Below are 56,923 nucleotides of genomic sequence, written 5' to 3'. Positions count from 1 at the left end.
GGCGTTCAGAGGACGCTTGGGCCAGGGAGTTTCCTCGGTCAGTCCGGTCTGATCGGCCCAGCGGGCATAGACCGAGGGCGAGGAGACGAAGACGAACGATCCGACGCCCCGTCGCCGTGCAGCCTCGAGCAGGTCGCGAGTCAGGTCCACATTGGCGCGCTCAAAATCGGCGTCGGGGCCCCATGGGCTGGACAGGGCGGCGGCGTGGAAAACCACGTCTATGTCGCTGCACAGCCTGTTCGGACCGAGTTCGAACAGGTCCCCCGACAGGGTCTCGGCACCCATCGCGCGCAGCCGGGCGATGGCGCCCGGACTGCGTCCGGCGGCGCGGACGTCGTAGCCCTCGTCCAGCAATGCCTGTGTCAGGGTCAGCCCGAGGCCGCCGGTCGCACCGGTGACCAGCGCGTGCCGGCTCACGTCCTCAGCACCATGGCAGCGAGGCTGATGCCCGCCGCGGTGCCCAGAAGCAGGACGGTCTTGCCGGGACCCAGCCGTCCCGTCGCATGGGCCTCGACCAGCACCGTCGGAAGGGAGGCTGCGATCTGGTTGCCCCGGGTGGCGAATATGTCGATCACCCGATCCGGATTGCCGCCCATGAGCCGGCGGGCGTGTTCGAGCGCGGGCCGGCTGGCTTGGTGGCCGACGATGACATCGACGCTCTCGCGGGTAAGACCCGCCTCACCCAGAACGCGGTCGATCAGGGCGGGCAGGGTCTTCGAAGCGGCCTTGAAGATACCGAACGGATCCATCCTGAAGCGGGCACCATAGGAAAACGCCTCCAATCCATCGTCCAGGCGGACGCGGGTTCCGCCGGAGCGGACCGATGCGAGGTCCTTGCCCGCGCCATAAGTCTCGAAACCGCGGGCCAGCAGACCCGGGCCATTGGGGTCGTCACCCGCCTCGACGCACACGGCCGCCGCGCCGTCACCGAAGATGGCGGCAGAGGCTGGCGTGTCCCAGTCCAGTCCGCAGGAGGGGATGTCGCTGGACACGATCAGGGCGCGGCGGAACCGGCCGGTGGCGAACTCCATGGCGGCGACGTCGAGCGCAGTCACGAATGAAAGGCAGGTCTGGTTGACGTCAAAGGCCCAAATGCCGGATTGGCCGAGACCCAGCGCGTCCTGGATCAGCACTGACGCACCGGGGATGGGCTGTTCCATCACCCCGCAGGCACCGATCAGGACATCGATATTGCCCGTCTCCCAGCCTGCCATCGCCAAGGCGCGTCTTGCGGCCTCGGCCCCCATCATGGAGGTGGTCTCGTCGGGGGCGGCGACGCCGCGGGCGGCGATGCCGAACTGGGCTTCGGTCCAACCCACAGCCTGGCCAAAGACGGCATCCAGCGCCTCGGACGACCGGCGTTCACGCGGGGCATAGGCCCCGAGGCCGGCCAGGATCATCGGTGTCATGGTGTCACGTTAGTCTCGCCGTCGAAGGCCGTCCATGCGCCTGCGTCAGACTTGCGGCTCGATCTCATGCCCGCTTCGTGCCGCACGCGTGAGGTATTTCCATCCAAGTGGTGGCCTTGCTGTGAAACGAGAAGGGTGACACCGCCCAACACTTGGTTCTGGCCGCTCCGGCATCGGTCGAAAGTGACTGGACAAAGCTGATCAGCAGTGCCCCAGCCTGACGAACGGGGTGCGAAGCGAAACTCGCCGAACAGCCAAGCCTCAGGTGCGCCAGAATCGGTCATTCACTGAGCGCCAGAAACACGACATTCAGCCATACCGTCTCAGCCTGAGATCGTCCGCTTTTCGGTTCGATGCCTTTGGCCGCTCCCGACCCAAAGCGGACATTGAAGCCGCCCAACGGTAGGGGGCTGACCGGCGTTCAATGGTTTCGAAGCACTTTGTCTGCAGGTTGAGCAGATGAAGACGGGATCGAACTCCGTGCAGCCCGACCTCGACCGCCGTTCCGCTGGAAGGGAGCGCTGTGTTTTGCGCTGCCGGATTACGCACGGTCCTTGGGGCGAGGGTGTCGACGGAGTTGTTCGGGATTTGCACGAGGGCGGCGCGCGGCTTCGCTTAGGTTCTAGAAGCAACGTGTCAGGCCGGATCAAACTTGAGATACAGCCGTCCGGTTCTCTTCATGCGGCGGATGTCGTTTGGCAACGCGGCGATGAAGTCGGGGTTCGATTGATCGCCACTCTGGACCAGACAGTCGAACGACAGATCGAGGCGTTACGGCTGGCCGGCGCACAAATGCGCAGGCCCACACTCCGCCCGAAGGGCGACGAGGGCTACTAGGCCGCCGCATCCGAAGGCTGTCACGAACGTGGTGAGACTTCCCAATCTGCAACAACGGAGCCTCCCGCCACCTCCGCTCCGGACCTTTTGCTGATAGGCCGCGCTCTCACCTGTTGCGGACCTTTGATCGTCCCGCCACAAGGGCGGGCATGTTGGAGCGGATCAAGTCGTGGGCCAGAAGCCTGAAGCGTGATGTCGTTGCTCTCTGGATCGCGGCTCGTAGCCCCCGGACCCCTATGGCTGCAAAAATCGTTGCCGGTGCTGTTGCGGCTTACGCACTCAGCCCCATCGACCTCATCCCAGACTTCATTCCCATACTGGGCTACCTCGACGACATCGTGATCGTGCCGTTGGGGATTGCTCTGGCTGTTCGTTTGATCCCCGCCGCCCTGATGGCTGAGTTTCGAGCGGAAGCTGTTTCGACGGCAAGGCCGGTCAACAAGCCAATGGCGATATTGATCGTCATTCTGTGGCTCGTCGCGTTCGTGATCGCTGCTACTTGGCTTTGGCGTAACGTCCGCTAACCGCCCTCAAGCGACCGTCGGCTCCCGACCCAAAGCGGACATCGCAGTTCGTGGATGGCGATTGCGCCTGCCCTGACCGGGCGGCCTTATTGCCGGGATGATGGCAGGCCGACACATCTATCACCGCGTCATGAACAGCCCAACACGTCGTCGCACAATGCATGGGAGGCGGATCTCTTCGGGCGGGCTGCGAAGTAGCGGAAGAGTTGGTCGATCTTGCCAAAGCCGCGACGCTCGGTGCTGGCACAGCACCGCTGATAACAGAGCTTTACCTTTCCTTCAGAGCGAAGATGCATGCTTTGCGGCTGGAGGGGAAATGCTCAGAACGCAAACATTCGTCGCGGCGGTCACTTCGCTTCTGTGGATCGTCCTCTGCAGCCCTGCGACCGCGCAATCGGAACCGATCGTGGACCTGAGCCTGGAGGAAATCCTGCAGGCGAACGTCACTTCGGTAGCAAAACGCCCGCAGCGAGTGGAAGAAACCGCAGCGGCCGTATTCGTCATAAGCCGGGAGGACATCCGGCGTTCCGGCGTTACTACGCTGCCAGAACTCTTCCGAATGGTTCCAGGCATGGAAGTGGCTAGCCTTGCATCCGGCAACGCGGCCGTGACGGCGCGTGGATTCAATGGCCGGTTCTCGAACAAGCTGCTGGTGCTCGTCGACGGCCGGGCGATCTATCTGTCGACTCTGTCGGGCGTGCTTTGGGATCAGCAGATGCCGCCCGTCGAGGATATCGAGCGGATCGAGGTGGTCCGTGGGCCAGGTGCCACACTCTGGGGCGCCAACGCTGTGAACGGTGTGATCAACGTCGTCACCAAACATGCTGCTGATACGCTCGGCGCACTTGCTGGGGCTCGCTACAGCACCGACGACGACGGACGAATTGTCTTCCGCTTGGGCGCCAGAGTGGGCGAGCACGGAGCTTTGCGGGCGTATGTAGTCGGACACCAAGGAGAGGGTTTCGCCTACGCGGTTCCCGACCGCCGCAGGGATGATTCCTCCGCCGGTCAGGCGGGTTTTAGATATGATTTCGAGCCGAACCAGACAGACTCTTTCACGCTCCAGGGCGATGTGTACCGGGGCCGGTCCACTCTTTCGCATATTGAGCCGCCGGCTGCGGTCGGCCCCCCTGTCGGTTCGCGCTTCAGCGGACAGAACCTCCTTGGACGCTGGACCCGAACCGGTGAACGTGGAGTCAGTTCTCTACAGATATACCTAGACCATGTGGAGCGGCAGGAAGGCGGATTGGATGGCGTCAGCGATCAGGCGGACATCGACTTCTCGCAGTACTACGCTCTCGGCGATCGCCATCAGGTCGTATGGGGTGCGGGGTACCGGTGGCGGAGCGACCGGGTTGACGGAACCACGCCGTTCCTCCGGTTCACTCCGGAAGAGCGCAGCGACAGCTGGTATGGTGCCTACCTCTCGGACGAGATCACCTTGGTGCCCGACAGGCTCCGTGTCTCTCTCGGCGCAAAGATCGAGCACAACGAGTATACTGGGCTCGAAGTCCAGCCGAGCGCGCGGGTCGCCTGGACCGACCCCCGTGGATGGACGACATGGGGCGCGGTCTCGCGCGCCGTTCGCACGCCTTCTCGCTTAGAGACAGCGCTTCAAACCAGCGATCCGATCATCGCAATCGCCGCGGCGGGCGATCTCGCCGCTGAGGACCTGCTCGCTTGGGAAGCCGGCTGGCGCGGACATCTCGGTCCGGCTGTGTCGCTGGATCTGACAGCCTACCTTCACCAGTACGACAACCTCCTAGTCTGGAACGCCACGCCAGCGACGGCGCCAGGCCAGCCTTTCCTCACGCTGGAGTTCGCCAACGGTGGTCGCGTAGAGACTATGGGGTTCGAAGCCGCAATCGACGCTCGTCTCACGGATCGATGGACGGTCAAGGTCGCAGCTTCCACTATGGACATGGATGTCTTGGAGAGAGGCTTTGTCGTGCCGGGGCTTGATACCTTTGACCCGGAACGATCGCCCGGCAGCCAACTTTCGGTACGTTCCTGGTTCGACGTTACTGAGACGATAGATTTCGACGTGTGGGTCCGAGAGGTCGCGAGTGCCAGCCTCGTCGAGGCGTATACAGATCTGGACCTCCGGGCCTCGTGGCGCCCCACCCCGAATCTTGAATTATTCATACTCGGCGAGAATCTGATCGAGCAAGAACGGATGGAAATCGTCGAGACCGGCTTGGGCAGTCCGTCCGCTTTTGTCCAACGCCGTGTCTGGTTCGGCGTAACGGCTCGGTACTGACATGGACCGCCGCCCCTTCTTAATGATCGCTATCGCGGTCTCATCACTTGCCGCAGGCACGGCTCATGCCCGGCAGGCTTCAGCGCCTCCGGACGCCGGAGCGCGGGCAGCGATCATCTACAATTTCACGCGGTTCAGCAGCTGGGACGCCAGTCGCTTTGCCACACCTTCAAGCCCCGTCGTGCTCTGTATTCAGCCTCGGCACGCTCTCGCCGCGCATTTGGCCTCGTTCAACGGCCGCCCCGTAGGCGACCGATCGTTGCAGGTGCGGCAAACAGGTACCTTCGATCGAAGCTGTCACGCCGCTGTCGTAGGCCCCGCGGAAGCCAATTCGGCGAGGCTGGCCTCGCTCGCTCGGGAGGGCGTTCTCACTATCGGCGACTCGGAAGGTTTCATCGCAAACGGTGCAATCGGGATCATTACCGTGGGACGGCAAATCCGGTTCGAAATCAATAACCGCAACGCCCGCAACGCGGGAGTCGTCCTGAGCTCCAGTCTGCTGCGACTCGCAGTCATCGTTCGATGATTCACCGTATTGGCCGGTTCATCAACTCGTCGATTCAGGCGAAGGTTGCCGCTGTAGCAGTCGCAACTGCTTTGGCCGCGCTCCTCGTGGCCTACCCCACATTCATCGTCAACGAATGGCATAGCGACCGGGGGAGGCTGTTGGAGCAACGCGAGGTACTTGCGGACGTCCTTGCTGCCAACGTCGCTGCTACTCTCGTTTTTCAGGATCGTGAGGCTGCGCGGGAAACACTGGGGTCCGCGGCGAAGATCCCCGGAGTCAGCGCGGTATGGCTATTCGACGCCGCAGGTAGTCCGTTCTCCGCGTACTCGGCCGATCAAGCCAACAGCCCGCCGGCCTCCGCCTTTGTGGCAACCGGCTCGCGGTTCGAGCGGGATCGGCTGGTCATCAGTACGCCCGTGCAACTCGATAATGAGACAGTGGGCACGCTCGTGCTGATCTCCACCCTCGATGAGTTGGAGCAGATGGTGCTCGGCTATACCTTGGTATCGCTTCTCGGCCTCCTCGGCGCTGTCGCCCTCGCGCTGGTTACCTCGACGTGGCTCGCACGCGGGGTCATCCGTCCTGTCCGCGTGCTCTCCCACGCCATGTTGGCCGTCAGGGAGAGCGGAGACTTCGATCTTCGGGTCGCTCCGGAGGGCAATGATGAAATGGCTGCGCTTACCGGAGACTTCAACACCCTGCTGCAGCGGCTGCGCGACAATGACTCTGCGCTGCGGACAGCCATGGTGGACTTGGTCGAAGCGCGGGACCAGGCAGAGGGAGCCAACTTGGCCAAGTCTCAATTCCTGGCGAACATGAGCCACGAGATCCGCACCCCCCTCAATGGGGTGCTCGGTATGGCCCAGGTGCTGGAAAAGGCGAGTCTGCCCGCGGTTCATCAAGAGAAGGTAGCCGTCATTCGCGCTTCCGGTGAACTGCTTCTCACGGTCCTCAATGACATTCTCGATATCTCCAAGATTGAAGCCGGGAAGCTGGAAATCGTATCGGAAGATTTCGAGCTCGCCGGCGCAGTCCAGGCGGCCTTCGACGCGTTCGAGGGCCTCGCGCACGAGAAGGGTCTGGATTGCAAGCTGGCCCTTGAATCCTCCTGCGAAGGCTTCTGGCGGGGAGACTCGATGAGAACCCGACAGATCCTGTCGAACCTGCTTGCGAACGCGATCAAATTCACCGAGTCCGGCTCCGTGAATGTCGAGGTCCGCGCACGAGACACAACCGTCGAATTCGTTATCTCGGACACGGGCATCGGTATGCCTTCAGATGTTCTCTCGCGACTTTTTTCCAAATTTTCCCAGGCGGACAGTTCAACCACTCGCCGCTTCGGCGGATCAGGCCTAGGTCTAGCGATCAGCCGGGAGCTGGCCCAGCTCATGGGTGGCGACATCCTCGTCGAGAGCGCGGTGGGCCGTGGCTCGCAGTTCACCTTGCTGCTGCCAATGCAGAGGCGGGCCTGCCCGGCCGCACAGCCGACGACGCCCGCGGAGAGCCCGCCGTGCGCGCCCGGCGCGCAACCGCTTCGGATTCTGCTTGCCGAGGACAACCCTACAAATCAGATGGTCGCGCGCGCGCTGCTTGAGCCTCTGGGGGTCGATCTCCGCATAACGTCAGATGGCCTCGAAGCCCTCGATCGCTGGCGCATGGAAGACTTCGATCTCGTCCTCTTGGATATCCAGATGCCCCGGCTGGACGGCGTGGGCGTCGCCGTTGCCATCCGTGCTGAAGAGACGCGGACGGGCAGGGCTCGGGTTCCGATCATCGCGTTGTCCGCCAATGCCATGGCGCACCAGATCGCCTCATATCTCAGCGCGGGCATGGATGGGCACGTGGCCAAGCCCATCGAGGTTAGCAAGCTCTATGCCGTGATCGAGGAGGCCGTTCACGGCCAACCGATCCCGACCCGCCCAAGCTCAAGTCTCGACGATGATTCAATGCTGTCCGCAGCGGATGCGACGAGCCGCCAGTTCGGCTGAGAGTTAAGTTCCGGCCCACTCGCCCCTCTCCAAGAACCTGTACGGCTCCCGTTTGCTCTGGGACAATTCGGGATCGATCGAGGGGCGGCGTCTGACCTGCAGCATGTTCCAGACGCACGTGATGATCCTACAGCTCCGCTGGCGGAAATCAGGCTAGCGCCAGTCCCACGGTAGCAATACCCAAAGTCCGCTTTCCCCCCTCAGCGGACCTTGGGAGGGTCCGCTTTCGGGCCGAGTGCCTACAGCTCAATCTGCTCTGATATGGACAAGGCGTCATCAACCTCGATGCCCAAATAGCGGACAGTGCTCTCAAGCTTTCCGTGTCCAAGAAGTAGCTGGCAAGCGCGGAGATTGCCGGTCTTCTTGTAGATCAGCGCGACCTTCGTCCGTCTCAGGCTGTGTGTGCCATACGCGCCCACGTCCAGGTCAATCGTTCGAACCCAACTATCCACGAGCCGGGCATACTGCCGGGTGCTGATGTGCTCGCTCTTTTGCAGGCGGCTTGGAAACAGCCAATCGCATGGATGATCGCCACGGGCTTCTAACCAACGGGCAAGGGCATCCCGGGCTGGCGGAGTAATTTCAAATGGAACGGGCCGACCAGTCTTTTGCTGGACAACGACCGACCTTTCACGAAGAGCGCCGCCCTGAACCACATCACCGATGCGCAGCTTTACAAGGTCACAGCCTCGTACCGGGTGCCATAGCGATCCTGGTTATGCTGCTGATAGTTCTGAGCGGCGGCCGGCGTCGCAACGAGTAGGGCTAACGCTATTCCGCCGACAGTGAGGGAGCTGAGGCTTTTCATAGCCGTCATCCATTTTCGAGGGTTCGGCCAAGCGCCGACGACCGATGTTGAGACTCGCTTGGTGAATGCGGCAAACCATGACCGTTCACCGCTGGTTCATCTCCATCGGGAGGTCTGTGGGGCGCCAACAGGTCCCGCGGAGTCAACCCAACCGACCGGCAAAAATCCGCGGCACGGGGTCAGCCACAAGGTCTCCGTTGGGTCGGGAGCCGACTTTTCCCTGTGGGTGGTGAGCGGTCATTCGAACGGGTCCAGAAGCCGGACCCGTTGACGGGCACGGGATTTAGACGCCAGCACGGGAGTGGTGGGCTGACAACGGCGCTGCAGAGTCAAATGCTGGACTCCCACGAGGCGGCACAGAGGCTCGACCCTTTCGTCCAAGCTGCGGAGTGTTGGTCGGCGGAGGCCGGAGACAAAATCCGAAGTCTCCGTCAAAAGGCGTCGGAGCCCATGGAAGGTCTTCGTCCAAGCCCGCAACAAAGCCCACGTGACCGTGGATATGACGGTGCCGAATGACGGCGCCCGGAACCCTCAGCGCAACCTCCGCTGTGGTCTGGTTCACCAGTGAAAGCCGCATGCGGGACGCGCCCGCCCGTCGACCCGCGGTCTTGAGCTGGGCCAGCAAGGCCGCGGCCCCGGCAGTTCCGCGCGGTTCGAGCCAAACGACATCGATGATGTCCAGAATGGGTGCCTCACACTCCGACATCTTCCCGAGTTGTCCAAGTGCAACGGCCGACAACCGGTCGTCGTCACGCCATCCATAGAGCATTGGCAGTTCGGCACGATCTGGGTCGGAAAATCGGTCTTGCAGAGCCCGGGCGGAGCGGTCGGCGATCAGCGACCCTGTGTTCCGGAGTTCCGCATAGAAGAGATTGATCGCGGCGGCGTCCGTCCAGGGATCCAAGGCCGACAATCCGGCGGCGTTGGGTCCGGGCGGCCTCTCACGTCCGCCGCTGAACAGTTCTCGGGACGGCCGGCGATTTCGGTAAAGCGAGCGGGCGATCCGCTCCGAGAGGATTGTCATCGGTGCAAGGGGCCAGACAATCTTGGTATCGGCCCAGTCCTGGGGGAAGGCCGTAAAGCCTTCGCGCGAATAGATTGGAGCGGCCCGATCATTGCTGTTGAAGATGGACGTCGCGAACACGTCAGGCTGACTGCGGAAGGCATCGAGTAGCAGGCGCGACCCACCCTTGGCGCGTGGCAGGACAATAAGGGAATAGCCCGTAGCTCCCGAGAGGGAGGTGCCGCGAAGTGCGTAATCCTGCCTGATATTACCCAGATAGCCACAGACCCCTTCGTGGTCTTCGAGGACCCATCCGGGGTAACCCTGACCGAAACGATGCACCCATTCCCAACCGGCTTCACTACGCTCTGGAAACCACGCCCAGCGGTGCAGGTCGTTCAAGGACTTCCAGTCTGTGGAAAGGACTTCTCGCAGGCTAGGCATGGTCAGGAGGCCATCGAACGGATCAGTTGCAGGGCGATCCTGCGCGACTTCGGATCGGACACCCGTCGCCAGCAGAAAATCAGGTCCTCCAGTTCAGGGTCGCCAAGGTTCATAACCTCATGCGCCAGCAGGGCGCTCGACCGGGATCGATCTGTAATCAAGGTGGGTGCGGCGGTTGACTGAGGGTTCATGAGCCTATCGACCTGATATGGGACACTGGCGGTCTATCCTGCGCCCTGCATTGCAGAGACCGCGCCATAGGCACCGAAAGGCGCGGGCCAGGTCGGAATGCTGCGAGACGGGATGGAGGGCGTTCGTGGACTTGAACCACGGACCTGCGGCTTAAGGGGCCGCCGCTCTGCGCAACTGAGCTAAACGCCCGTCTCAACCTGATACAGGCTGGAAAGCCCTGCCCACATCTTTGCACCGGATATGCCAATCCCCGGCTCTTCCCGTTCAACGCTCTCTCGATACTGCTGGGTCTCGGCCTGCCCGACGGGCATTTCTCCCGCGACGGAGCCTCACAAAGGGTCCGCTATGGGTCGGGAGCGGAAGCTCGCCCGAAGGTGGAAAGCGGACCTTTACCGGAGTAGCGTTCCTGGTGCTCCAAGCTCGGCTGTTCGACGATTTCAAAGGCTCGACGGTCCTGCTGGTCTGGGGAGACAATGCCGATATGGCTGTCTTGTTGGATCAGGTTCGCGCGCTCGATAAGGACCGGCCTATCGCTTACGTCGGGCATGGTGAGAACGCGGTAACGATCACATTCTCTTCCGAGGCTGGCAGGTCGCATGTCAGATCGGGCCCAGCGATGTCGTGGGAGTGTGCTGGGGACACGCTGCGTCGAATGGCGGAACTGATTGATCCCCTCCTGAACTCAACGGGGCATCAGTTCGTCGATGCCGATGGTCAGGTTGACGAGGTCGTCATTGCGGCCAACGAATACCCTGCAGATTTTGGTCGATAGGGTCCGCGCCGGGTCGGGAACAGACGATCGCCTGAGGGTGGAAAGCGGACGCTCACGCAGCGCTGGACGGCAGGCATTGGGGAAAGCCCCAAGGGCATGCCGCCCGTCGGACCTTGAAGGACAAAGCGGAACCGGCCTAAGCCTCGACCATCTTGAGGAGCGTCACCCATGTCCGGATCCCACCGCGGCCCTTGCGACGCCGGACAGGTCCGGGCCGCGCCGGTGCCGGACAAGGTCCTGTCTCAGGCTCACAAGCGGTGGATTCTGGCCGCGACTGTGCTGGGGTCCAGCCTGACCTTCATAGATGGCTCGGCGCTAGGCGTCGCCCTGCCAGCGATCCAGCGCGATCTCGGCGTGGGCCCTGCGGCGGCGCAATGGGTGTCCAACGCCTATCTATTAACGCTCGGTGCGCTGGTGCTCATTGGCGGCGCGGCAGGGGACCGGTTTGGGCGGCGCAAGGTGTTCCTGATCGGGGTGATGATCTTCACCGCCGCCTCGATCGCTTGCGGCCTGGCCCCGACGGTCGAGGCCCTGATCGCCGGGAGGGGGGTGCAGGGCGTTGGGGCGGCTCTGCTAACGCCAGGGGCGCTGGCCTTGATCGGGGCGACGTTTCCGCCCGAAGAGCGGGGCCGCGCTTTCGGGACTTGGGCCGGGGCGGGGGCGTTGTTCGGTATGGCCGGGCCGCTGGTCGGAGGGTGGCTGGCTGACGCGGCCGACTGGCGGGCGATCTTCTGGATCAATGTCCCGCTGGCGGTGGCGACGGTCCTGATGACACTGAAGTTCGTGCCGGAGAGCCGAGACGAGGATGCGTGCGGACTGGATTGGGCCGGAGCCGTTCTGGCCATGACGGGACTGGCCGCCCTGACTTGGAGCCTGACGGCCGCACCGGATCGAGGGCTGGGTGAACCGGTCGTTATAGGTGCGGTGATCGGCGGGGCCGTGCTGCTGGTGGGGTTCGTAGTCGTCGAGGCGCGGCTGAAGCATCCGATGATGCCGCCGGCATTGTTTCGCTCGAAGGTGTTCAGCGGGATCAACGCGCTGACCCTTCTGCTGTATTTCGCGCTCGGCGGCGCCATGTTCTTTTTGCCGTTCGACCTGATCCGGGTCCATGGCTGGAGCGCCACTGCGGCGGGCAGCGCGATGTTGCCATTCGCGGCGGTGATGGGCCTGTTCTCGGGCGCGGCGGGGCGGATCGCCGACCGGTTCGGGGCGCGATTGTCGCTGACTGTGGGCCCCGTGCTGGCGGGGATCGGCCTGTTTCTCCTGGCTTTGCCCGCACCGGGAGCCGGATATGTGGAGGGGCCTTTGCTCGGGATGACGGTGCTGGCGGTCGGGATGACGCTGGCGGTGGGGCCGCTGACGGCGGCGGTGATGGGGGCGGTCGAGCCGGAGCACGCGGGCGTGGCCTCGGGCGTCAACAATGCAGTGGCGCGGATCGCGGGCCTGCTGGCGGTGGCTCTGTTGGGGCTGGTGCTGTCGGCGGTGTTCACGGGGCTGGTCGACGGTGAGGACGGGCGGGCCCTTCTCGGCCGGGTCATGGCGGGGGAGAGCGACGACGCCCAGGCAGCCGGGGCATTTCACAACGCGTATCGCATAGTCATGATGGTCTGCGCGGCGGCGGCTGTGCTGGCGGGGGTCGTTGGCCTGCTGAGCGCGCCGGGGCGCGCGTCCCAGAGCGCCGCCTGAAGATCATCTATCGGCCCGCTAGGAATTAGCGCTCGGATGCTTTGGGCGTGCGAGGCGGGACAGGTTGAACTGGCGTTGTGACGATAGGTTTTGCACCTTCTAATCAGGCCCAATTTTGGGCGACTGAGCTGCACCCGATTTCGTCGATACTAAGTTTGAGTGTTTTTGGTTTTGACCGGGGTGAAAAGCGGACGTTCCTTACCGCCGCTATGAGTCGGGAACGGTCAACCACTTCCGATCCGAAACCGGACGGGGTGAACGACGACCGGGGTTGGGAAGCGGATAGTCGTCAACCGGACGTGACTGATCGATTTAGTCGCTCGTTGAGCCGCTTCCCCGCTCGAAAAATTGTGCTCGTGGTGGCTACCGCAGTGATTGCATCCCCCCTCCGCGGGTTTCTCGCCGCACGCTCAGCAAAGACACGCGGGGTGAATATCCCAAAGCCACGCAGTTCGATCCGCCTGCCTTGACCTAGGGCGGTTTCGATATTGCCCAAGATCGTCTCAACCACCCGCCGCGCGCCCTCGGTCCCTAAATGTGGATACTCGGCGGCGATACGGTCCACGAGCTCTGTTTTTCTCATTCTTCTTTAAAGCGGGCCAAGTGCGACCTGCCAACGGTAGTTCTGAAAGCGGTCGCCGCCAACGACCGCAACGGGTCGAGAGCCGACGGTCGCTTATTGGCTCGAATGAGGCTCTACCGGCAGGATTGGATCATCATTCAGGGGCCTTCTTGAAGCTCTCTTTCAGCTTTCTGATCGCCTGCTTTTTGGTTCGCCATTCCCGTAGATCGAAGTCCGGCTCACGGCGGGTCTTCTCATCGGGAATGATGTCCTCGACCAAGTCAGCGATCCGTTGTTCAGAGGCGATCTCCCGGTCGAGCATTTCCTGCATGTCGGTCCATGCCTTGCGCTTCTTGAGCTTTCTGCTTTCGGCAATTTCTGAAAGAGCTTCCGCCCGGCGGGCAACGAGCTTGTCCCATTTTGCCTTGTCATCCGGCGTCTCCGGTCCGTTGTAGGTGACCTCCGTGGTGCGCATGTTGAGGCGGATTTCATGGGGATGTGGAACGGGCTCAGGGCGGGGTTCGCCCCGCGCGTCGCAAGCGAGGAATGCTTCCTCCCAGCTTTCCTTGTATTCCACCGCTGATTTGAACAGAGCCAGGCGATCTTCAAGCGTCTTGTCCTGCACGGCCTTGACCATGCCTGCGAGAGCGATCTGGGCCCTATGGCTTCCTTTGACAGCAGCTACACCAAGGCTTCGGATCACGGCCTGGATTAGCGGCAGCTCTATGACCTGGTCGTTTTCCCGGACCTGGATGGGCCGAACCGCCTCCAGCAGGATGAGGTCGCCAAGGTGGTGAGATAGCACGGGGTCATCCGGCTGAACGGGCTTGCGCTTCTTCGGCGGTCGTCCCCTTGGATTGCCGGAGCGGCCCTTCTGGAACTGGTGCTCAGCCGGAGGCTTGGCGTAACCCACGAGGGCCGTGCCAGCTTTGATGCTTGCCGGCCGGTCGTTCATGCCGCCAACCCTTTGAGCCGCTCGGCCAAGACGTCATCGAACAAAGCTCCGGTCGCCTGCAGCACCGCCGGCTTGCCGATTAACCGCTCGAAGCGACGAACGATGCCGTCGCAGTAGTGCGGATCGAACTCGATCAGGCGGGCGGCTCGGCCGCAGATCTCCGCGGCGATCAGAGTCGTGCCCGAGCCGCCGAAGCCGTCCAGCACGGTATCCCCGCGCTTCGAACAGTCGCGAATAGCGTCCGCCACCATGGCGACCGGCTTCACGGTCGGGTGCATTGCCAGATCCTCTGCTCGGGTCGAACCAATGGAGCTGATGCCAGCATAGTCCCAGACGTTGGTGCGATAGCGGCCTGTGTCGCCGAGTCCGAAGGTGTTGGTGTGAGGCGCTGCCCCGACCTTGTAGACGAACACCAACTCATGCTTGGAACGGTAGAAGGTCCCCATTCCGCCGTTGGTCTTGTTCCAGACGCACAGGTTCTTCAGCTCGGAGAATACCTCCGCCCCGGCGTTCAAAAGCTCCGTCATGTGCCGCCAGTCCATGCAGACGAAGGCGATCGCGCCGTCGCGGCAGTTGGCGGCCATGGGCTTGAGCGCATCGGCGAGGAAGCCGGTGAAGGTGTCCTGACTCATCTCCCCGACGCCCATGGCGAACTCGCGGTGGCGGATGCGGCCCGAGCCGCATACGTGGCCGTCGATCGGCACATTGTAGGGTGGATCGGTGAACACCATGTCCACACGCTCGTCCCCCAGGAGCGGGGCGTAATCAGCCGCCTCGCGGGCGTCCCCGCAGACCAGGCGGTGCCGGCCTAACACCCACACATCGCCCATGCGCGTGACCGCCTCCGCGGCGATCGACGGGATCTCATCCTCGACGCCGGGCGGTGCCTCAGGGTCCCGTTCGCGCGCCGCGTCCAGGGTGAAGTCGACCTCGGCCAGCGAGAAGCCGGTCAGGGTGACGTCGAAGTCCAGGTCGATCAGGGCCTGCAGCTCGATGGCCAAGATGTCCTGATCCCAGCCTGCGTTCAGAGCGAGCTTGTTGTCCGCCAATACATAGGCCCGGCGTTCTTCGGGGCTGAGGTGCGAAAGCCGCAGCGTGGGCACCGTTTCCAATCCCAGTAGTCTGGCCGCCTCCACCCTGCCGTGGCCGGCAATGATCTCGCCGTCGTCGCTGACCAGCACCGGGTTGGTGAACCCGAACCGTTCGATGCTGTCGGCGATCTGGCGGACCTGTTTGCGGGAATGGGTCCGGGCGTTGCGGCTGTAAGGCCGGAGGTCCGAAGGCGCGCGGGGTTCGACGACTCGGGGAGCAGGGGGTGCGTTCATGCAGTGAACATAGCACGAACATTAATTCGGTTAGTCCCGGCTGACGCCGCTGTCCACAGGGCCGAAAAAATATACCTCGCCGACTGGACTGCGGTTCGGAACGGAGCGTCAGTGTTTGCGCGCCCGGCCACTCCGGGCTTGTGCCGGTGGGGGCGAAGAGCCCCCACGGACGCGGGCCCTTGATGACCACCACCCACTCAGCTGACATCGACTGCGCGGGCCTGGGCGAGCTCGGCCTGGAGCCCCTGCGTACAATCTGGCGCGAGCGCTTCGGAGCCCCGCCCTCGATCCGCTCGCCGGAGATCCTCGCCCTGATGCTGGCCTGGCGCATTCAGGCGGCGCGCGGGTGGGCTCGACGGCGAGCTTCGCCGCACGATCCGCCGCCCGGCCTCGGCGCCTGTCGCAACTGCGCTCACCCCCGGCACGCAGTTGACCCGGGAATGGCAGGGCGTGCGGCACGAGGTAGTGGTGGAGCCGGACGGGCGTTTGCGCCATCGCGATGAGCTGCACCGCAGCCTGTCGCAGGTCGCCCGCAAGATCACCGGCTCGCGCTGGAACGGGCCACGATTCTTCGGACTGCGAGGCGAGGAGGACGGGGCATGAGCGCTCGTCCCGTCGTTCGCTGCGCCCTCTACACCCGCAAGAGCAGCGAGGCGGGGCTCGATCAGGCCTTCAACAGCCTGCATGCCCAGCGTGAGGCTTGTGAGGCTTATGTCCGAAGCCAGGCCAGCGAGGGCTGGAAGATCCTGCCTGATGTGTATGACGACGGCGGCTTCTCCGGCGGCAACATCGAGCGACCGGCCCTGAAGCGCCTGCTGGAAGACGTCGATGCTGGCAAGGTCGACACCATTGTCGTCTACAAGATCGACCGGCTAACCCGGTCGCTTGCCGACTTCGCGCGCATCGTCGACCGGCTCGACAAGGCGCAAGCCTCGTTTGTCTCCGTGACCCAGTCGTTCAACACCACGACCTCCATGGGCCGGCTGACCCTGAACGTGCTGCTCTCCTTCGCGCAGTTCGAACGCGAGGTGACCGGCGAGCGCATCCGCGACAAGATCGCGGCCTCCAAGGCCAAGGGGATGTGGATGGGCGGCCTGCCGCCGCTGGGCTACGACCCGCCGACGGATCGGGCGACCCGGACCCTCGTTCGCAACGAGCCTGAAGCGGAGCAGGTCAGGACGATCTTCAACCTGTATCTGGAGCTGGGGTCAGTCTCGGCGCTCGAAGCCCGGCTGGCGCAGGAGGGGAGGCGCTCCAAGGTCTGGGTCAGCGCAAAAGGAACTCGCTCGGGTGGCATCCCTTTCAGCCGCGGTGCCCTGTTTCACATGCTGCGTAACCGCGTCTACCTTGGCGAGATCGTCCATGGAGAGAGCCGCGTCGTCGGCTGCCATCCGCCGATCGTCGAACCAGACCAGTTCGAAAGAGCCCAGGCGCGGCTCGCCGCCAATACCCGGGCGCGCAACGAGCGACCGCTGCGCTCTGCTGAGCTCCCACTGAGAGGACTGGTGTTCGACGCCGACGGCCATCCGATGAGCCCTTCATTCGGCTACGGCCGGGGCGGGCGAGTCTACCGCTACTATGTCTCGGCACCGCTGCAGCAGGGTCGCAAGATAGAGCCACGGGAGGGGGTGCTTCGTCGAGTCTCTGCCGAAGCCCTTGAGGAGGCGGTGCGGACCCAACTCATGACGGTGACTCCCGGAGGAGATGACCGCCCGTTGGCGGCGCTGCTTAAGCCGGTCCAGCGAATAGAGGTGCTCCCGGAGGCGCTCCGGATCGCCTTCCTGGCGAAGGCCTTACCCCGGGACGTGCGTGAGAGGCTCAACCCTTGCGACACCAACGCCGACCGAGTGGTGTTAGTGGCCCCCGTCCGTTGTCAGGCGCGAGGCGGTCGGACGTGGGTGCTTACCCCGGTCTGCGGATCGGCCGTCCGCAAGGCACGGCGCGACCCGGTGCTGGTTAAAGGTCTGCGGCAGGCCCACAAGATCGCCTCCGGTCTTGGGTGGCACGCAAGCGATGGCGCGTTCTCTGGCTCAGGCAAGGCACCGACCAGCAGTTATGAGCGCCGGCTTTGGCCGCTGGTGTTTCTCGCACCCGATATCCAGCGGGCGATCCTCGAAGGCCGGCAGCCGCCAGCGCTTACTCTGGACCAGTTGCTCAGGATGCGTATCCCGACGGACTGGACCGAGCAGCGGCGGGTACTCGGCTTCGGCGGGAAATGATCCCTGTTTCGCTCGGGAACACTCCCTGTTCTGTGGAATATCGATCCCTGTTCCGGGCCAAAATGGTCCCTGTTCCAAGGAATATTGTTCCCTGTTAAATTCGAGCCGGTTGGAAGTTCAGCCAAGGCGACTTGCCCGCACTGACTGGGTTCTCCGGCTAAAGAGGATTCCAGGGCGCGAGACGGGTCGCTCGAAAAAGAACTGATTTCCCTGTTCAGGCCGATAACAGGGAAACTCCACCAGATCCGGTTCGCGCAGAGACTGGCCCGCCAACGGCGACGGAATGCCGGCTCTGGCAGGGGCATAACAGCGGACTGTACGGGAGTTTGGCGGCGAATAGCCCCGAGGTTCCGGGCCCTTACGGGCCCGGGGTCAGTTCAGAGAACTGTCCCGGGGGTGAGTGGCGGAGAGGGTGGGATTCGAACCCACGGTGCCCGCAAAGGCACGCCGCATTTCGAGTGCGGTACATTCGACCACTCTGCCACCTCTCCGCGGGGCCGATACACGCTTGGTCGAGCGAGCGGCTTCTCTAATGGGCGACGGCCTGCGCCGCAAGCGGTGGACCCGAGAAATCACGTTAGCGCTGCGCAGGCAGGGGCAGGCCGAGGGCCTCGCCTGTGGACAGGTCGCCGTCAATGACGCGGAACAGCTCGGCCGGACGGCCGCCGGTGGCGGCAGACAGCCTGCCCGTAGGCTCGACCAGACCCGTGCGTTCGACGCCGCGGCGGAAATTCTGCTTGTGCAGCGACAGGCCTGCGATGGCCTCGGCGGCGGTCTGGAGTTCGGACAGGGTGAAGGCTGCCGGCATGAGGTCAAACAGGACCGGTCGGTATTTCAGCTTGCTGCGCAGGCGGCCCAGCCCCGTGGCGAGGATGCGGCGGTGGTCCGAGGCCATGGCGCGACCGGGAGCGTCGACGCTCTGTGGGCGGTTCTGATCCCGTGCCGCCTCGGCGACCAGGCCGGCCTCGTAGAGCAGTTCGTAGCGGTCCAGCACCTGACCTTCGTTCCACCGGTGCGAAGGGCCGGTCGCGAACAGGGACTCGACGCGGGCCTGACGTCGCGGGTCGCTCTCGGCCCAGCCCGTAAGGTCGGCGATCAAGGCGGCGAGGCAGGCGGGGGGACCGTCGCGCCGGTCTTCCCACGGAAAGATCTCGAGCACCGGAGTCCAGCGGGCTTCGGCCTGCGGGGCGTCGGCGGCATCGGCGGTCAGGGCCAGATAGCTCACCGAGACCTCGCGGCGACGGTCCGGCCCCGGCGTGGCTCGAGGCGACGCACGGCCCAGATCGCCGAAGGTGTAAAGCTGTTCGACGAAGCCGAGACGGAAACCGGTCTGGTCGGTGACGAAGTCGCGCAGGGCCCGTTCAAAGGTTCGGTCCCGGGCCGGGTCGAAGGGGCCGAAGGGCAGGGCGGCGGCACCCGCTTCGCCGGGTGCGGCATCGCCCGGGGTGGTGAGGACACAGGCCTTGCGGTCGCGGAGCGCAATGACAACGGCTGAAAGGCCGATCCGGATGCCCTGTTCGCCCTGACCCTCCATGCCCGCTACGTGCGTCCCGCATCTGCAGTGGACGCCACGCCGGTGGCCTCGGCCAGGATCCGGTAGCGTTCGATATAGCGCCGCTGCGCCTCGGGGGCGGGCAGGGGTTCGATGATCAGGTCATAGCCCGTCGGGGGAGCCCCGAAGAGGGTCAGGGATTCCTTCTTGCTGAAGCCCGCCAGCTGGGTCGCTTCGAAATATGCACAGGCGACATCGGCCTTCTTGATCAGGGTCTTGATCTCGACCGGGTTCTTCGGCGGCAGGCCGAAGCGGACGTGAATGGCCCCTTCCAGCCGGGCCTCGAAGGCCTTGTAGTTGACGCCCAGCGCCGCCTTGAAGGGCGAGATCATGTCGCCGATGACGTATTCGGAGGCGTCGTGCAGCAGGGCCGCCAGCCGCCATTTCGGCTCCAGGCCCGGCTTGAGGTGGGCGGCGATCTCCTCGACGACGCAGGAATGCTGGGCGACGGAGAAGGCGTGTTCGCCGACGGTCTGGCCGTTCCAGCGGGCCACGCGCGCCAAGCCGTGGGCGATGTCCTCGATCTCTATGTCGAACGGCGAAGGGTCGAGCAGGTCGAGCCGGCGGCCGGACAGCATGCGCTGCCAGGCGCGGGGCTCTTTGGCTGAGGGGCGGGGCTTTGCGGCCAAGGTCTGATCCTGCTCTCGTGGGCAGGGTTGGTGACGCATCAAGGCGACGCGATCAAGACCGTAGCCGCGACCCCGATCGCTTATTCGCCGACGTTGAGCGCGACGAGCGCCTTGGCGTCGTTGAAGGCCCGACCCCGATTGTTGTCCCTTGACCGGACGGTGGCGACGACCAGCGGGCCGCCGATCGGGCCGCGCGCCTCGTAGCCGACCAGACGCCAGCCCGATGGGGAATCCCGGTTGTCGGTCAGGATCCAGCTGGTCCGGGTCGCCTCGCCGCCGGCGCTGGTGCGGACTTCCGCGGCATCGTACTGGGCGTTGATGCTGACGCTTTCGCCGTTACCGCCGGTGCCGCGGATGCGGGCCGAGCCGGTGCTGTCGTTGGCATCGATGTGGAAACCGCCGATGCGCACGCTGGCCTGGTCACCCTTGGTCTCGATTCGCATGCCGGGAAGGCTGACCGTGGCGTCGTCTCCGTTGGCGTCTATCGCCACGCCCGGCCCTCGCACCGAGGCGTGGTCCGCGCCGGCGGCGGCGCGGTCTGCCGAGGCTGCCGCCCCATCCGCCCGCGCGGCGGCCCTGTCTGCGTCGGCCGAAGCCGCGTCCGCGGCGGCGCTCGCCGCATCCGCCGCCTCGATCCGGGCCGTCTCGGCCTCGGCCGAGGCCTTCAACTGGGCGACGGCGGCGGGGAGATCGCCAGACAACCGGGCCTCAAAGCCCTTGAGCGCCTCGGCGGGGGTTTCGTCGTCCAGCGCCACCAGATGCAGGCTGACCTCCGAGCCCTTGGGTCCGACATAGGTGCAGACCGTCCCGTTCGCCTGGGCCGAGCCCTTGCGGGTCAGCGAACCCATGGTCTGGGGGCATTGCAGGGCATCGACGACCTTGAGCACGCCCTTGGCGTCAGGGTTCTCGCTGCGGCTCGAGGAGATGCGCACCGAGTTGTCGCCGTCGCAGGCGGACATAAGCGCCGCGACGGCGCAGACGGTGGGAATGAGAAAGGGACGAAGGGTCATCGTCTGAAGTCCTGTAGGTGATCCCATCCTGAGCGCGCCGGCCCGATAATCCAGTGAAATCGCGGTAAGGCGCGTGGCCGAACCCGATCCGCACTGTGTCAGCTGCCGGGCCGCGCGCCCTCGCGACGGCTCAGGAAGGCGAGGCGTTCGAACAGGTGGACGTCCTGCTCGTTTTTCAGCAGGGCCCCGTGCAGCGGCGGGATCAGCTTGTTGGGCGATTTTTCGCGCAGGGTCGCGGGGTCGATGTCGTCGACCAGCAGGAGCTTCAGCCAGTCGAGCAGTTCCGAGGTCGAGGGCTTCTTCTTGAGGCCCGGCGTGTCGCGGATTTCGTAGAAGGTCCTGAGCGCTTCCGAGACCAGGCGCGGCTTGATGCCCGGGAAATGGACCTCGACGATCGCCTTCATGGTCTCATCGTCGGGGAAGCGGATGTAGTGGAAGAAGCAGCGGCGCAGGAAGGCGTCGGGCAGTTCCTTCTCGTTGTTCGAGGTGATGATGACGATGGGGCGGACTTCGGCGCGGATCGTCTCGCCCGTCTCCTGGACGAAGAACTCCATACGATCGAGTTCCTGCAGCAGGTCGTTGGGGAACTCGATGTCGGCCTTGTCGATCTCGTCGATGAGCAGGACGGGGCGTTCGGGGGCGGTGAAGGCCTCCCACAGCTTGCCGGGCTTGAGATAGTTGCGCACCTCGTGGACGCGGGCCTCGCCCAGCTGGCTGTCGCGCAGGCGGGAGACGGCATCGTATTCGTACAGGCCGTTGTGGGCCTTGGTCGTGGACTTGATGTGCCAGGTGATCAGGGGGGCGTTCATGGCCCGGGCGATCTCATAGGCCAGGACGGTCTTGCCGGTGCCCGGCTCGCCCTTGATCAGCAGCGGCCGCTCGAGGGCGACGGCGGCATTGACCGCGATCTTCAGGTCGTCGGTGGCGATATAGTTCGCAGTGCCTTCGAAACGATCGGACGAACGGGACATGGACGGCTCCAGCGGGATGGCTGTTTCCGGTTAGCGAAGGCCGGGCGGGTTAACAACGATCATGTTGCGCGGACCCGGCGTCGTCTTCCGGCCCGGTGCGCCGTTCCATGGTCTCGAGCCGGAACAGGGGCTCCGAGAGGACGAACTCTTCAATGTTCACCCGCAGGCCGGCGCGGAGCAGGCGCAGATACATCTCCTCGCGGTTCGAGAGCGGCTGATATTCGCCCGAGGCAAGGCCCTTGAGGCGAATGAGCTGAAGCGACCGGATGAATTCGCGATCGGTCGGTCGGGGCGTGCGGCGGCGGGTCATGAGGCGGCCTTTCGGTCAGTGTGAGCATTGAGCGTCTCCCTCCCGCTTGAGGGAGGGATGTCGGCGCGCCAGCGACGACAGGGTGGGAGGGGCCGGGCGGAGCGCGCGATGGCGTCTGAGGCTTGCCGAGCCGCCCCCACCCGGTCGCTGCGCGACCACCCTCCCCCGGCGGGGGAGGGAGAAGGCGTGCGTCATCGCCGCTTGGTGAGAAGCGGGTCGGGGAGGGCGCGGGGCGACCGGGCTCGCCCGGTGCTGGGATAGAGTTACCGTTTCGACGAGACAGACCGCCCCGCGTCGTCGTTTTCCACACGCCCGCCGGCTGCCGGCCGTTCTCGGGCCTTGCCGACTCCCGGACGGGTCCTTGCGGTCCCGGACAGGGGGGGACGTGCGGGCGGATGGCCCGTAGCGGTCCCGCACAGAAGGCGCGCGGCGAGCAGGCGGACGCCATCCATCGACGTCCTCAAGGACCCCCGAGGTATGCGTCCCCCGGGCTTCATCGCTCGACCACAGCCCGCCGACATCGAGAAGCGTGGATCCGACGCCCTCCCCACCGACGGGATGGGGCGGATTATGCGGCCGTTGGGAGGGGCGCTGATGATTCCATTTGGGAATCTGTCAAGGCATTGATCGTGTAGGGTATTTTCTCGCCAACCCGACTATGGATTCGGCGAGAAGCGTCACGCGCTTTCCTTCTCCCCTTGCGGGAGAAGGTGGCAGCCGAAGGCTGACGGATGAGGGGTTTCACGAACAGCGCCCGTCAGAGTGACCCCTCATCCGACCTCGCTCCGCTCGGCCACCTTCTCCCGCAAGGGGAGAAGGAACGGTCCAGCTATCCCGCGCGCCTTATCAGTTCGTCCGCCAGATCGGCGGTGAGATAGCCGTCGGCGAGTCCTCCCGAGGCGATCTGCCAGCGGCGCAGGGCCGCGCGGGTGTTGGCACCGACGACGCCGTCGATGCCCTGGGTGTCGTAGCCCAGAGCCGTCAGGGCGCGCTGGGCCCCGATACGCTGATCGCGTGACAGGGGGGCGTCGTCAGGCCAGGTCCCGACCAGACCGGGCTTGCCGGCGATGCCGTCGGCGGTCAGGCCGATGGCGAGGGCGTAGGACACCGAGTTGTTGTAGCGGCGGATCACATAGTGGTTCGGCAAGGCGAGGAAGGCCGGGCCGCGCGCGCCCTGGGGCAACAGGATGACCGCCTCCTCCAGCGCCTCGGCGTCGGTCGGGGCGCCGTCGCGGGCGAGCCTGACGCCACGCTGGCTCCAATACGACCAGGGATGGCGCGGTCCTTCGGCCTCGGCATAGTCGAAGCCGGCCGGCAGGATGACCTCATAGCCCCACGACTGGCCGCGTTTCCAGCCGGCCTGGGCCAGCAGATTGGCGGCGGAGGCGAGGGAGTCGGCGTCCGAACCCCAGATGTCGACCTTGCCGTCGCCGGTCTGGTCGATGCCGAGGCGCAGATAGTTGTCGGGCATGAACTGGGTCTGGCCCATGGCCCCGGCCCAGCTGCCCTTGAGGCCCGCACGCTCGCGGCGGCCGTCGATGACGATATCCAGCGCATCCTTCATCTGGCCCTCGGCCCAGTCACGCCTACGGCCATCATAGGCGAGCGTCGCGAGCGAGCGGATGACGTCATAATTGCCCTGGATGGCCCCGTAGCCGCTCTCATTGCCCCAGATGGAGACGAGGATCTCGGCCGGGACACCGAAGCGTTGGGTGACGTCCCATGGCACGCGGTCGGTACGCTCACGGCCCTGGGCGATTCGGGTGGCCGAGACCGCGGTCTGGACATAGGCCCCGGCGGGGCGGCTGAACTCGGGCTGGTTGCCGTCGAGGCGAATCACCGCGGGGTCGGGGGTCAGACCGGCCAGTTCGCGGGCATAGGCCTCGCGACGGTCGCCGGCCCGACGATCCAGAAAACCCTGTTTCCAGCCGTCGAAACCGGCCTGGTCCGGGACAGCGGCGGGCGTGGCGGCCGGCTGGGGCCGGGCGGGTTCGGGCCGGGGGGGCGTGGAGGCCCCCGATGCGGCGACGGGCAGGGTTGGAATCGTCTCCGGCAGCAGGGGGGCGCAGGCGGCGACGGACGCGATGAGGAGGAGGCGAAGACTGATACGCATGGCTGCAGGCTAATGCCCCCGAGGGTGGTCCGCGATAACAAACGCGCGAACTCGCGCTTTCGACGACCCTAAAGTCCGTTGATGGCGAAAGCGTTGCCGTGGATTCCCTGTTTGGCACCGTTAACCTTCAATCCCTTGGGATTGGGAAGAGGCGAGGGATAGGGTGGCCCTGCTCTAACGATGCCCGATATGGCCTGGTGGCGGAGGGGCGACGCATCGGGCCCGCAAGCCCGAAGACCCTCCGTTCGACCCGGAGGCCAGGCCTCCATCTCTCTTTTGGGTGCGCTAACGCGAGGGACGCGGTCCCTCGCTGATTGAGCGCGGGATGGGGCGCTATCGCTCGCCGCGCGGCGGCTCCCTGCTTGAGCGCGGCGTTTGGCGGAAGTCGCGAAGGTCGGCTTCCGACACATAGCGGCTCTCCAGTCGGCACAAACAGACAAATGGCGCCGCTACTTGCCGCTGAGCCTGGCGCGACGGGTTCGCGCTTGCTCTAGCTATCCCATGGCCGAGCTCGGGCCTGATGCGCGAAATACTCCCCGTAGAGGCCCCGGCCCTCAAAGAGTTCCGGCGGGAAGTCATCTGGATTGAGCTGAAGCGAACGTGCTGACATCCGGTCTGCGCGCGAGGTCCACCCGTCGCCCAGCTCCTCCGGCGTGATGCTAGCCATCAGGCCCGCTACGTGGAGAAACTCCGCGTCCTCCGAACTCTCCCCGCCAAAATAAGTGCTGATCGCGAGCCAGAGTTCGATGGCATCAGGGTCCTCCTCCATACCGGTTACGAAGAGGGGATCAGCCCAATGCATCCAAGCCAAATAGAGCAGGTGCAGCGCGTCTTCACGCTCGCGGCTTCCCACGTGCCAGCTAGCTTTCAACCGCCTGTATTCCGCCTCGTGCATCCCGGCTCCTTCTGGAGTTATGATCCTACAGCTATAAGCTGGCTGAGGTCCGCTCTCCACCGGTGGACCAACGACCGCTCCCGACCCTTTGGTGACTGTCGCCTCTCGACCCATTGCGGAGGTTCTGTTCGGCGGTAGTGTGGGGCCACAATGGAAGAGCCCAAAAACAAAGAGGACGCTCTGGCTGGCCTCCTGAACGGCACGATGTTCACCCTCTTGGGCGGCATCTTCCCAGCCGTTGTGGCTTGGTGGCTCGCAACAGATTGGCGAACCGTGGCTGCCGGAAATCACACGATGACAGCGACCGAAGCGATGCAAGGCATTGGACTGACGCTCGTCAGCGTAGCGATTCTCCGCTTCGGCATTCGAATGCTCCTGCGGAACGGCGCGACTTTGCGGCGGCTCTGACGCAACTTCCGCTCCTCAGCGGACTATCCGGCATCGGCACTTTGCAGACACCGCCAGTCCCCGGTTGACGATTCCGGGAAGCCCCTCTATACGCACCGCTCCGCCGCAGGTCCGCCCCGCGGCTTTTCTGTTTGTTTTTTGCCCCAGGACGACGACCATGAAGGTCCGCAGCTCGCTCAAGTCGCTCAAGACCCGCCACCGCGACTGCAAGGTCGTGCGGCGCAAGGGCGTGGTCTATGTGATCAACAAGACCGACCCGCGCTTCAAGGCGAAGCAGGGCTAAGGCTCTTTCGGGCGCTGCCGGCCGCGACGCGGTCGCGGCCTGCTTGAGCGCTGAAAATGCAAAGGCTGCGGACTTGTCCGCAGCCTTTTTCGCGTCTGCCCCCAGCCGCCGTTGAGTCGCGCGCTTCGGCGTGGTTAGCGTCTGCATTCTTTTTGCCCTAACGGCCTTCGGCCTGCTTGAGGGCGTTCTTTTGCCCTGTCGGCCTTCGGCCTGTTTGAGGGCGTGATTTTATCCGGAGTTCTCCCTTGGCCGACGACGCTGCCTTCGATTCCTCGCCCGACGTCCTCAACGCGACGGCCCAAGGCCGGCTGCGGACCATCATCGAACGCATCGAGCGGCTGGAAGAGGACAAGGCCGCCGTCATGGCCGACATGAAGGAGGTCTTCCTGGAGGCCAAGGGCGAGGGCTACGACGTCAAGATCCTGCGCAAGGTCATCCGCATCCGCAAACAGGACAAGGCCAAGCGTCAGGAAGAGGATGCGATCCTCGATCTGTACCTGTCGGCGCTCGGCGAGATCTAATTCCACTCATCTCCGTTCATCCCGGCGAAAGCCGGGACCCAGTCCTGTCCAGCTTGACGCCGGCGTTTCTGGACAAGCGGTTGCGGGTCGGCTTCCCTGTTCCATCATCCAAAGCACTGGGTCCCGGCTTTCGCCGGGATGAGCGGGATTATGAAACGCAAACCGCCGCTCTCGCCCTTTGAAGCCCAGCGCAAGGCCGCCCAGCGCGCCGCCCTCAATGCCCTCAGACGCGCCCGCCGCTCGGCAGAGAAGGCGGGCGTTTCGCTGTCTGAATGGGAGGGGGAGTTCCTCGACTCGGTCAGCGAGCGGGTGAAGACCCACGGCCGCGCCTTCGGCGACCCCGAACTGGGCGCGCCCGGTCAGGCGCTGTCAGCCCTGCAAGGCCGCAAGCTGAAGGAGATCGCCGCCAAGGCGAAGGGCGAGGCGCCGAAGCGGCGGTGGGGGAAGAAGGGGGAGTAGGGCTTAGGGCTTAAGGCTTAGGGCTTAGGGCTTAGGGCTTAGATCTTGGGGATCAGACCTGCGCCGGCTCCCGAGGGAGAGGCCAAATCGAGACCCCGTTCCCTAAGCCCCAAGCCCTAAGCCCTAATCCCTACGCCCTAAAACAGGATCTTGCGGAAGGTCAGGCTGACGGTCCGGCCCTGGGGGTCCAGATAGTCGGCCTGGTAGTTCAGCGGAACGTCACCGGCGCTGGAGCTGACGTCGAGGCGGGCGTCGAAGATGTTCTGGACGCCGAAATTCAGCCGCGAGCCCTTGAGCCACGGATATTTGGCCACCCAGCCCGCCTGCTGCCCCAGGTCGATGAAGACGTTCAGATTGGCCGTCGCCAGGTCCGAGAAGGCCAGGTCGGGTCCCGTGCCGCCGTCGACGCGCGTGCCCTGACGCCAGTTGGCGTTGACGAAGGCTCCCATGCCGTTCCTGAACACGCCGCCCTGGGCCTGGACCTCGTTGCGGGGGCTGCCGCCGCGGCCGCTGGTGGCCGCGCCGTCCAGCAGGTCGAGGATCGGCAGGCCGCTGGCGATGACGATCTCATCCTGCAGGCGGACCGTGTGATAGACTGACATGTTGAAACGGCCCTGGCCCGGCATCATGCCGCCGCCCCGTCCGCCGCCGCCGCCGAAGCGCATGGCCTGCATTCCCATGGCTCCACCGCCCGCACCACCGGGGGCACCGCGCGCGCCGTCACCGCCTTGGCGGATGACCACCGGGGCGCCGGCAAGGCCGGGTGCCGGGCGGGCGCCGCCGGGCATGCCGGGCAGGGGCGAGGCGGCCGGTCTGGCCGTGCCGAAGGACCGGGAGTAGTTGAAGCCGGTGCGGATGTCCTGACGCTCGAACCGGTCGAAATTCAGCGGCCGGGCGTCGAAGGAGATCAGATTGCCCGCAAGGTCGCGGGTGAAGCGGCCGGGCAGGGCGGCCTCGAGATCCGGCGTCAGGGTCGGGAACGCGGCGATGGCGTCCTCCGTCAGGCTGTACGTCCAGGTCGAGCTGATCCGGAAGTCGGTCTCCTTGAACGGCGTCACGGTCGCGCCGAGCTTCCAGACCTTGCGATTGTCCGAGTTCAGGTTCGCATTGCCGCCGTCGATGCGGGTGACCAGCACGGTCTGGCCGGTGGCGAAGTCGAACACCGGCACGTTCGGGGTCGAGATGGTGGGGTCGTTGAGCTGCGAGATCGTCGGCGCGCCGTGCTCGTCCGTGTAGCTGACCAGCAGGGACAGGGGCTCGACCGGCGACCAGTTGACGCCGAAGCCGAGGGTCGACAGGCCGCCGAAGTCCGACAGCTCCTCATAGCCGACGTTGAAATTGGCCGACAGGTCGCCCAGGGCGGGGAAGACGCCCGTGCGGCGGCTGGCGATCGGGATGCCGAAACTGGCCTGGCCGTTGAAGCGGTCACGCGACTGGGAGCGTTCGGTGGTCAGGCCCGAGCGGACGCTTGTGGAGTCCAGTGAACGGGTGTCGGCCCCGAATTTGAAGGTCGACGAGATCCCGCCGGCCGGCAGGTCGAAGACGTCGCCGTTCAGCACCAGTTCGGTCGCCAGCACCTGCGAGACAGAGTTGGCGGTGTCGTCGGCCAGGCGGGTGAAATCCGCGGGGTTCAGGACGGCGAAGGGATCGGCGGAAGCGCTGTTGGCGGTCAGGCGGGTCTGGAACGGCGTCGTGCCGAAGCCGCGGCCGGTCAGGGTGTCGGTCTCGACCCGGTCGTAGCTGCCGGTCAGGGTCCAGCGCCAGTCATCGCCGATGAAGCCGTCCAGCACGCCGGCGATCCGGCCGGTCAGGGTGTCGGTCTCGCGACCGAGGGCGTCGGCGGCGTCGATATAGCGATAGACCAGCACGTCGTTGGCGAAGGGCGAGAACGGGTTGCCGTCGGGCAGGGTCAGGATGACGCCGGGCAGGCCGTTGAAGCTGCGGCTGGAGGTGTCCTCAAGGCTGGAGCTGAGGGTGCCCTGGGTCGTGCCGTTGATGTCGCGCTTGAGCGTGCCGCGCACAGTGGTCCGCTCGCTGGCCGACAACAGGGTGCGATAGTCACCCAGATTTCCCGAGCGGGGCGCGCCGGCGACGGCGGCGAAATTGGTGAGGGTGGGAGCACCGGTCAACGGTACGGGATTGACGAGGACGGTCCGGCCGACCCGCGCCGACAGGGCAGGGTCGATTTCCGCGTCGCAGCCGGTGATCACGGTGATGCTGCACGGCACCTGCGCGTTGCGGTAGGGAATGCCGGAAATGTTGCCGGTCAGGTCATAGGGCGTCGAGCCCGGATCGCGGACGATGTCGCGCTCGGATTCGTAGAGGGGGTTCGAGCGCTCATGTTCGGCGTCCATCGACCAGCGCGTGGCACCGGCGATGCGCAGGATATTGCCTTCGATCTCGGCGGTGGTGCGCCCGCCCTGGGTCGGGGCGCGGCCGGTCAGTTCGCCCGACACCGAGCGGAAATTGGACCTGAGGACGAAGTTCACGACACGCTGGTCAGCGCGATAGCCGTATTGAAGGGCGACTTCCTCGGGCAGGATTTCGGTGCGCTCGATGGCCTCGGTGGGGATCCCCTGGATCTCCTGGAAGCCGGAGATGCGGCGGCCGTTGACCAGGAACACGGGCATGCCGCCCTCGCGACCGCGCGAGCTGCGCGTGATCGGCTCCAGATAGGTCAGGAGTTCCGCGATGTTGGAGGCCCCGTAGGCCTGGATCTGTTCAGCCGTGAGGGTGATGTCGGGCGGGATGTCCGAATTGACGCTGCCCCGCGGGCGGGCACCCGTCGTGACCACTGTCCCGAGATCGTAGGCGTCTTCGTTGGCCTGGCTCGCCGGCGTCGTCGCCGCAGGGGCCTGCGGGGTCTGTGGTGCAGGCGCAGCCTGAATCACCCCGGCCATGAGTCCGGACAGGGCGGTGGTGACGAGAAGCATGCGATGGCCTTCGGGGGAGGATGACTAGGGTGCAACGTGGCCCGGCTCTGTTTCCGTCGCATTTCAGTGACGAAACCAGAGGTTGCGAGTGCGCGCAATCCGGTTCTCTTCGGGTTTCGCCGCCCGTTTGGCCAATGAACTTTTGGACAGACTCGGCCTTGGGCCAAGATGTCGCGGCCCGGCGGAACCGGCAATCGGGCGGTCGGCGAGGCCTAGCCGGCTTCTTTCAGGATGCCTTCCAGCCCCTGTTCGCGGACCTTGCGGTACAGGGTCGAGCGACCGATTCCGAGCCGGCGTGCGATCTCGGACATGTGGCCGGCATAGACCTCGATGGCGTGCTGGATCAGATCGCGCTCGATCTCTTCCAGCGTGCGCAGGTGTCCGCGTTCGTCGAGGATGCGGATCGGCGTGTCGGGCAGGGGCGGCAGGTCGAGCGTGCGGGCCAGCGCGGCGTCATGACCCGCCTGTTCGACGTCGTCCTCATGGGCCAGGGGCATTGATCGGCCGGAGATGGCCGGGAAGTCGTGCGGCTGCAGGAAGGGCGCGTCGGCGAGGACGATGGCCCGATACACCGCGTTTTCGAGCTGGCGCACGTTGCCCGGCCAGTCGAAGGCGCTGAGCAGGGCGAGGGTCTCGGACGAACAGCCAGCGATCCGCTTGCCCTCCTCGACGTTGAAGCGGGCCACGAAGTGATCGACGAGGGCCGGGATGTCCTCGCGGCGCTCGCGCAGGGACGGGGCTTCGATCGGGAAGACGTTGAGGCGATAGAACAGGTCCTCGCGGAAGGCTCCTTCGCGGACCTGTTGGGCCGGGTCGCGATTGGTGGCCGAGACGATGCGGACGTCGACCTTGACCGACCGTTTGGCACCGACGGGGTCGATCTCGCCTTCCTGGAGGGCGCGCAGAAGCTTGACCTGCATGTCCAGCGGCAGTTCGCCGATCTCGTCGAGGAACAGGGTGCCGCCGTTGGCCTCCATGAACTTGCCCAGGTGTTTGTCGTGGGCGCCGGTGAAGGCACCCTTCTCATGCCCGAACAGGATCGATTCGATCAGGTTCGAGGGCAGGGCACCGCAGTTGACCGCGACGAAGGCCTTGCCCGACCGGTCCGAAGCGCCGTGCAGGGCGCGGGCGATGACTTCCTTGCCGACGCCGCTTTCGCCGGTGATCAGGACCGGGATGGAGGATTTGGCCGCGCGGGCACCGAGCGATTTGACCATGCGCATGGGCGCCGACTGGCCGACCAGATCGTCGAAGGAGGTGCGGCCGGCGACATGCTTCTTCAGCCGTCCGACCTCGGCGGTCAGACGGGTCATCTGCAGGGCGTTGGAGACACCGACCAGCAGGCGTTCAGCGGAGACGGGCTTGACGAAGAAGTCCTGGGCCCCGGCCTGCATGGCCTTGACCACGGCATCCACGCCGCCCGAGGCGGTCAGGACGATCACGGGTGTGGCGACGCCGGCGGTGCGGATCTCGGCCAGGGCCTCCATGCCGCTCATGCCCGGCATGACCATGTCCAGCAGAACGACGTCAGCCCCGCCCCCCTTGGTCAGGCGGTCGATGGCCTCGCCGCCGGATTCGGCGTGGACGACGGCATAGCCTTCCCGCTCCAGCACGGCCTGGGCGAGGCGGCGCTGGGTCGGATCGTCGTCGACCACGAGAACGGTCTTGGCCATGGGTGCAGCCCCTTCAACATCACGGTTGCGGCCGGTCCTCGTTGAGACGGGACTGGCTCATTCCGCGACGTTTTTACGCCCCACAAGGTGAAGATCGGGTTGGGGGGCAGGGTGAGTGCGGGGTTAACGCGTGGTCTTCCGCTCCCGTCATCCCGGGCCCCATTGCGATCCCGGGACCCAGCGGCGCACGAGAGCGCGACCCGGACGGAAGCGCCGGAGGCGAGGTTTCGCCCTCGCTTCGCTCCGGCGTTACGTCGCCGCTCCGGGTCAACAGGACGTCGCGCTTCGGTGTAACTCAGGGAGCCGGTTTGGCCCGGACCGAAACGGTGGCGCTGCCGCAGCCGAGGCGGTGATCAGGGACGAACCGGGCGAATTGCTCGCCTTCTTCGAAAACCAGGTCGGGCCAGACCGGGCGCACGGCGCGCAGGCGGCCCGCACGCAGGGCCTCTCGCGGGTCCGATCGGGTCTCATTGCGACAGGTCTGGTCGAAGCGGCCAATACGCGTCCATCGACCGGCGTCGACGGCGTAGATCGAAATGTCATCGTGGCCGACGATCAGCAGTTCCGGGGAGCCGTCGCCGTCCAGGTCCCTGCGGGTCGCTAGACAGAGGTTGGCGTACTGGCAATGGTCGAGGTCGCCCTGGCGGTTGGCCGAGGCGACGAAGCCATCGGGGAGGGGCGCGGCGCCAATGGGCCACATCTCGATGGAGAACGCCCGGGCTGCCTCGTCAGGGCTGATAAAGTCATCGCTGGCATTGTCGGTGGTTTGCGCGGTCCGGGCCCGGGTGGCGATGTCAGCGTTGCTCGATCGCGTCAGCCGCTCCAGAGCCGCCTGTCCGGCCTTGCCGCTGCTGAATCTGAGGAAGCGGTAGTCGAACCGGTCCGGCGTCACCGCGCCGCGCTCCAGCCGGGCGACCTGATCCATGACCGAGAGCCGGGCCGGGTCCAGCGCCGGGCTGAACAGGGCGAGGATCACCGCGACCGTCAGGACGGCGGTCCAGATGGTGGTGCGCTCCAGCGGGCGCATCCATTCGGTCTTGCGCCAGAAGGGGCTGAGGGCGGCCCAGCCATAGCCGGCGGCGAATGACGCGCCGACTAGGGCACAGGCGGCGGCGATGATACGATCGGGGGTCAGGCCGTACTGCTGGATGCGCAGGGCCAGGCCCCAGACGGCGATGACGATCAGGGGGGTGATCAGCACGGCGGCGACGCGGACGGCGGCGCGCAGCACGGCGGGCGGGCGGTTGTCCGGCTGTCCGTCCTGATAGGCCGCGTTGATGAGGATGATCAGGGCGGCTGCGGCGGCCAGCACGAGAGACGTCGCGCTGCGGGTCTCCCACAGGCCGTCGAGGCCGGTGAACGGCAGGGCCGCCACGAAGCCGGCGGCCAAGACAGTCATGACCAGCAGCAGCCAGGACAGCAGCATCAGGCCCACGGTGCGGACGCCGCGGATCAGGCCGTCCCGCACATCGGTGAGATGCACCGCCGTGGCGAAGACCACGAAGGTGACCGGGATGGCGAACCATTCCTCGCGCAGCAGATCCTCGAGGAAGCGAAGACCGATGACCTTGAACAGGGCCGCGCCGAGCGTGACCAGGATCCAGAAGGCACCGGTGAAGCCGACGGACAGAGCCAACTGGACCGCGGCCTTGGAGGCGGTGTCGAAATAGGCCGGATAGCTGGCGATGCGGCGTCGTTCCATGTCGGCCGGGGTCACCAGATGGTGGGCGATGAACAGGGCGGCGGCAGAAAACAGGATCGCCGGCGGTGACAGAAAGGGCGGTCCTTGCAGGGTGTCGGCGCTCTGCCGGGCGATGTCGTGCAGGCCGAGCAGGGCGAGGACGACGCCGGCCACGGCCGTCCAGATCGCGAGCGTCAGGGGTCGAAGGCGACCGGCGGCGGCCAGCAGCATGACCGGCAGGAAGGCGGTCACCAGCAGCAGTGGGCCAAACATCAGGGGGTGGGTGGCGCCCCATGACGCTGCGCCGTCCGAGAGGCGGTGCAGGCCGTACAGGCCGAGGCCCTGAGCGAAGCCGATGCCCAGTCGGATGGGGCCCAACAGGGTGGAGGCCGCTCCGCCGAGGCTGTCGCGGCCTGTCGCTTCGGTCGTTTCGGTCATGCTCGCGCCCCCCTGTGTCTGCATCTGGGCCGGCCCGTGCCCAATTGGGAAGAGGCGGCGCTTGAGTTCGCGCGATATCCGTGTATAGAGCGCGCCTTCACCGTCATGGCCCCGTGTCATGGCGGTCCTGTCCGAGAACTTCGGGGTCTGGGGGTCACCCGGGCCATAAATGTCAGAGAGCCCTCTGACGCCGTGGGGAGATGGGGATGCAGACGATGCCTGTCACTCCGGTTTCCGGGGCGTACGGGCTCTGAGCTTCCTTCGGACATTACGACCGGCCTGAACGTCTCGCAGCGATGCGCGGCGCTTTGGCCAACCCGCCTCCGGGAATAAGCCCGGCGGCGAATACCAGACTGGAGACCGCAATGGACCGCGCACAAAAAGCCGAGTCGATCGAGACGCTCAAAGGCGTTTTCGCCGACGCGGGCGCCGTGGTCGTGACCCACAACCTGGGTCTGACCGTTGCGGATATGGAAGACCTGCGTGGACGCCTCCGCAAGGAAGGCGGCACGTTCAAGGTGGTCAAGAACCGCCTGGCGCTGAAGGCGCTCGAAGCCGACGAAGGCAGCGAATACCACGGCCTGTTCAAGGGTCCCGTGGGCATTGCATACGCTGACGACGCGGTGACGGCCGCCAAGATCACCGCTGAATACGCCAAGGCCAACGACAAGTTCGTGGTTCTGGGCGGCTTCATGGGTGACAAGGTTCTGGACGCGAAGGGCGTGGAGGTTCTCTCCAAACTGCCGTCGCTGGACCAGATCCGCGCTTCGCTGCTCGGCCTGCTCAACGCCCCCGCGACCAAGATCGCCGGCGTCGTTCAAGCCCCGGCGGCCCAACTGGCCCGGGTGTTCAACGCCTATGCCACGAAGGACGCCGCGTAAGCGGAACCGCCTCTTTCATCTCCGCACATTCTCTCTGAACCCAATCCCTCCGAAGGAACCTACACAATGGCCGACCTGTCCAAAATCGTCGAAGAACTTTCCGCCCTGACCGTGCTGGAAGCTGCCGAACTGTCCAAGCTGCTGGAAGAAAAGTGGGGCGTCAGCGCCGCTGCTCCGGTCGCCATGGCCATGCCCGCCGGCGGCGGTGCCGCTCCGGCCGAAGCTGCTGAAGAGCAGACCGAGTTCACCGTTGTCCTGATCGACGGCGGCGACAAGAAGATCAACGCCATCAAGGAAGTCCGCGGCGTGCGTCCGGACCTCGGCCTGAAGGAAGCCAAGGACCTGGTCGAAGGCGCTCCGCAGAACGTCGTCGAGAACGTCTCCAAGCAGGTTGCCGACGAAGTCGCCAAGAAGCTGACGGAAGCCGGCGCCAAGGTGCAGATCAAGTAAGACCAGGCCTCACGGCTTGAGGACGCACGCTGCGTCCCGATATCGCGGGCCCGATGGGAAACCATCGGGCCCGTATTCGTTTCGGAGTGGCACGGGGCCGGATCGCCCCCATCTGAACCCTCCCCGAACGAAAGACCTCCCACATGAAAATCCTGATGGTGCTGACATCCCACGACCAGCTCGGCGACACGGGCAAGAAGACCGGCTTCTGGCTGGAGGAGTTTGCTGCGCCCTGGTATGCGCTCAAGGACGCAGGCGCGGACATCGTGGTGGCCTCACCCAGGGGCGGCCAGCCGCCGCTCGACCCCAAGAGCGACGAGCCCGACGCCCAGAGCGAGGACACCGAACGCTTCAAGGCGGACGAGGACGCGCAGAAGGTGCTGGCCCATACCGTGCGGCTGGACAGCGTGCGCGAGGCCGACTTTGACGCGGTCTTCTATCCGGGCGGTCACGGGCCGCTGTGGGACCTGGCGGAGGACAAGACCTCCATCGCCCTGATCGAGGCCTTCGTGAAGGCCGACAAACCCGTCGCCGCGGTCTGCCATGCGCCGGGCGTGCTCAGGTCGGTCAAGGGCGTCGACGGCGAGCCGCTGGTCAAGGGTCGCAAGGTCGCCGGCTTCACCAATACCGAGGAAGAGGCCGTCGGCCTGACGAAGATCGTGCCCTTCCTGGTCGAGGACATGCTGAAGGCCAACGGCGGCGACTATTCCAAGGGCGCGGACTGGTCGTCCTATGTGGTGACCGACGGCAAGCTGGTCACCGGCCAGAACCCGGCCTCTTCGCGTGAGGCGGCCGAGGCCATGCTCAAGCTGCTGTAGGCCACGCGCTCAGGCGAGACTGGCAGGGGGCCGGGCGATACCGCCTGGCCCCCTTGCCTTGCCGGGGTCAGCGCCGCCGGGGCGTGAAGATGTCGGCCAGGCGGTCGCGCGTGCCCTCGGTGCGGACCAGTCGCGGGTAGCGCAGGCCGTCGTGATACGCGAACGACAGGGTCCGGAACTCGTCACCGCGTTTGACCACCAGCACGATGGGGTCGGTCCCCGACTTCGCGGCCGTGACCGCGTTTCTCAGGGTTTCGGCCGAGGCCGTGCGGTCGCCGACGGCGATCAGGTCCCAGCCCGCGCCGAGACCCTGTTCGAAGGCGGGGCTTCCCCAGCGGACGCCGGTGATCCGATTGGCGGCGCTCAGGCTGAATCCCAGTGAATACTGGAAGTCGGTGGCCCAGCCGCTCTGGATGCGTTTCTCGGCCGGCGTCAGGGCGTCGACCCAGGTCAGGCGATAGCCGGCGCGGGCGATCCCGTCGAGGGGCGCACGGGCGTCCGGGCCGGCGGCGTCGAGCCGGGTCCGCAGGAAGGTCGCCCAGTCGTAGGGATGGACGGCGTTCAGATGCGAGACCACGTCCTCGAACGTGTAGGGCCGGGCCTCCCAGACGCCGTCCTCGATGCCGTAGAAAGCCTTGGCGAAGTCGTCGAGGGATTTGCGGTCGCCGGTGGCCTCGCGGATCAGGGTGTCGGCGTCCAGCCAGATCAGCAGGGCCTCGCGATAGTAGTCGCCGGTCCCGCGCATCCACGAGCCCCACGGATTGGTGGTGCGATAGCCGAGCAGGTTGTGGTTGGTGGTGTCCTGCAGGGCGCGCCACTGGCGGCCGGGCTGCTGGTCATAGAAGCCGGCCACCTCGGCCAGGTTGGCGATGGCCTCCTCGACCGTGCCGAGGCCCGAGCGGGGGGTGAGGACATCGCCCCAGTATTCAGTCTGGCCCTCATAGACCCACATCAGGGTGTTCTGGGTCGGGACGTTGAAGTTCGGGACGTATTCGTCTGATGGACGGCGGAATTTGCCGTTCCAGCTGTGGACGTATTCGTGCGGCAGCAGCCCCCGGGCACCGTAGTCGGGGTTGGCGGTGGAGAAGTAGGTGGGGGCCGCGGTGTTCTCGGACGAGCGGTGATGCTCCAGACCGATGCCGCCCATCTTCGAGGTCAGGCCGAGCAGGAATTCATAGCGGTCGTAGTGGCGGGCACCGAACAGGCGGTCGGCCTGGTCGACGAGGGTCTCATAGCGGGCGATCCACTCGGGCGTGATGTTTACGGAGGCCGCGGTGTCGCCGACGAGGTTCAGATGCACCGGCGAGCGGCCGCCCGGATCGATGTCGACGCGGCGGTAGTGGGCCCCGGCGAACATCGGACTGTCGGCCAGATGCTCGAGCGAGATGGGGGCGAAGGTGGCGACCTCGCCCTCGCGGGAGACGGTGTCCAGCGCCACGCCGTAGTTCCAGCCGGTCGGCAGGACGACGGAGGGGGCGAAGGTGATGCGGCTGTGGTTGTAGCCGGCGGGATAGAGCAGGGCCTTCTCCCACTGGAGATTGACCATCTCGGGCGTCATGACCACGCGCCAGACGGCGTTGTCGGGCTGGGTCAGCCATTCGAAGGCGACCTCGATCGACGTCACGCCCGCCGGGATGTCGAGGTGGAAGGCGTGGGGATCGACGGTGTCGCGCACCCATTCGATACGCTGGCCATTGCCGGTGACGGTGACGCCCGAGACCAGCTGGATCGGGCCGGTGTCGGCGTGGTTGCCGGGGATGAATTTCGGATACTGCAGCACCAGATGGCCGGCGCTGACCGGGATGGTCTGGCGCGTGCGGATGACCTTGTGGTCGAGGTCGGTCAGGTCGACGCGAATGCCGATGACGCCCGGATAGTCGCGATTCTGCGGTGCCGGGATCGACGGCAGGGCTTGGGGCAGGCTGGTGGGTGCGGGCAGGGGTGTCTGGGCCTGCGAGGCCGCAGTCTGGGCAAGGGCGGCCGGGGCCTGAACGAGGGCGGCCGAGGTCAGCAGCAGGGTGAGGGCGGCGGTGCGGATCATCTTTTTATCCCTCACAATCAGCGGCGGCGGGGGGCGAGGATGTCGCCGAGACGGTCGGGGGTGCCTTCGATCCGCTCCAGATGCGGGTAGCGCAGGCCGTCGTGATAGTCGAAGCGGACGGTGCGGAAGCGGTCACCCTTCTTCAGCATCATCTCGATCGGCGTCGTATTGCCTTTCGAGGCCGTGATGGCTTCGGAGATGACGGCGGCGCTGGACGCGCGGCCGTTGACGGCGACGACCTCCCAGCCCGAGGTCAGGCGGGCGTCAAAGGCGGGCGAGCCCCAGCGGACGGCTGTGACGCGGTTGGCGTTGTTCAGGCTGAGGCCGATGGAATACTGGAAGTCGACGCGTTCGAGCTCCCTGTTCAGGGCTTTGGAATAGTCGTTGGGCGTCTCTCGCCAGACCAGGCGGTAGCCGCCGCGTTCGATGCCGCCCAGCGGGCCGCGGGCGTCGGGGCCGACGGCATCGAGCCGATCACGCAGGAACCGCGCCCAGTCCTGGGTCTGGACGTCGTTCAGGGTCGAGGTCACGTCGGCGAAGGTGTAGGGGGCGGGGTCCCAGTTGCCGTCCTGAACGCCGAAGAAGGCCCTGGCGAAATCGTCCAGCGACTTGCGGCCTTCGGTCTGCTCACGGATCAGGGTGTCGGCGTCCAGCCAGATCATCGCGCCTTCGCGATAATAGTCCTCGCCGCGTTGCAGACTGCCCCAGGGCTGGGGCCGGCGCTGGGCGATGACCGGATCGTTGGTAGTGTCCTGCAGGGCCCGCCATGACCGCCCGGGATTGCCGTCAGCATAGGTGGCGGCGGTGTTGGCGAACACGTCCAGCGCCTGCTGCTTCGACATCAGGCCGGCGCGCGTGCTGAGGATCAGGCCCCAGTACTGGGTCTGGCCCTCATAGACCCACAGCAGGGAGTTCTGCAGCGGCTCGTTCAGGGTCGGCGTCAGCTGGTCCGCCGGCCGCCGCCACTTGCCGTTCCACGAGTGGGTGTATTCGTGACCCAGCAGATCGCGGTCGGCCAGGGTCGAGGTCGGGTCGGTGAAATAGTCGGTGTCGACGCTGTTCTCGGAGGAGCGGTGATGCTCCAGCCCGATACCGCCCAGATCGTCGCTGACGGCGAGCAGGAAGTCATAGTGGTTAAAGTGGCGCGCCCCGTACAGGCGGTCGGCCTGGCGGACCAGTTCGCGGTGCAGGACGATGTGCTCGTCCGTCGCGGCCAGCATGGCGGCGGTGTCGGCGACGATGTTCAGGCGCACGGGCGAGCGACCGCCCGGATCGAGGTCGATCTGGCGGAAGTTCGCGCCGGCGAACAGCGGGCTGTCGGCGAAATGCTCCAGCGTGATGGGGGCGAAGGTGGCCAGGCCGTTCTGGAACGCGCGGGTGTCCAGCGCCGTGCCGTACTGCCAGCCCGCGGGCAGGCGCAGCGTCGGCTGGAAGGTGATCTGCCGGGCGTAGTAGCCGGCGGGATAGAGCAGCGCCTTCTCCCACTGGATGTTCAGCATGGTGTCGGTGATGACGATCCGGCCCTGGGCCCCGTCGATCGGGGTCAGCCATTTGAACGAGACGTCGACCGCGCTGACGCCCGCCGGCACCTCGACCTCATAGGCATTGGTGTTGGCGGTGTTGCGGACCCAGCGCAGCGTCTGGCCGTTGGCCGTGATGCGCAGGTCGCCCAGATCGTCGACGGGGCCGACGGGGCCGTGGTTGCCGGGAATCCATTCGGGATAGAGCAGGATCAACGGGCCCGGACCGGCGACGGGGATGGTCTGTTTGATCGAGACGATGCGCCGGTCGATGTCGGTCGCGTCCATGTCGAGGGTGATGACGCCCGGATAGGCCACATCGCGGGGGGCCGGGATGGGCGCAAGAACGCGGTCGAGGGCGGGCGTCCCGACCTGGGCCAGGCCGGGCGCGGCCCCGAACAGGAGGGCGGCGGCGCAGGCGGAGGCGAGCAGGCGGACAACGGGACGCATCATCGGATCACTCTCGGACGAGGGGGAGGCGCAGATCACGCCGCCCATGGGTGCGGGTCAAGCCGGACGGGCCACCGCCGGATTACAATGCCGTCATGTTGGGCTTTCGCCGGGATGCACGGAAAAAAACTAGCCAGCCGGCTTCACTTCCAGCAGTTCGACCGTGAACAGCAGGGTCGAATTGGGCGGCAGTTCGCCACCGCCGACCCAGCGTTCGCCGTAGCCGAGCGCGGCGGGGATGACGAACTCGAACTTTTCGCCCTCGCGCATCAGGGCCACGCCCTCGGTCCAGCCCTTGATGACGCGGTTGAGCGGGAATTCGGCCGGTTCGTTGCGGCTGTAGGAGCTGTCAAACTCGCGGCCGTCGACGAAGGTCCCACGGTAGTGGACCTTGACCGTGTCGGTGGCGACGGGCTGGCGGCCCACGGTATGGGCGCGGCCGATGCGACGGTACTGCAGACCGGACTCAGTCGTGGTCCAGCCCCGGCGAGCCCCGTTGACGACCAGGTATTGCGCGTTGCCGGCGGCCCAGCCCTCGACCGTGCCGACGCCGGGGGTGGCGGCGGGCGGTGCTTGCGGGGCGCTGGCGCAGGCGGCGAGGGACAGGGCGGCGGCGGCGATGATCAGGGTGCGTTTCATGCGGCGAGGCTAGCAGGGGCAGGCCGGCCGCGTGAAGCCCGTCCAATCACTGATCCGTGACGCCGACCGGAGCAGGCCGAGAAAGAGTCAGCTTGACAGGACAAAATGTATGCTAGACATGACATTTAGAGTTCTGGAGCGTACATGTGAGCAGGATATTCGGCGTGCTGGCAATCAGTCTGGCATTCGGTGCCTTTCTGGCCTGGCCCCTGTTCGCCTGGCCGGTGCGGCCGGGCTGGATCGGAGCGGCGGTGTTGTTGGGCGTCGCGTTCGCGGTGCGTCGGCATTGGGACGCGCGACGGCTTACGGCCGGCGATGATCCGGGCGCGCGGGAGCGACAGTCCTGGCACGCCATGGCCGCCTTCGGCACCCTGAGCGGGCATATGTTGGCCGGTCTGATGCAGGGCGTCGATCTGCACGTCGGGCAGGGCAATACCTTGGCGCTGGACAACTGGACCCTGCTGGCCGCGGCCGCTGTGGGTTGGGTCATCGTGCGCCCGGCCCGGATGGAGAAGGACGAGCGCGACCGGGAGATGGCGGCGCGCGGTGCCCACGTCGGCCACGCGACGCTGACGGCGCTGCTGGTCGTGTTGCTGTTTACGCTCGGATTTGCTCCGCCACCCGTGCTTGAGCGGCTGCAGCCCTTTGTGCTGGGCAATTTGCTGGTGGTGTTGATCCTGCTGGCGGCGCTGGCGAAGCATGCGACCCAGCTGGTGGGCTATTGGGCGGCGGCGCGACCGGGAGGCGACGTCGATGGCTGAGCTGGCCATCGGCAACCATCTGAGGCGACTGCGCTTCGAGCACGGCGAGATGACCCAGGACGCCCTGGCCAAATCCGCCGGGGTCACCCGACAGACGGTGATTTCGCTGGAAGCGGGGCGATATGCGCCCTCACTGGAATTGGCCATGCGGCTGGCCCACGTCTTCGGGCTGGGCGTGGACGATGTCTTCTTCTGGCGGAAGCCGCCGACGCCCTGAGCGCCGGCCGATCCACCTTCTCCTCCAATTTCGCGCCGCGGCGCACAGACGGGATATGAGCCATGACGGCTGGACGACGCACACTTCGGTCCCTTGCGGGCGCCGTGACTTTGATCACTGTTCTGGCGGCCAGCGCGGCGACGGCCCAGACTTTCGAGATCACGCCGGGTGGAGAGGTATTGCAGGGACAACCCCTCGCCGTGCGCCTGACCGGTTTGGCTCCCCGCCAAGCCGTCGAGATCAGCGCCGAGCGCCGCTTCGGGCGTCCGGAACCCATGGTCTGGCGGTCCAGCGCCGCGTTTACGGCCGATGATCAGGGGCAGATCGATCTCACGACCCGTCCGACGACCGGCGGGGCCTACGAAGGCGTGGACGCCGCCGGGCTGTTCTGGTCGATGATCCCCACCCCGACACCGGCACCGGCCGACTGGCGGTCCGGCGAGGTCCGACTGACGGCCTCGGTTGATGGGCAGGTCGTCGCCACAGGTGCGACCCGACTGATCGGTGCCCTGGCGGGGGTCGAAGCGGAGGATGTTCCCGGCTTTCCCGCGGCGCAACTGTACCGTCTGCCGGGCGGCACCCCGCGACCCGTGATCGTGGTGCTGCACGGCGCGGACGGCGGAACGGGGGCCAGCGACCGCTTCGGCCGAAAACTGGCCTCGCTCGGCTCTGCGGTGGTCGGGCTGCCCTATTACTCGGCGGACTGGGGCGAATATGGCCCGCCCAAGGAAATCCCCGGCCTGCCCGGCAGTTTCATCGACCTCCGCATCGACCAGATTGCCGAGCTGCGCGACTGGCTAAGAACTCGGCCGGACGTCGATGCTGACCGAATTGCCTTGTTCGGCGGCTCCAAGGGGGCCGAGTTCGCGCTGATCGCGGCCAGCAAATACGACTGGATCGCCGCGGTCGTCGCCTTCGCCCCGTCGGACTTGGTCTGGGAGGGGTGGGGGCTGGAGACGGTCGAGGCCGAGGGGACGCGTTCGTCATTCTCGTACCAGGGCCGGGCCCTTCCCTTCATGCCCTATGCCGGATTCGTGGAAGGGCTGCTGGCCGGACCGGGTAAGGCCGATCTGCTGAAGATTCACGATGACGGCCGCGCCGCCCACCCTGACCGTGAAGCCGCGGCCCGCATCCGGGTCGAGGACTATTCGGGGCCGGTGATGCTGGTAGCGGGCGACGCTGACCGGGAATGGCGATCGGGCCAGATGGCCCGCAATGTGGCGGCGAGCCGGGCGGCGGCGGGGCGCGAAACCACCCTGCTGGTCTATCCGGAGGCGGGGCACGACGTGGGTGGCGACGGCTGGGCCCCGACGGTGGGTGAGGTGGCCCGGGGCGGCGGCTCGGCGGAGGCCAATGCGATGGCGCAGGCCGACGCCTGGCCCCGGGTTCTGGCCTTTCTGCAACGGACGCTGCGGCTGGATGAAAGATAGAGAGGCGCAGGCCTTTATTTCGCCGGCAAAGCGAGTATATGTGCCGGTCCCGCAGACATCCCCCCGTATGCGCGCGAAAGCGCCGAGGCCCGGTCCGTCGCCCTCCGACCGAGCGAAGGCGTGCTCCTCCCCAAGGGAGCTTCACATTGCTGGCGTCCTGATTCCGCAAGGGATTGAGGGTGGACGCCGAGAAACCTGAAGCCGCGACAGCGCATCCGTGCGCCGCCGCGGCTGCTGCTGCATTTGACGCGAGCTGCCCCAGTTTTCTCGGGACGGCCGCATTGGGAATATAGAATGGCCAAGTCCAAAGCCGAAGTCGCCGTCGCCCACGGCCAGTTCGCCCACGCCACCACCTTTACCGGCAAGAAGCGCATCCGCCACTCGTTCGGCCGGATCCCCGAGGCGGTACAGATGCCGAACCTGATCGAGGTTCAGCGCGCGTCCTATGAGCAGTTCCTGCAGCGCGAAGTGCGCAGCGGACCGCGCAAGGACCAGGGCATCGAGGCGGTCTTCAAGTCGGTGTTCCCGATCAAGGACTTCAACGAACGCGCCATCCTGGAATACGTCTCGTACGAGTTCGAGGACCCCAAGTACGACGTCGAGGAATGCATCCAGCGCGACATGACCTATGCCGCGCCGCTGAAGGTCAAGCTGCGCCTGATCGTGTTCGAGGCGGATGAAGAGACCGGCGCGCGCTCGGTCAAGGACATCAAGGAGCAGGACGTCTACATGGGCGACATCCCGCTCATGACCGACAAGGGCACCTTCGTCGTCAACGGCACCGAGCGGGTCATCGTCTCGCAGATGCACCGTTCGCCGGGCGTCTTCTTCGACCACGACAAGGGCAAGACGCACAGCTCGGGCAAGCTGCTGTTCGCGGCCCGCGTGATCCCGTACCGCGGTTCGTGGCTGGACTTCGAGTTCGACGCCAAGGACATCGTCTACGTCCGCATCGACCGCCGCCGCAAACTGCCGGCCTCGACCTTCCTGATGGGTCTGGGCATGGACGGCGAAGAGATCCTGAAGACCTTCTACGAGACCGTGCCCTATGAGAAGCGCGGCGAAGGCTGGGTCACGCCCTACAAGGCCGAGCGCTGGAAGGGCGTGAAGCCCGAGTTCGATCTGGTCGATGCCGACACCGGTGAAGTGATCGCCGCCGCCGGGACCAAGATCAGCGCCCGCCAGGCCAAGAAGCTGGGCGACACGACCACGTCGCTGTCGCTGGCCGCCGACGCCCTGCTGACCCGCTACCTGGCCGCCGACGCGGTCAACTACGAGACCGGCGAGATCTATGCCGAGGCCGGCGACGAGCTGGACGCGCCGACGATCGAACTGCTGGAAAGCTTCGGCTTCACCACCATCGACGTGCTGGACATCGACCACGTCACGGTCGGTGCCTACATGCGCAACACCCTGCGCATCGACAAGAACACCGGCCGCGAGGACGCGCTGTTTGACGTCTATCGCGTGATGCGCCCGGGCGAGCCGCCGACCCCAGAGGCCGCCGAAGCCATGTTCAACTCGCTGTTCTTCGACAGCGAGCGCTACGACCTGTCGGCCGTCGGCCGGGTCAAGATGAACATGCGTCTGGAAACCCCGGACGTGTCGGACGAAATCCGCGTGCTGCGCAAGGACGACGTCCTGCGCGTGCTGCAGATCCTCGTCGGGCTGAAGGACGGCTCGGGCGAGATCGACGACATCGACAACCTGGGCAACCGCCGGGTCCGTTCGGTCGGTGAGCTGCTGGAGAACCAGTACCGCGTCGGCCTGCTGCGGATGGAGCGCGCCATCAAGGAGCGCATGTCCTCGGTCGATATCGACACGGTGATGCCGCACGACCTGATCAACGCCAAGCCGGCCGCCGCGGCTGTGCGCGAGTTCTTCGGTTCGTCGCAGCTGTCGCAGTTCATGGACCAGACCAACCCGCTGTCCGAGATCACCCACAAGCGTCGCCTTTCGGCGCTTGGCCCGGGCGGTCTGACGCGTGAGCGCGCCGGCTTCGAAGTCCGCGATGTGCACCCGACCCACTATGGCCGCATCTGCCCGATCGAAACGCCGGAAGGCCCGAACATCGGCCTGATCAACTCGCTGGCCACCCACGCCCGGGTGAACAAATACGGCTTCATCGAGAGCCCGTACCGTCGCGTGAAGGACGGCAAGGCCACGGACGAGGTCGTCTACATCTCGGCGATGGAAGAGGCGAAATACACGATCGCCCAAGCCAACATCGAGCTGAAGGACGGCATGATCGTCGAGGAGCTGGTTCCGGGCCGCATCAACGGCGACTCGCAACTGCTGATCCGCGCCGACGTGGACATGATGGACGTGTCGCCGAAACAGGTCGTTTCGGTCGCCGCCGCCCTGATCCCCTTCCTGGAAAACGATGACGCCAACCGGGCCTTGATGGGCGCGAACATGCAGCGTCAGGCCGTGCCGCTGGTGCAATCCGACGCACCGCTGGTCGGCACCGGCATGGAAGCGGTCGTGGCCGTGGACTCGGGCGCCGTCGTGGTCGCCCGTCGTGACGGCGTCGTCGAACAGATCGACGGGACCCGCATCGTCGTGCGCGCCACCAACGAACTGGACGCCGGCCGTTCGGGCGTCGACATCTACCGCCTGTCCAAGTTCCAGCGGTCGAACCAGTCGACCTGCATCAACCAGCGCCCGATCGTGCGTGTGGGCGATGAAGTGAAGATCGGCGACGTCATCGCCGACGGTCCCTCGACGGACCTGGGCGAACTGGCCCTGGGCCGCAACGCGCTCGTCGCCTTCATGCCGTGGAACGGCTACAACTTCGAGGACTCGATCCTGATCTCGGAGCGCATCGTGCGCGACGACGTCTTCACCTCGATCCACATCGACGAGTTCGAGGTGATGGCCCGCGACACCAAGCTGGGGCCGGAAGAAATCACCCGCGACATCCCCAACGTCGGCGAGGAAGCCCTGCGCAACCTCGACGAGGCGGGCATTGTGGCGATCGGTGCCGAGGTCCAGCCGGGCGACATCCTGTGCGGCAAGGTCACGCCGAAGGGCGAAAGCCCGATGACGCCGGAAGAGAAGCTGCTGCGCGCCATCTTCGGCGAGAAGGCTTCGGACGTCCGCGACACCAGCCTGCGCCTGCCGCCCGGCGTCGCCGGCACGGTGGTCGACGTGCGCGTCTTCAACCGTCACGGCGTCGACAAGGACGAACGCGCCATCGCCATCGAGCGTTCGGAAATCGAGCGCCTGGGCAAGGACCGCGACGACGAGCTGAAGATCCTCGAGCGCAACGTCTACGGCCGTCTGCACCCGCTGCTGCTCGGCAAGACCGCGACCTCGGGTCCGAAGGGCCTGGGCCGTGGTGAAGTCACCGAAGCCAAGCTGGGCGAGCTGTCGCGCGGCCTGTGGTGGCAGATCGCCCTCGACGACGAGAAGGCGATGGGCGAGCTGGAAGCCATGAAGAAGCAGTTCGAGGATGCCCGCAAGGCGCTCGACCGCCGCTTCGAGGACAAGGTCGAGAAGCTGCAACGCGGCGACGAACTGCCCCCCGGCGTGATGAAGATGGTCAAGGTCTTCGTGGCCGTGAAGCGCAAGCTTCAGCCCGGCGACAAGATGGCCGGCCGTCACGGCAACAAGGGCGTCATCTCCAAGATCCTGCCGATCGAGGACATGCCTCACCTGGCCGACGGGACCTCGGTCGACGTCGTTCTGAACCCGCTGGGCGTGCCGTCGCGCATGAACATCGGCCAGATCTTCGAAACCCACCTGGGTTGGGCCGCCGCCGGTCTTGGCAAGCAGATCCAGGGTCTGCTGGAAGCCTGGCAGCAGGGCGGACAGAAGCAGGCGCTGGTCGACCACCTGACCAGCATCTATGGCCCCGACACGCCGCTTCCGGAATCGGAAGAGGACCTGGTCGAGCTGGCCCGCAACCTGTCCAAGGGTGTTCCGTTCGCCACCCCGGTGTTCGACGGCGCGCACATCGAGGACATCGAGGAGCTGCTGGAGAAGGCGGGTCTGGACCGCACCGGCCAGTCGATCGTCTATGACGGTCAGACCGGCGAGCAGTTCAAGCGTCCGGTCACGGTCGGCTACATCTACATGCTGAAGCTGCACCACCTGGTCGATGACAAGATCCACGCCCGTTCCATCGGTCCGTACTCGCTCGTCACCCAGCAGCCGCTGGGCGGCAAGGCGCAGTTCGGCGGACAGCGCTTCGGCGAGATGGAGGTCTGGGCGCTGGAAGCCTACGGCGCGGCCTACACCCTGCAGGAAATGTTGACGGTGAAGTCCGACGACGTGGCCGGCCGGACCAAGGTCTACGAGGCCATCGTCCGTGGCGACGACAGCTTCGAGGCGGGCATTCCCGAGAGCTTCAACGTGCTCGTCAAGGAAATGCGCTCGCTGGGTCTGAACGTGGAGCTGGAGAACAGCTGACCGACCGGATGATCCCTCCCTGTGAAAGCGGGGAGGGACGGTCTTTCGCTTTCTCCCTCAATGAAATTTGGCGGGTCACCCCGCAGAAGGAATCAAGATGAACCAGGAAGTCCTGAACATCTTCAACGCGGTCCCGGTCACTCCGACCTTTGACCAGATCAAGATCGCCCTCGCCAGCCCGGAGAAGATCCGGTCGTGGTCGTTCGGCGAGATCAAAAAACCCGAGACGATAAACTACCGGACGTTCAAGCCTGAGCGTGACGGCCTGTTCTGCGCCCGTATCTTTGGCCCGACCAAGGACTACGAATGCCTGTGCGGCAAGTACAAGCGCATGAAGTACAAGGGCATTATCTGCGAGAAATGCGGCGTTGAGGTCACCCTGGCCCGCGTGCGGCGCGAGCGGATGGGCCACATCGAACTGGCGTCCCCGGTCGCCCACATCTGGTTCCTGAAGTCGCTGCCGTCGCGCATCTCGCTGATGCTGGACATGGCGCTGAAGGACGTGGAGCGCGTGCTCTACTTCGAAAACTACATCGTCACCGAGCCGGGCCTGACCCCGCTGAAGCAGAACCAGCTGCTGACGGAAGACGAATTCTACCGCTACCAGGACGAGTTCGGCGATGACGGCTTCACCGCCGAGATCGGTGCCGAGGCCGTGCGCAACCTGCTGATCGGTATCGACCTGCACGCCGAGGCTGAAAAGCACCGCGGCGAACTGGCCGACAGCCCCTCGGAAATGAAGGCCAAGAAGGCCTCCAAGCGCCTGAAGCTGATCGAGGCCTTCCTCGAGAGCGGCAACAAGCCCGAGTGGATGATCCTGACGGTCGTTCCGGTCATTCCGCCGGAACTGCGCCCGCTGGTTCCGCTGGACGGCGGCCGTTTCGCCACGTCCGACCTGAATGACCTGTATCGCCGGGTCATCAACCGCAACAACCGCCTGAAGCGTCTGATCGAGCTGCGTGCGCCCGACATCATCATCCGCAACGAAAAGCGGATGCTGCAGGAATCGGTCGACGCCCTGTTCGACAACGGCCGTCGCGGCCGCGTCATCACGGGGGCCAACAAGCGACCGCTGAAGTCGCTGGCCGACATGCTGAAGGGCAAGCAGGGCCGCTTCCGCCAGAACCTTCTGGGCAAGCGCGTCGACTATTCGGGCCGTTCGGTCATCACCGTGGGTCCCGAGCTGAAGCTGCACGAGTGCGGCCTGCCCAAGAAGATGGCGCTCGAGCTGTTCAAGCCGTTCATCTATGCGCGCCTTGACGCCAAGGGCCTGTCTGGCACCGTCAAACAATCCAAGCGCATGGTCGAGCGCGAACAGCCCCAGGTTTGGGATATCCTCGACGAGGTCATCCGCGAGCACCCGGTCCTGCTGAACCGCGCGCCGACGCTGCACCGTCTGGGCATCCAGGCGTTCGAGCCCAAGCTGATCGAGGGCAAGGCCATCCGCCTGCACCCGCTGGTCTGTACCGCCTTCAACGCCGACTTCGACGGCGACCAGATGGCCGTCCACGTCCCGCTGAGCCTCGAGGCCCAGCTGGAAGCGCGCGTCCTGATGATGTCGACGAACAACATCCTGTCGCCCGCCAACGGCAAGCCGATCATCGTGCCGTCGCAGGACATCGTCCTGGGCCTGTACTATCTGTCGCTGGTCAAGGAAGGCGAGAAGGGCGAAGGCAAGCTGTTTGCCAACATGGGCGAGATCGACGCCGCACTCGACGCTTCGGTCGTCTCGCTGCACACCAAGATCAAGGCGCGCTGGACCGAGATGAACGCCGCCGGCGAAGTCATCACCAAGGTCATCGATACGACCCCGGGCCGGATGAAGCTGGGCGCGCTGCTGCCGCACAATGCGAACATCGGCTACCGCCTGCTTGAGAAGAACCTGACCAAGAAGGAAATCGGCAACCTGATCGATCAGGTCTATCGCCACTGTGGTCAGAAGGCGACGGTCATCTTCGCCGACCAGATGATGCAGCTGGGCTTCCGCGAGGCGGCCAAGGCGGGCATTTCCTTCGGCAAGGATGACATCGTCATCCCGGCCGCCAAGGCCACGCTGGTCGCCGCCACCCGGACCCAGGTCGAGGAGTACGAGCAACAATACGCCGACGGCCTGATCACCAAGGGCGAGAAGTACAACAAGGTCGTCGACGCCTGGGCCAAGGCCACGGACAAGATCGCCGATGCGATGATGGGCGAGATCGCCCAGCCGCGCGTCCTGGCCAAGGGCCAGGCACCGGACATCAACTCGGTGTTCATGATGGCCAACTCGGGTGCCCGTGGTTCGCAGGCACAGATGAAGCAACTGGGCGGCATGCGAGGCCTGATGGCCAAGCCGTCGGGCGAGATCATCGAGACGCCGATCATCTCGAACTTCAAGGAAGGCCTGACCGTTCTTGAATACTTCAACTCGACCCACGGGGCCCGTAAGGGTCTGGCCGACACCGCGCTGAAGACCGCCAACTCCGGCTATCTGACGCGTCGTCTGGTCGACGTGGCGCAGGACTCGATCGTCACCGAGGACGATTGCGGCTCCACGCGGGGCATCACCCTGCGCGCCGTGGTCGAAGGCGGCGACGTGCTGGTCTCGCTGGGTCAACGCGTCCTGGGCCGTTACGCGGCCGAGGACATCAAGGAGCCGGGCGGCGAAACCGTCCTGTTCAAGGCGGACACCTATCTGCAAGAGGAGGAAGTCGAGGTCATCGACAATGCCGGCGTCCAGTCGGTCAAGGTCCGCTCGGCCCTGACCTGCGAAGCCGAGGCCGGTATCTGCGCCTTCTGCTACGGGCGTGACCTGGCGCGCGGCACGAACGTCAACATCGGCGAAGCGGTGGGCGTTATCGCCGCCCAGTCGATCGGCGAACCCGGCACCCAGCTGACGATGCGGACCTTCCACATCGGCGGCACGGCCCAGGTGGCGGAAACCTCGTTCTACGAGGCGACCAACCCCGGCATCGCCCGGATCACCGGCCCCACCGTCAAGGCGGCGCACGGCGATCTGGTGGCCATGAGCCGCAACGTCGTCGTCACCATCGTGGTCGACGGCAAGGATCGCGAGAGCCACAAGATCCCTTACGGTGCGCGCCTGCGCGTCATCGAGGGTTCGGACGTCAAGCGCAGCCAGCGCCTGGCCGAGTGGGATCCCTACACCTCTCCGATCCTGACGGAAGTCGGCGGCGCGATCCGGTTCGAGGACCTGGTCGAAGGTCTGTCGGTCCGCGAGGAAACCGACGAAGCGACGGGCATTGCCCAGCGCGTCGTCAGCGACTGGCGTGCCAGCCCGCGCGGGGCCGACCTGCGTCCCGCCATGGGCGTCACCTCGGGTGATGCCTACGCCAAGCTGGCCTCGGGCTCGGACGCCCGTTACCTGCTGCCGGTGGGCGCGGTTCTGTCCGTGAACAACGGCGACGTGGTCAAGCCGGGCGAGATCATCGCCCGCGTCCCGACCGAGGGTGCCAAGACGCGCGACATCACCGGCGGTCTGCCGCGGGTGGCCGAGCTGTTCGAAGCCCGTCGACCCAAGGACTGCGCGGTCATCGCCGAAATGGACGGCCGCGTGGAATTCGGACGCGACTACAAGAACAAGCGTCGCATCAAGATCACGCCGGAACTGGACGCCGACGGCAACCAGGGCGAACCGGTCGAATTCCTGATCCCCAAGGGCAAACACATCTCCGTCCACGACGGCGATCTGATCACCAAGGGCGACTACATCATCGACGGCAACCCGGATCCGCACGACCTGCTGCGCATCCAGGGCGTCGAGGCCCTGGCCGAATACCTGGTGAACGAAGTGCAGGAGGTCTATCGCCTGCAAGGCGTGCCGATCAACGACAAGCACATCGAGGTGATCGTTCGCCAGATGCTGCAGAAGGTCGAGATCCTGGACTCGGGCGAAACCACCCTGATCCGTGGCGACACGGTGGAAGTGGCGGAAGCCGTTCTTGAGAACCTGAAGGTCGAGAAGCGTGGCGGCCGGATCGCCACCACCCAGCCGGTCCTGCTGGGCATCACCAAGGCGTCGCTGCAAACCCGCAGCTTCATCTCGGCGGCGTCCTTCCAGGAGACCACCCGCGTCCTCACCGACGCCTCGGTCAACGGCAAGATCGATACGCTGGAAGGCCTGAAGGAGAACGTCATCGTCGGTCGCCTGATTCCGGCCGGTACGGGCGCCTACCTCCGCGCCCTGCAGAAGATCGCCAACGAACGCGACGCCGAACTGACATCGCAGCGGGAAGAGGCCATCGAGCCGCTTCCGGCCGATCTGGCGCTGGAGCTGGAGAGCAGCGAAGGCTGAGCCTCAGTCCCGGACTGAAATGAAGGGGGCGGCACCGGAAACGGTGCCGCCCTTTTTGCTATCGTGAGTTGACGACTTCGATGACGGCTGACACGCTTTCCGGTCTGGAGGGCGATCCATGACGCTGCAAACCATCAGGGACCGGCTGGCCGACCGGGAGAACAGGGTGGTTGTGCGCGCCCTGGCTGTCAGTCTGGTGGTCTGGACCGGAGCTTCGGCCGCGAACGCCATGGTCGATGTCGGCGCCGTTCTGCACGACGCCACCTGTGCGGACCACGCGGGTCAGGGCGTCGCGAGGACGGGACGTTGAGGCCCGGGTGGGCCGCGAAGACGCCGCGCGCCCGCCGCCGCGGTGCGGCCTGGTTCATCGCCGCGAGCCTGTGGATCGCGGCCGGGTATGTCGGGCTGAACAGCCATATGTTGCAGTTGGGCGCGGCCCATCACGACGCTTTCTGCACCGAACACTGAGCAGTCTGTTCATTCCCGGGGCGGGTCGCGGGTGAAGCTGCCGCCGGGCGTGAGGGGCGTGCCGCTACTGCGCTGCCCGTCGCGTCGGGTGCGGATGTTCTGGGTCGAGTCAGGACGCAGGGTCTGGTCCAGATGGGCACCGGCGACGCCGATGCCGAAGTTCGAGCCGGGTCCGTCCTGCGGGCCGACGATGCCGATGCCGCCGGCGAGGGGGCGGCGAAGGGCTTCGTACTCCGCGAGCCGTTGCGCGCCTTCGCGAGCGAAGCGGGCGTCGCGTTCCGGATTGCCCGTGCCCGCGATCGGCGCGGTGGCGGCGGCACGGCGACCGAACCGTTCATCGCAGATCGCACGTTCTGCCGGGCTCAGAACGGCGGCAGCGGCACAGCCGACGGTACTGGTCCGCAAGCCCTGGCCGATTCGGTCGCCGAGGGTGCGGGGGCGCACGGTCCATGCGCCCGGGGCCGCGGCCGGTGGGGCACCCGGTGCCGCGGCGGCCAGGCGAGGGGAGGGCGGGGCCGGCCGGTCGTCCTCATCCTCCTCGTCACGGAGGACCGGTGTGGTCAGGGCGCGGGCCAGGGGCGGCGCTTCCAGCTGCCGGGCGGTCACGGGTCGGCGCGGTGTCTCGTCGGCCAGCAGGGGCCGGGGCTCGAGCTGCACATAGATGGTGGGGTTCCGGTCGGGGATCATGCCCGACTCCAAGCCCATGGTCCGCAGGCCGAGGAAGGCCAGCACGCCGGCGTGCAGCAGCAGGGAGGCCGCGACGATGGCAGGCTTGCGCCAGTGTTCGGCGCGCGCGGTCCACGCCAACCCCGGTCCCAGAATGCCATGCCCACCCGCCATGCGCGCAGGGGACGGGGCGAGCGTGGCGGTAATGGGGCCACGCGCTTGACCTCTTTCATAATGTTGCCCCAACCTGAAGTTGGAGGCCTGCATGCTCATTGCGATTATTGCGTTCACGGTGGCGTTGCCGTCCCAGGCGATCGAAAAGCCCGCGACGGTCGATCCCGTGGTTTGCGCCGTCGATGTCGAGGCGCAGATGGTCCGCCCATGGCAGGACTACGAGTTCTCGCACCAGACGCCCGGCGGGCCGATGTGGCTGGCGGGGCGGGGCTGTTTTCTGAGTGCGGCGGATGTGAGTCGGGCATACCTCGCCCGTGGCCCGCTGTTGGGCGTCCGCGAGCAGGCCATCACCCAGTTGCATCTGGCGCGGTACCTCGCCTATGGCGGGGACGAGGTCGCCGCCGCCCAAGCCGCCGCGAGCGCGCGACGCTCGGACCAGCGGACCGGTCAGGAAATCCCGCTGGACTGGAACAGCTATGTCCAGGGGCTGTACGCCTTCCTCGTGAAGGACAGGCCGCTGCTGGATGCCAATCTGGAACGGTTGAGGGCTTCCCCCAATCAGGGCGACGCGGTCAACGGGCGAAATCTGGCCGCCCTGTCGTCCTGTTTCAATCGCAGCTACTATGAGGCGATGACGGACGCGACCTGCTGGGCTCCGGAGACGCCCGCGCCTTGAGCCGGGCTTGACCAAACGCCCCCCCGCGCGTAGAAGCCCCCCACTTTCGAGGCTCCCGGTTCTCCGGGTTCCGGGATTGTGACAATTGAGCGGACGGGCTGTGCCCGCCGGAACGCCCGAAGCGCGCGTTCCGGTTTTTTCGTTTGGCGGTCACATTGCCGGCTCGAAATCAAACCCGGGACGGCGCGTCAGTGTCGTCCGAAAAGAAGGCTCACCGAGGCGCTCCGGCCGAAAGGCACACGCCTCCATCGATTGAAGAGAACCGAGACTCCATGCCGACTATCAACCAGCTGATCCGCAAGCCGCGCCAACCCAAGCCGGTGCGCAACAAGGTGCCCGCCCTGAAGGGCTGCCCCCAGCGCCGCGGCGTCTGCACCCGCGTCTATACGACGACCCCGAAGAAGCCCAACTCGGCTCTGCGTAAGGTCGCCAAGGTCCGTCTGACCACGGGCATCGAAGCCGTGTGCTACATCCCCGGCGAAGGCCACAATTTGCAGGAGCACTCGGTGGTCCTGATCCGCGGCGGCCGCGTCAAGGATTTGCCCGGCGTTCGCTACCACATCCTGCGCGGCGTGCTCGACACGCAAGGCGTCAAGGACCGCAAGCAGCGCCGTTCGCACTACGGTGCCAAGCGTCCGAAGTAAGCGACCCTCCATTCCATTCGCCGGTCCATTCCCCTGGGGTCTGGGCCGGCCGTCCGACACCGAATTAGAAGGTCAAGCCCATGTCCCGTCGTCACCGCGCCCAGAAGCGCGAAGTTCTGCCGGATCCCAAATACAAGGATCTGACCGTCACCAAGTTCATGAATTACGTCATGTACGAGGGCAAGAAGGCCGTCGCCGAGAACATCGTCTACGGTGCCTTCGAAATCCTGGCCGACAAGAAGAAGGATTTCGAGCCGGTCCAGACCTTCCACACCGCCCTGGAAAACGTCCAGCCGTCGGTCGAGGTCCGCTCGCGTCGCGTCGGCGGTGCCACCTATCAGGTGCCGGTCGAGGTTCGCCCCGATCGTCGCCGCGCCCTGGCGATCCGCTGGCTGGTGAACGCCGCGCGCAAGCGTGGTGAGAACACCATGACGGAAAAGCTGGCCGCCGAGCTGCTGGACGCCTCGAACAACCGCGGCACCGCGGTCAAGAAGCGCGAAGACACGCACAAGATGGCCGAGGCCAACCGCGCTTTCAGCCACTACCGCTGGTAAACGCCTTCAAGGGGCCGCCATTCTTCCCGAGAAGGGCGGCGGTTCCTATCTAGAGACTATCCGGCGCGGGCGGTTTGAGCTAAATCGCCCGCGCCCGCTTATCCGCACAGATCGACTTCTCCCCGAGGGCGCCCCCCGCGCCCGAAAACACTTCAAGGCACGCTCACCATGGCCCGCGAAAACAAGATCGAGGACTACCGCAACTTCGGCATCATGGCCCACATCGATGCGGGCAAGACGACGACGACCGAGCGGATTCTTTATTACACCGGCAAGAACCACAAGATCGGCGAAGTCCACGACGGCGCTGCGACCATGGACTGGATGGACCAGGAGCAGGAGCGCGGCATCACGATCACGTCCGCCGCGACGACCGCCTACTGGAAAGGCAAGCGCCTCAACATCATCGACACCCCCGGCCACGTGGACTTCACCATTGAAGTCGAGCGTTCGCTGCGCGTGCTCGACGGTGCCGTGACGGTGCTGGACGGCAACGCCGGCGTTGAGCCGCAGACCGAGACTGTCTGGCGCCAGGCCGACAAATACCGCGTGCCGCGGATCGTCTTCGTCAACAAGATGGACAAGATCGGTGCCGACTTCGACGCCTCGGTGCAGTCGATCCGCGATCGCCTGGGTGCCAAGGCCGTGCCGATCCAGTTCCCGATCGGTTCGGAAAACACCCTGTCGGGCCTGGTCGACATCGTCGCCATGAACGCCGTGGTCTGGGACAACGACGCCCTGGGTGCCAACTTCACCGTCGGCCCGATTCCGGAAGAGCTGATGGCCAAGGCCGTCGAGGCCCGCCAGTACCTGATCGACAACGCCGTCGAACTGGATGACGAGGCCATGCAGGCCTATCTGGACGGCGAGGAGCCCTCGCTGGAAGTGCTGAAGAAGTGCATCCGCAAGGCCGTGCTGACCGGCGCCTTCTATCCGATCCTGTGCGGCTCTGCCTTCAAGAACAAGGGCGTGCAGACGCTGCTGGACGCCGTGGTCGACTACCTGCCGGCACCGGTGGACATTCCGCCCACCCCGGGCATCGACTTCAAGACGGAAGAGCCGATCGTCCGCCGCGCTTCGGACGACGAGCCCCTGTCGGTTCTGGCGTTCAAGATCATGGACGACCCGTTCGTCGGCTCGCTGACCTTCTGCCGCATCTATTCCGGCAAGATGGAAACCGGCATGGGCCTGCTGAACTCGAGCCGCGATCGTAAAGAGCGCGTCGGCCGCATGCTGCTGATGCACTCCAATGACCGTCAGGACATCAAGGAAGCCTATGCCGGCGACATCGTCGCCCTGGCTGGCCTGAAGGACACCCGCACCGGCGACACCCTGTGCGATCCCCTGAAGTCGCCGGTCATCCTCGAGAAGATGGAATTCCCGGCGCCGGTCATCGAGATCTCGGTCGAGCCCAAGACCAAGGCCGACCAGGAGAAGCTGGGCGTCGCCCTGGCCAAGCTGGCCTCGGAAGATCCCTCGTTCACCGTCTCGACCGACCACGAGTCGGGCCAGACCATCCTCAAGGGGATGGGCGAGCTGCACCTCGACATCAAGATCGATATCCTGCGCCGCACCTACAAGGTCGACGCCACGATCGGTCAGCCGCAGGTGGCGTACCGTGAATCGCTCGGCCGCAAGGTCGACATCGACTACACGCACAAGAAGCAGACCGGCGGTACGGGCCAGTTCGCCCGCGTCATGCTGACCTTCGAACCCGGCGAGCCGGGCTCGGGCTTCGTGTTCGAGAACTCGATCGTCGGCGGTGCCGTGCCCAAGGAATACATCCCGGGCGTGGAAAAGGGCCTCAACTCCATCAAGGACGGCGGCCTGCTGGCCGGCTTCCCGCTGATCGACTTCAAGGCGACCCTGACGGACGGCAAATACCACGACGTCGACTCCAGCGTGCTGGCGTTCGAAATCGCGGCCCGCGCCGCCTTCCGCGAACTGAAGGAAAAGGGCGCGCCCAAGCTGCTCGAGCCGATCATGGCGGTCGAGGTCGTGACCCCCGAGGACTATCTCGGTTCGGTCATCGGCGACCTCAACGGCCGTCGCGGCATGATCCAGGGTCAGGACATGCGCGGCAACGCCACTATCGTGAACGCCTTCGTGCCGCTGGCCAACATGTTCGGCTATGTGAACACGCTTCGCGGCATGTCGCAGGGCCGCGCCGCCTTCACCATGCAGTACGACCACTATGAGCCGGTGCCGCAACACGTCGCCGACGAAGTGATCAAGAAGTATTCCGCCTAACCACAACCTAGCTTACGGCGGGCCTTCGGCTCGCCGGGGCCCCTGAAAACCCAAGGATAAGCCCCCTGTTCAGGGGACGGAGAGAAGAGAATGGCCAAGGAAAAGTTCGAACGTAACAAGCCTCACTGCAACATCGGCACGATTGGTCACGTTGACCACGGCAAGACGACGCTGACGGCGGCGATCACGATGGCGCTGGCCAAGGCGAG

At 65.7% G+C, this 56,923-nt stretch carries 48 protein-coding genes, 3 tRNA genes and 1 pseudogene (1 of these 52 cut by a window edge); 29 read left to right on the top strand and 23 right to left on the bottom strand.

What is annotated here, in order from left to right; translation table 11 throughout:
- Positions 1–417, bottom strand: the beginning of a protein-coding gene (locus ACP7AS_RS10575) for an NAD-dependent epimerase/dehydratase family protein (RefSeq protein WP_426028839.1). The gene continues 573 nt to the left of window position 1, outside the view; 417 of the gene's 990 nt are visible here — the first part of the coding sequence; its start codon is at positions 415–417; the stop codon falls past the left edge of the window.
- A complete protein-coding gene (locus ACP7AS_RS10570; RefSeq protein WP_426028838.1) occupies positions 414–1,409 on the bottom strand; it encodes a 3-oxoacyl-[acyl-carrier-protein] synthase III C-terminal domain-containing protein in 996 nt (331 codons plus the stop codon). The genes ACP7AS_RS10575 and ACP7AS_RS10570 overlap by 4 nt, the downstream gene beginning before the upstream one ends.
- 459 nt (positions 1,410–1,868) lie before the next feature.
- Between ACP7AS_RS10570 and ACP7AS_RS10565 the strand changes: the two genes are divergently transcribed.
- The 5 genes from ACP7AS_RS10565 (at position 1,869) to ACP7AS_RS10545 (ending at position 7,526) form a co-directional block, all read left to right on the top strand.
- A complete protein-coding gene (locus ACP7AS_RS10565) occupies positions 1,869–2,246 on the top strand; it encodes a PilZ domain-containing protein (protein WP_426028837.1) in 378 nt (125 codons plus the stop codon).
- A 236-nt stretch (positions 2,247–2,482) separates the two neighbouring features.
- A complete protein-coding gene (locus tag ACP7AS_RS10560; RefSeq protein WP_426028836.1) occupies positions 2,483–2,770 on the top strand; it encodes a YkvA family protein in 288 nt (95 codons plus the stop codon).
- 316 nt (positions 2,771–3,086) lie between these two features.
- Positions 3,087–5,030 carry a TonB-dependent receptor plug domain-containing protein gene (locus ACP7AS_RS10555; RefSeq protein WP_426028835.1) on the top strand — a complete coding sequence of 648 codons (1,944 nt, stop codon included), beginning with the start codon at positions 3,087–3,089 and terminating at the stop codon, positions 5,028–5,030.
- Position 5,031: 1 nt separating this feature from the next.
- The gene (locus ACP7AS_RS10550) at positions 5,032–5,556 is read left to right on the top strand and encodes a YfiR family protein (protein WP_426028834.1); all 525 of its coding nucleotides are present in this window, start codon (positions 5,032–5,034) and stop codon (positions 5,554–5,556) included.
- Positions 5,553–7,526, top strand: coding sequence for an ATP-binding protein (locus tag ACP7AS_RS10545; RefSeq protein WP_426028833.1), 1,974 nt, complete (start codon positions 5,553–5,555; stop codon positions 7,524–7,526). Before ACP7AS_RS10550 ends, ACP7AS_RS10545 begins: the two co-directional genes overlap by 4 nt.
- Before the next feature lie 239 nt (positions 7,527–7,765).
- On the opposite strand, the pseudogene ACP7AS_RS10540 reads toward ACP7AS_RS10545, so the two are convergent.
- The 3 genes and pseudogenes from ACP7AS_RS10540 to ACP7AS_RS10530 form a co-directional block, all read right to left on the bottom strand.
- Positions 7,766–8,206 (bottom strand): annotated as a pseudogene (locus ACP7AS_RS10540) (tyrosine-type recombinase/integrase); the annotation flags it as partial.
- Between the two features lie 411 nt (positions 8,207–8,617).
- Positions 8,618–9,739, bottom strand: a complete 1,122-nt coding sequence (locus ACP7AS_RS10535; RefSeq protein ID WP_426028832.1) for a hypothetical protein — start codon at positions 9,737–9,739, stop codon at positions 8,618–8,620.
- Positions 9,740–10,085: 346 nt separating this feature from the next.
- A tRNA-Lys gene (locus ACP7AS_RS10530) sits at positions 10,086–10,162 on the bottom strand.
- Positions 10,163–10,382: 220 nt separating this feature from the next.
- Between ACP7AS_RS10530 and ACP7AS_RS10525 the strand changes: the two genes are divergently transcribed.
- Together ACP7AS_RS10525 and ACP7AS_RS10520 are read left to right on the top strand one after the other, a co-directional pair.
- Positions 10,383–10,745 (top strand): hypothetical protein, encoded by a 363-nt coding sequence (locus tag ACP7AS_RS10525; RefSeq protein WP_426028831.1) that lies wholly within the window; start codon positions 10,383–10,385, stop codon positions 10,743–10,745.
- A 168-nt stretch (positions 10,746–10,913) separates the two neighbouring features.
- Positions 10,914–12,431 carry a DHA2 family efflux MFS transporter permease subunit gene (locus ACP7AS_RS10520; protein WP_426028830.1) on the top strand — a complete coding sequence of 506 codons (1,518 nt, stop codon included), beginning with the start codon at positions 10,914–10,916 and terminating at the stop codon, positions 12,429–12,431.
- 289 nt (positions 12,432–12,720) lie between these two features.
- Here the strand turns inward: ACP7AS_RS10520 and ACP7AS_RS10515 are convergent, their stop codons facing one another.
- The 3 genes from ACP7AS_RS10515 to ACP7AS_RS10505 form a co-directional block, all read right to left on the bottom strand.
- Positions 12,721–13,014, bottom strand: coding sequence for an HU family DNA-binding protein (locus tag ACP7AS_RS10515; protein ID WP_426028829.1), 294 nt, complete (start codon positions 13,012–13,014; stop codon positions 12,721–12,723).
- A gap of 133 nt (positions 13,015–13,147) precedes the next feature.
- Entirely contained in the window at positions 13,148–13,948 is an 801-nt protein-coding gene (locus ACP7AS_RS10510) for a DUF5681 domain-containing protein (RefSeq protein WP_426028828.1), read from the bottom strand.
- Entirely contained in the window at positions 13,945–15,273 is a 1,329-nt protein-coding gene (locus ACP7AS_RS10505) for a site-specific DNA-methyltransferase (protein ID WP_426028827.1), read from the bottom strand. The genes ACP7AS_RS10510 and ACP7AS_RS10505 overlap by 4 nt, the downstream gene beginning before the upstream one ends.
- Before the next feature lie 375 nt (positions 15,274–15,648).
- Between ACP7AS_RS10505 and ACP7AS_RS10500 the strand changes: the two genes are divergently transcribed.
- Positions 15,649–15,876: a DUF2924 domain-containing protein gene (locus tag ACP7AS_RS10500; protein WP_426028913.1), complete on the top strand. Its 228-nt coding sequence runs from the start codon at positions 15,649–15,651 to the stop codon at positions 15,874–15,876.
- Positions 15,873–17,492: a recombinase family protein gene (locus tag ACP7AS_RS10495; protein WP_426028826.1), complete on the top strand. Its 1,620-nt coding sequence runs from the start codon at positions 15,873–15,875 to the stop codon at positions 17,490–17,492. The genes ACP7AS_RS10500 and ACP7AS_RS10495 overlap by 4 nt, the downstream gene beginning before the upstream one ends.
- 401 nt (positions 17,493–17,893) lie before the next feature.
- Here the strand turns inward: ACP7AS_RS10495 and ACP7AS_RS10490 are convergent.
- The 7 genes from ACP7AS_RS10490 to ACP7AS_RS10460 all read right to left on the bottom strand — a co-directional run bounded on the left by ACP7AS_RS10490 (position 17,894) and on the right by ACP7AS_RS10460 (position 24,077).
- Positions 17,894–17,983 (bottom strand) — tRNA-Ser (locus ACP7AS_RS10490).
- An 86-nt stretch (positions 17,984–18,069) separates the two neighbouring features.
- Complete coding sequence (locus ACP7AS_RS10485) at positions 18,070–19,026, bottom strand: NUDIX hydrolase (protein ID WP_426028825.1); 957 nt, start codon at positions 19,024–19,026, stop codon at positions 18,070–18,072.
- Between the two features lie 5 nt (positions 19,027–19,031).
- Positions 19,032–19,622 (bottom strand): YfbR-like 5'-deoxynucleotidase, encoded by a 591-nt coding sequence (locus tag ACP7AS_RS10480; protein WP_426028912.1) that lies wholly within the window; start codon positions 19,620–19,622, stop codon positions 19,032–19,034.
- A gap of 131 nt (positions 19,623–19,753) precedes the next feature.
- Positions 19,754–20,683 (bottom strand): methyltransferase type 11, encoded by a 930-nt coding sequence (locus ACP7AS_RS10475; protein ID WP_426028824.1) that lies wholly within the window; start codon positions 20,681–20,683, stop codon positions 19,754–19,756.
- Between the two features lie 98 nt (positions 20,684–20,781).
- Positions 20,782–21,654: an AAA family ATPase gene (locus tag ACP7AS_RS10470; protein WP_426028823.1), complete on the bottom strand. Its 873-nt coding sequence runs from the start codon at positions 21,652–21,654 to the stop codon at positions 20,782–20,784.
- A 49-nt stretch (positions 21,655–21,703) separates the two neighbouring features.
- Positions 21,704–21,964 carry a hypothetical protein gene (locus tag ACP7AS_RS10465; protein WP_426028822.1) on the bottom strand — a complete coding sequence of 87 codons (261 nt, stop codon included), beginning with the start codon at positions 21,962–21,964 and terminating at the stop codon, positions 21,704–21,706.
- Between the two features lie 829 nt (positions 21,965–22,793).
- Positions 22,794–24,077, bottom strand: coding sequence for a lytic murein transglycosylase (locus ACP7AS_RS10460; protein WP_426028821.1), 1,284 nt, complete (start codon positions 24,075–24,077; stop codon positions 22,794–22,796).
- Positions 24,078–24,268: 191 nt separating this feature from the next.
- Between ACP7AS_RS10460 and ACP7AS_RS10455 the strand changes: the two genes are divergently transcribed.
- Positions 24,269–24,345: transfer RNA gene (locus ACP7AS_RS10455), tRNA-Ala, on the top strand.
- 222 nt (positions 24,346–24,567) lie between these two features.
- Here the strand turns inward: ACP7AS_RS10455 and ACP7AS_RS10450 are convergent.
- Positions 24,568–24,972: a hypothetical protein gene (locus tag ACP7AS_RS10450; protein WP_426028820.1), complete on the bottom strand. Its 405-nt coding sequence runs from the start codon at positions 24,970–24,972 to the stop codon at positions 24,568–24,570.
- A gap of 150 nt (positions 24,973–25,122) precedes the next feature.
- On the opposite strand from ACP7AS_RS10450, the gene ACP7AS_RS10445 reads away from it, so the two are divergent.
- The 4 genes from ACP7AS_RS10445 (at position 25,123) to ACP7AS_RS10430 (ending at position 26,643) form a co-directional block, all read left to right on the top strand.
- Entirely contained in the window at positions 25,123–25,380 is a 258-nt protein-coding gene (locus ACP7AS_RS10445; RefSeq protein WP_426028819.1) for a hypothetical protein, read from the top strand.
- A 157-nt stretch (positions 25,381–25,537) separates the two neighbouring features.
- Positions 25,538–25,663 carry a type B 50S ribosomal protein L36 gene (gene ykgO, locus ACP7AS_RS10440; protein WP_055832286.1) on the top strand — a complete coding sequence of 42 codons (126 nt, stop codon included), beginning with the start codon at positions 25,538–25,540 and terminating at the stop codon, positions 25,661–25,663.
- Between the two features lie 245 nt (positions 25,664–25,908).
- The gene (locus tag ACP7AS_RS10435) at positions 25,909–26,184 is read left to right on the top strand and encodes a DUF2312 domain-containing protein (RefSeq protein WP_426028818.1); all 276 of its coding nucleotides are present in this window, start codon (positions 25,909–25,911) and stop codon (positions 26,182–26,184) included.
- Between the two features lie 150 nt (positions 26,185–26,334).
- Entirely contained in the window at positions 26,335–26,643 is a 309-nt protein-coding gene (locus ACP7AS_RS10430; protein WP_426028817.1) for a hypothetical protein, read from the top strand.
- A gap of 137 nt (positions 26,644–26,780) precedes the next feature.
- Here the strand turns inward: ACP7AS_RS10430 and ACP7AS_RS10425 are convergent, their stop codons facing one another.
- The 3 genes from ACP7AS_RS10425 to ACP7AS_RS10415 form a co-directional block, all read right to left on the bottom strand.
- A complete protein-coding gene (locus tag ACP7AS_RS10425; protein WP_426028816.1) occupies positions 26,781–29,576 on the bottom strand; it encodes a TonB-dependent receptor in 2,796 nt (931 codons plus the stop codon).
- A 212-nt stretch (positions 29,577–29,788) separates the two neighbouring features.
- Positions 29,789–31,249, bottom strand: a complete 1,461-nt coding sequence (locus ACP7AS_RS10420; protein ID WP_426028815.1) for a sigma-54-dependent transcriptional regulator — start codon at positions 31,247–31,249, stop codon at positions 29,789–29,791.
- Positions 31,250–31,544: 295 nt separating this feature from the next.
- Positions 31,545–33,368, bottom strand: a complete 1,824-nt coding sequence (locus tag ACP7AS_RS10415; RefSeq protein ID WP_426028814.1) for a DUF4153 domain-containing protein — start codon at positions 33,366–33,368, stop codon at positions 31,545–31,547.
- A 365-nt stretch (positions 33,369–33,733) separates the two neighbouring features.
- Between ACP7AS_RS10415 and rplJ the strand changes: the two genes are divergently transcribed.
- From rplJ to ACP7AS_RS10400, 3 genes are all read left to right on the top strand, one after another.
- Entirely contained in the window at positions 33,734–34,249 is a 516-nt protein-coding gene (gene rplJ, locus ACP7AS_RS10410; protein ID WP_426028813.1) for a 50S ribosomal protein L10, read from the top strand.
- Between the two features lie 66 nt (positions 34,250–34,315).
- On the top strand, positions 34,316–34,699 hold the full coding sequence (rplL, locus tag ACP7AS_RS10405) for a 50S ribosomal protein L7/L12 (RefSeq protein WP_426028812.1): 384 nt from the start codon (positions 34,316–34,318) through the stop codon (positions 34,697–34,699).
- Between the two features lie 143 nt (positions 34,700–34,842).
- Positions 34,843–35,517, top strand: a complete 675-nt coding sequence (locus tag ACP7AS_RS10400) for a type 1 glutamine amidotransferase domain-containing protein (protein ID WP_426028811.1) — start codon at positions 34,843–34,845, stop codon at positions 35,515–35,517.
- 67 nt (positions 35,518–35,584) lie between these two features.
- Here ACP7AS_RS10400 and ACP7AS_RS10395 read toward each other — a convergent pair whose 3' ends face one another.
- The 3 genes from ACP7AS_RS10395 to ACP7AS_RS10385 form a co-directional block, all read right to left on the bottom strand.
- Positions 35,585–37,558: a M61 family metallopeptidase gene (locus ACP7AS_RS10395; protein WP_426028810.1), complete on the bottom strand. Its 1,974-nt coding sequence runs from the start codon at positions 37,556–37,558 to the stop codon at positions 35,585–35,587.
- A gap of 17 nt (positions 37,559–37,575) precedes the next feature.
- Positions 37,576–39,531: a M61 family metallopeptidase gene (locus ACP7AS_RS10390; RefSeq protein ID WP_426028809.1), complete on the bottom strand. Its 1,956-nt coding sequence runs from the start codon at positions 39,529–39,531 to the stop codon at positions 37,576–37,578.
- Positions 39,532–39,657: 126 nt separating this feature from the next.
- Positions 39,658–40,167 carry an FKBP-type peptidyl-prolyl cis-trans isomerase gene (locus tag ACP7AS_RS10385; protein ID WP_426028808.1) on the bottom strand — a complete coding sequence of 170 codons (510 nt, stop codon included), beginning with the start codon at positions 40,165–40,167 and terminating at the stop codon, positions 39,658–39,660.
- 146 nt (positions 40,168–40,313) lie between these two features.
- Between ACP7AS_RS10385 and ACP7AS_RS10380 the strand changes: the two genes are divergently transcribed.
- The 7 genes from ACP7AS_RS10380 to ACP7AS_RS10350 all read left to right on the top strand — a co-directional run bounded on the left by ACP7AS_RS10380 (position 40,314) and on the right by ACP7AS_RS10350 (position 51,750).
- Positions 40,314–40,928: a hypothetical protein gene (locus ACP7AS_RS10380; RefSeq protein ID WP_426028807.1), complete on the top strand. Its 615-nt coding sequence runs from the start codon at positions 40,314–40,316 to the stop codon at positions 40,926–40,928.
- Entirely contained in the window at positions 40,921–41,145 is a 225-nt protein-coding gene (locus ACP7AS_RS10375) for a helix-turn-helix transcriptional regulator (RefSeq protein ID WP_426028806.1), read from the top strand. The genes ACP7AS_RS10380 and ACP7AS_RS10375 overlap by 8 nt, the downstream gene beginning before the upstream one ends.
- Before the next feature lie 104 nt (positions 41,146–41,249).
- On the top strand, positions 41,250–42,575 hold the full coding sequence (locus tag ACP7AS_RS10370) for an acyl-CoA thioester hydrolase/BAAT C-terminal domain-containing protein (protein WP_426028805.1): 1,326 nt from the start codon (positions 41,250–41,252) through the stop codon (positions 42,573–42,575).
- 294 nt (positions 42,576–42,869) lie between these two features.
- On the top strand, positions 42,870–46,988 hold the full coding sequence (rpoB, locus tag ACP7AS_RS10365; RefSeq protein WP_426028804.1) for a DNA-directed RNA polymerase subunit beta: 4,119 nt from the start codon (positions 42,870–42,872) through the stop codon (positions 46,986–46,988).
- 97 nt (positions 46,989–47,085) lie between these two features.
- Complete coding sequence (gene rpoC / locus ACP7AS_RS10360) at positions 47,086–51,282, top strand: DNA-directed RNA polymerase subunit beta' (protein WP_426028803.1); 4,197 nt, start codon at positions 47,086–47,088, stop codon at positions 51,280–51,282.
- 118 nt (positions 51,283–51,400) lie between these two features.
- Complete coding sequence (locus ACP7AS_RS10355) at positions 51,401–51,592, top strand: hypothetical protein (protein WP_426028802.1); 192 nt, start codon at positions 51,401–51,403, stop codon at positions 51,590–51,592.
- Positions 51,589–51,750: a hypothetical protein gene (locus ACP7AS_RS10350; protein ID WP_426028801.1), complete on the top strand. Its 162-nt coding sequence runs from the start codon at positions 51,589–51,591 to the stop codon at positions 51,748–51,750. Before ACP7AS_RS10355 ends, ACP7AS_RS10350 begins: the two co-directional genes overlap by 4 nt.
- Positions 51,751–51,759: 9 nt before the next feature.
- Here the strand turns inward: ACP7AS_RS10350 and ACP7AS_RS10345 are convergent, their stop codons facing one another.
- The gene (locus ACP7AS_RS10345; RefSeq protein ID WP_426028800.1) at positions 51,760–52,557 is read right to left on the bottom strand and encodes a hypothetical protein; all 798 of its coding nucleotides are present in this window, start codon (positions 52,555–52,557) and stop codon (positions 51,760–51,762) included.
- A 124-nt stretch (positions 52,558–52,681) separates the two neighbouring features.
- Between ACP7AS_RS10345 and ACP7AS_RS10340 the strand changes: the two genes are divergently transcribed.
- From ACP7AS_RS10340 to ACP7AS_RS10320, 5 genes are all read left to right on the top strand, one after another.
- Entirely contained in the window at positions 52,682–53,266 is a 585-nt protein-coding gene (locus ACP7AS_RS10340; RefSeq protein WP_426028799.1) for a hypothetical protein, read from the top strand.
- Positions 53,267–53,538: 272 nt separating this feature from the next.
- Complete coding sequence (gene rpsL / locus ACP7AS_RS10335; protein ID WP_055832311.1) at positions 53,539–53,910, top strand: 30S ribosomal protein S12; 372 nt, start codon at positions 53,539–53,541, stop codon at positions 53,908–53,910.
- 80 nt (positions 53,911–53,990) lie between these two features.
- Positions 53,991–54,464 carry a 30S ribosomal protein S7 gene (gene rpsG, locus ACP7AS_RS10330; protein WP_056615544.1) on the top strand — a complete coding sequence of 158 codons (474 nt, stop codon included), beginning with the start codon at positions 53,991–53,993 and terminating at the stop codon, positions 54,462–54,464.
- A gap of 168 nt (positions 54,465–54,632) precedes the next feature.
- Entirely contained in the window at positions 54,633–56,714 is a 2,082-nt protein-coding gene (fusA, locus tag ACP7AS_RS10325) for an elongation factor G (RefSeq protein ID WP_426028798.1), read from the top strand.
- A 90-nt stretch (positions 56,715–56,804) separates the two neighbouring features.
- The coding region (locus ACP7AS_RS10320) for a GTP-binding protein (RefSeq protein ID WP_426028911.1) at positions 56,805–56,923 on the top strand (119 nt) is incomplete at its 3' end.

Source organism: Brevundimonas sp. TWP2-3-4b2 (assembly GCF_049897345.1).
Taxonomy (GTDB): Bacteria; Pseudomonadota; Alphaproteobacteria; order Caulobacterales; family Caulobacteraceae; genus Brevundimonas.
The sequence above is the reverse complement of the archived record's forward strand: the minus strand, read 5'-3'. Positions and strand labels throughout refer to the sequence as shown.

Bases quoted from the DNA above. Each gene is read 5' to 3' on its own strand.
- ACP7AS_RS10515 (WP_426028829.1), bottom strand. From the start codon at position 13,014: ATGAGAAAAACAGAGCTCGTGGACCGTATCGCCGCCGAGTATCCACAT.
- rpsG (WP_056615544.1), top strand. From the start codon at position 53,991: ATGTCCCGTCGTCACCGCGCCCAGAAGCGCGAAGTTCTGCCGGATCCC.
- ACP7AS_RS10430 (WP_426028817.1), top strand. From the start codon at position 26,335: ATGAAACGCAAACCGCCGCTCTCGCCCTTTGAAGCCCAGCGCAAGGCC.
- ACP7AS_RS10375 (WP_426028806.1), top strand. From the start codon at position 40,921: ATGGCTGAGCTGGCCATCGGCAACCATCTGAGGCGACTGCGCTTCGAG.
- rpoC (WP_426028803.1), top strand. From the start codon at position 47,086: ATGAACCAGGAAGTCCTGAACATCTTCAACGCGGTCCCGGTCACTCCG.
- ACP7AS_RS10475 (WP_426028824.1), bottom strand. From the start codon at position 20,683: ATGACCCTTCGTCCCTTTCTCATTCCCACCGTCTGCGCCGTCGCGGCG.
- rplJ (WP_426028813.1), top strand. From the start codon at position 33,734: ATGGACCGCGCACAAAAAGCCGAGTCGATCGAGACGCTCAAAGGCGTT.
- ACP7AS_RS10495 (WP_426028826.1), top strand. From the start codon at position 15,873: ATGAGCGCTCGTCCCGTCGTTCGCTGCGCCCTCTACACCCGCAAGAGC.
- fusA (WP_426028798.1), top strand. From the start codon at position 54,633: ATGGCCCGCGAAAACAAGATCGAGGACTACCGCAACTTCGGCATCATG.
- ACP7AS_RS10555 (WP_426028835.1), top strand. From the start codon at position 3,087: ATGCTCAGAACGCAAACATTCGTCGCGGCGGTCACTTCGCTTCTGTGG.
- ACP7AS_RS10355 (WP_426028802.1), top strand. From the start codon at position 51,401: ATGACGCTGCAAACCATCAGGGACCGGCTGGCCGACCGGGAGAACAGG.
- rplL (WP_426028812.1), top strand. From the start codon at position 34,316: ATGGCCGACCTGTCCAAAATCGTCGAAGAACTTTCCGCCCTGACCGTG.
- ACP7AS_RS10465 (WP_426028822.1), bottom strand. From the start codon at position 21,964: ATGACCCGCCGCCGCACGCCCCGACCGACCGATCGCGAATTCATCCGG.
- ykgO (WP_055832286.1), top strand. From the start codon at position 25,538: ATGAAGGTCCGCAGCTCGCTCAAGTCGCTCAAGACCCGCCACCGCGAC.
- ACP7AS_RS10520 (WP_426028830.1), top strand. From the start codon at position 10,914: ATGTCCGGATCCCACCGCGGCCCTTGCGACGCCGGACAGGTCCGGGCC.
- ACP7AS_RS10510 (WP_426028828.1), bottom strand. From the start codon at position 13,948: ATGAACGACCGGCCGGCAAGCATCAAAGCTGGCACGGCCCTCGTGGGT.
- ACP7AS_RS10425 (WP_426028816.1), bottom strand. From the start codon at position 29,576: ATGCTTCTCGTCACCACCGCCCTGTCCGGACTCATGGCCGGGGTGATT.
- ACP7AS_RS10550 (WP_426028834.1), top strand. From the start codon at position 5,032: ATGGACCGCCGCCCCTTCTTAATGATCGCTATCGCGGTCTCATCACTT.
- ACP7AS_RS10450 (WP_426028820.1), bottom strand. From the start codon at position 24,972: ATGCACGAGGCGGAATACAGGCGGTTGAAAGCTAGCTGGCACGTGGGA.
- ACP7AS_RS10400 (WP_426028811.1), top strand. From the start codon at position 34,843: ATGAAAATCCTGATGGTGCTGACATCCCACGACCAGCTCGGCGACACG.
- ACP7AS_RS10390 (WP_426028809.1), bottom strand. From the start codon at position 39,531: ATGATGCGTCCCGTTGTCCGCCTGCTCGCCTCCGCCTGCGCCGCCGCC.
- ACP7AS_RS10415 (WP_426028814.1), bottom strand. From the start codon at position 33,368: ATGACCGAAACGACCGAAGCGACAGGCCGCGACAGCCTCGGCGGAGCG.
- rpoB (WP_426028804.1), top strand. From the start codon at position 42,870: ATGGCCAAGTCCAAAGCCGAAGTCGCCGTCGCCCACGGCCAGTTCGCC.
- ACP7AS_RS10570 (WP_426028838.1), bottom strand. From the start codon at position 1,409: ATGACACCGATGATCCTGGCCGGCCTCGGGGCCTATGCCCCGCGTGAA.
- ACP7AS_RS10470 (WP_426028823.1), bottom strand. From the start codon at position 21,654: ATGTCCCGTTCGTCCGATCGTTTCGAAGGCACTGCGAACTATATCGCC.
- ACP7AS_RS10485 (WP_426028825.1), bottom strand. From the start codon at position 19,026: ATGGAGGGTCAGGGCGAACAGGGCATCCGGATCGGCCTTTCAGCCGTT.
- ACP7AS_RS10560 (WP_426028836.1), top strand. From the start codon at position 2,483: ATGGCTGCAAAAATCGTTGCCGGTGCTGTTGCGGCTTACGCACTCAGC.
- ACP7AS_RS10385 (WP_426028808.1), bottom strand. From the start codon at position 40,167: ATGAAACGCACCCTGATCATCGCCGCCGCCGCCCTGTCCCTCGCCGCC.
- ACP7AS_RS10340 (WP_426028799.1), top strand. From the start codon at position 52,682: ATGCTCATTGCGATTATTGCGTTCACGGTGGCGTTGCCGTCCCAGGCG.
- ACP7AS_RS10565 (WP_426028837.1), top strand. From the start codon at position 1,869: ATGAAGACGGGATCGAACTCCGTGCAGCCCGACCTCGACCGCCGTTCC.
- rpsL (WP_055832311.1), top strand. From the start codon at position 53,539: ATGCCGACTATCAACCAGCTGATCCGCAAGCCGCGCCAACCCAAGCCG.
- ACP7AS_RS10460 (WP_426028821.1), bottom strand. From the start codon at position 24,077: ATGCGTATCAGTCTTCGCCTCCTCCTCATCGCGTCCGTCGCCGCCTGC.
- ACP7AS_RS10505 (WP_426028827.1), bottom strand. From the start codon at position 15,273: ATGAACGCACCCCCTGCTCCCCGAGTCGTCGAACCCCGCGCGCCTTCG.
- ACP7AS_RS10545 (WP_426028833.1), top strand. From the start codon at position 5,553: ATGATTCACCGTATTGGCCGGTTCATCAACTCGTCGATTCAGGCGAAG.
- ACP7AS_RS10420 (WP_426028815.1), bottom strand. From the start codon at position 31,249: ATGGCCAAGACCGTTCTCGTGGTCGACGACGATCCGACCCAGCGCCGC.
- ACP7AS_RS10480 (WP_426028912.1), bottom strand. From the start codon at position 19,622: ATGCTGTCCGGCCGCCGGCTCGACCTGCTCGACCCTTCGCCGTTCGAC.
- ACP7AS_RS10445 (WP_426028819.1), top strand. From the start codon at position 25,123: ATGGAAGAGCCCAAAAACAAAGAGGACGCTCTGGCTGGCCTCCTGAAC.
- ACP7AS_RS10395 (WP_426028810.1), bottom strand. From the start codon at position 37,558: ATGATCCGCACCGCCGCCCTCACCCTGCTGCTGACCTCGGCCGCCCTC.